This window comes from Leifsonia naganoensis (assembly GCF_013410615.1).
Taxonomy (GTDB): domain Bacteria; phylum Actinomycetota; class Actinomycetes; order Actinomycetales; family Microbacteriaceae; genus Leifsonia; species Leifsonia aquatica.
Genome location: NZ_JACCHJ010000001.1, coordinates 558,860 through 616,400, shown reverse-complemented (window position 1 = coordinate 616,400; position 57,541 = coordinate 558,860). Strand labels below are relative to the sequence as shown.

Sequence of the window (57,541 nt, the reverse complement as noted above, 5' to 3'; positions counted from 1 at the left end):
CACCAGCAGGAAGGCCGGCAGCAGCGCCGTGCCGTACCGTGGCGGGATGGGGAAGTAGGTGCCCTGGACGTCCAGGGAGATCGCGAGGAGTGGCGCGCCGAGGATCGCGAGCGCTGCGACCGCGTACACCAAGGGGCTGTTCGCCCGACGCCAGGTGTAGATCGCGACCGCGCCGACGACACCGCCGACGGTGATCCAGGAGAGCGGCTCCACGATGAACGGCGGAATGGGGAGACCGAGCTCGACCCGGCCGGTGATGTTGACGTTCGAGATGATCGTGCCCGGCAGGAAGTTGACGAACTGGGAGCCCAGGTCCTTCAGCGTCATCCGGCCGGTGACACCTTGATTCGCGGCCGGGCCGACGGCGACGGCCGCGCGGAGCGCCAGCCAGCCCACCTCGGCGACGAGCGCCGCGATCCCCGTGGAGACGGCGATCATGAGAGCGCCGTCCTCGCCGCGTCCGAGCAGGGCGCTCCTCCAGTCGAAACCGCGCCGTCGTGGCCGTGCGCGCATCCGCCTGCGCACGTACTCGAGGATCAGGAAGAGTGCGACGAGAGCTGCCGCCAGGATGGCCGTGATCTTGAAGAGCGTCGCGACGGCGGCCAGCACAGGCAACCACCAGCCGGACCACTGCCCCCGGAGATACTTGATCGCGGCGATGAGCATCAGCGCGCCGAGCGCGAAGACCGGAGCGTCGGTGCTGATGAAGGTGAAGGTCCACCAGGCGAAGGGCGACGCGATCACCGCAAGACCGAGTCCCAGGGTGATGACGGGCCTGATCCGCATCAGACTCAGTAACCAGTAGAAGAGGAGCATGCCCCCGGCCAGCCAGAATGCGCCGGTGAAACGCGCTGCTTCGACGAGCGATGTGTGGGTGACGAGCTGGATCGCCTTGGCTCCGACCCACGTGATCACGAAATACAGCGGTGTGTACCCGTCGGCCGAGGTGATGCCGCCCTGGGGGAACTGGTCGAGGTGGGCCGAATAGTCGGAGCCGCACTTCGGTCCCATCGCGCCGTACTCCCGGACGCCGGCGCAGGCCATGAGGGCGAGCGCTTCCGGCCCGATCTCCTGTCCGCGGGGGATGATGACCTGCTGGGGGAGCTTGTAGAGGTAGTCGGTGTACACCCACTCGTCGATCGGCGAGAGCGCCTCGGAGTGATGAGCGGTCACCGTGAACCCCATGACGAAGGAGGCGAACACGAGCAGGAGCGGAACCCAGCGCTTCCGGGTCCCCCTCCACGCTCTGCGGCCCCACGACGCGGGTGTGGTGTTCTGCTCGATAGCGGTCTGCATGATGCTCCCCGATGTGTGTGCTGTCGACGAGCGCGTTGCCCCGATACCGCGATAGATCCTAATACAGGTCGGTGCCCGAGGGTCGGAGGCCGGCGCTGGACTCGATGGCGCCGATCACTCGAACGGCGGAAGATTCGGCGTCGACGGGCTCGCTTGGATATCGAGCTGCAGTGCGCTGATCAGCATCTGCGACCCCAGGATCAGCGGGAGCGCGGCCAGCATGACGGTCGCGGCCGTCGCCACGACCGAGGCCGCGATCTGGAAGCACACCCAGATCGCTACTCCGACACCGACGACGAACAGGATCAGACCGAGGAAGAGGAGGAGGGCGATCGGCGAGAACGACCAGAGCACGTAGCGGTACCAGATGCGCCGCCAGAAGCCGCGCGTCAGGAGGGCGAGCAGCTCGGGCACGACCTTCGACAGCTTGATGCTCGACACCTCCTCGCCGTAGACGGCGGGGATCGGCACGTCCGTCGCGGGGACCTGGAGGATGTTGAGGTGGATGAGCAGGTCGTTCTCGAAGCTGTATCGCTTGGAGACGCTGTCGAGCGGGACGCGCTTCAGCACTTCGGCCCGGATCGCGGTGTACCCGTTCTGCGGGTCGAAGAGGTTCCAGTAGCCCGAGGCCAGCTTCGTCATGAACGAGAGCACGATGTTGCCGAAGACGCGATGACCGGGCATGCCGTGGAAGGACTCGGGGGAGAAGAACCGGTTGGCCTTCGCGAAGCCGTAACCTTCGGTGGTGACCGCGTCGAGCAGCGGCGGAAGGTACTCGGGGTCCATCTGCGCGTCGCCCGCCATGATGACGTTCACGTCGGCGCCCAGTTCCAGGGCGGCCCGGTGGCCGGTGATGATCGCTCCGCCGACACCCTGATTGACCTCGTGGCGGATCAGGGTCACCCGGGGGTCGCCGACGCTTCGGACGACGTCGCTCGTCGCGTCGGGGCTGTGGTCGTCCACGATGACGATGTGGTCGACGATCTCCGGCATGGTGCGGATGACCGTCGCGATCATCGCCTCTTCCTTGTAAGCGGGGACCACTGCAGCGATGCGGGCTCCGTTGTACACGGTCACGTCCTTTCGGTGGGTCCGGCGTCCGGACCCGGTTCTGGCTGGCGCGGGTCGGCGAAGACCCAGTAACGGTAGGCGAAGTAGTTCCAGACGGTGGTGACGACGGTCGCGATGATCTTGCCGCCAGCCCAGCCGACCACCGACGAGTTGATCAGGGAGACGATGATCACGGTCGCGATCGTGTTGAACGCCACCAGCAGCGTGTAACGCAGCACGGCACGGCCGTGCGGCGCCGTCGACCCGAACGAGAAGATCCGCTGGATCGTGTAGGTGAAGGCGAAGCTCAGGAGGAACGATGTCCCGCTTGCCAGCCACACCGGCCAGAGCAGCACGTCATGGAGGAGGGCGAGCAGCCCGAAGTCGACCAGGAAGCTCAGACCGCCGGCGATGAGGTAGCGGACGGCCGAGTGCCCGAGCAGTCGCGCGAGCGGCGAGGACGCCGACGCCGGTGCGTCGGGCGGAGGAGTGGTGTCAGCCATTGTTCCCGACCGTCTCCGGCCGCGCCGGTGTCTCGCTCGACGGGGCGGCCGCGACCCCGACCCGTCGGTGGGCCAGCCAGAGTGCTCCCGAGACTGCCGCCGCGAAGGCGAGGGAGCCGAGGATCCAGACGATCATGGGGGAGACCGGGCCGCCCCACCACCAGTGCACGTCGTGTCCGAGGTCGATGTCGGGGTCGCCCAGGCCGCTGACGTAGCGCTGGATGCTCGCGTGCAGCGCCACCGCGTTCGCGATCGACAATGCGAGCGCTGCGACGCCGATCTGGAGTCGAGTGAAGGCGATCCGGCGACGGGTGGCCTCGACGAGGGCGACTCCCGCGAACATCAGCAGCAGCGGGAGGATGTAGCGCGGCTGCACCTCCTGGCCGACCAGCGCCTTGCTCTTCAGCAGGATCCACGCCGGCACGGCGAACAGCATCGCGAGCGCGAACCCGAGCGCGAGCAGCTTACGGACCGAGGCCGAACGCAGCCCCGCGAACGTCACCGCTGCGAAGACTCCGACGGCGGCGACAGAGACGACCGCGGGCATCGGGACGTCGAGCCAGCCGATCGGCCACGTGCCGAGGCTTCCCGCCCAGAGCTGCGGGAGATCGATGAAGTAGTCCCACACGTACTGGGCCGTCGTGAGCGGCGCGGTCGTGTCGTGACTTCCCGTGAGGCCGCCGGTGCTCACGGACTGGTTCGCGCCGAAGTAGAACAGGGCGGCGACCACAACGAGGGCGAGCGGCAGGATCGCCTTCAGGAGGAAGGCGCGGGATCGGCTCGCGCCCAGGATGCCGGCGACGATGATGCCGAGGACGGTGTAGATCGCGGAATCCGCACGCGCACCGGCGCCCATGACCGCGAAGACGACCGCGAGGGCTCCGAGGCCGATCGCCCGTCGCCCGTCGGCCTCGAACCACCCGAGCACGGCGAGCCACACGGAGCCGCCTGCGATGATCGCCCACGAACTGGGGTTGTTGGACGACAGCAGTGAGATGCCGAGAGGCACGATGCCGATCGCCCAGGTCCAGAGCAGCGTCCGGCGCCGGGAGGGCGTGAGGAGCCAATAGAGCAACGACGTGAGCCCCACGAAGAGGATGGCGTTGACGATGCGCATCACGATCGCCGACACGGCGTACTGGCTGCTGGCGAACACGCCCATCACCGCGTAGTAGACCGGCGGGTAGGTGCCGGCGAAGTTGCCGCGCGCGGTCGGGATCAGGTCGTTCACGGACTGGCCGGGGTCGACGTCGCATTTCTCGAGCTGGCTCGGGAAGAGATCGGTGCAGAGGACCTGCGCGACGCCCTTGGGGATCGCGCGCTCCTCCGGATGTCCTGGCACCTCTTCGCAGAGGCCGGGCCGGTCGCCCAGAGCGCACCATGCGCTGGCGAGATGATAGTCGTCGTCGGGGCTGGAGCCGACGGGGGTGGCGACCGCCCACATGATCAGGGCGATCAGCGCGAAGATGGGGACCCCGAGGAGGAGGGGCCATCGACGTCGACCGGACGGATCCGTTGGGGAGTAATGCACTGGGAAAGCTTACCCGGAGCAGCCTGGACGGTCGGAGAGGCGGGACCCGGACCGGCCGCCGTCGAATGAGAGAATGTGACCGTGAGCCCTGCCCCCCGACCGCCGCGCGTGACGCACGTCAACGACTGCGCCTTCGTGGCCAGGGCGCTCGTCGATGCCGCCGCCCGTTCGGGACTCCGGTGGGGCTACCTGCCCCCCGAGAAGGTTCGGCCCGCCGCCGGTTTCGGCGGCGGAGCTGGCAGACTCCGTGAGCTACCGTTCGTCCTGCGCCACGCTCGCGCCGCTGCTAGCAGCGACGTGCTGCACATCCACTACGCCACGACCGTTCCACTGATGCGCAAGCCGTACATTCCGAAGCGTCCGTACCTGCTGCATCTGCACGGAACGGACATCCGGCGCCAGTGGAAGGATCCCCGCACGCACGACATGGTGCAGCGGGCCATCGACGGCGCCAGCTCCGTCTACTACACCAATCTCGACACCGTCGAGGAAGCGACGACCGCGCGACCCGACGCTCAGTACATGCCCGCCTTCGTGGAACCGCAACGTCTGCCGAGCTGGCGGACTCCGCGCCGTTCGGGGCAGCAGACTGTGCTGTTCGTCTCGCGCTGGGACGATTCCAAGGGCGTCGAGACCCAGCTCGCGGTGGCGAGCGCACTCCGCGCCGCGCTTCCCGCCGACGTGCGCCTCGTCGGGCTCGACTGGGGCCCTGGCGCCCGGGAGGCCGCGGCCCGCGGGGTCGAACTGGTTCCACGGCTCCGCCATGCCGAGTTCCTCGACCTCGTCGCGGGCGCCGACGTCGCGATCGGCCAGGGTTCCGGGGCTATCGGTGTGAGCGAGCTCGAGGCGATGGCCATCGGGCCGGTCGTCCTGTGCCCGGTCCGGGAGCTCCAGGACGGGGGAGATCCGCCGCCCGTCCTCACCGGGACCGTCGCGGAAGTCGTCGAGCAGACCGCGCTCGCCTTGGTCGATCCGGTCGCCGCCTCCGCGCGACTCGACGCTCGACGCTGGGTGCTGGGCAAGCACACGCCCGAGCGCTGGGTCGACGTCCTCGAGACGGCCTACCGCGACGCGGTCAGATCGCGGTAGAGGGCGTCGAACGCGGCGCCGACGGTGTCCAGCGAGAAGCGTGCGCGGATCGGCTCCGCCAGCGTGTGCGGATCGACCTCTCTGAACCTCTCGACCGCGCGCAGGATCGCTGCGCCGAAGGCGGCCGGCGTGGCCTCCTCCACCAGCTCGCCGTTGCCATCATCGACGTAGTCGCGATATCCGCCGCTCGCCGGGACGACGACGGCCCGACCCGCCGAGAGCGCCTCGGCCGCGCTGGTGAGGAAGTTCTCGTGCGCCGTCGGCAGGAAGAACAGATCTCCCGCCGCGAGGTGGTCGAACACCTGCCGGAGAGGCAGGCTGCCGGCGAGAGTCAGGGAGTCGGAGACCTCGAGGCGTCCGGCGAGCTCCTCCGTCTCGGAGGCGAGCGGCCCGGTGCCCAGCCAGGTCAGGTGTGCGGGGTGCCCGTGCGCGACCAGCCACGCGAGCGTCTCGACGGCGAGCAGCGGCCGTTTGCCCGGCACCAAGCCGCCCACCGCCACGAGCTCCACGGTGTCACCGAACGGCGCAGCTGTGATCGGCGACGAGTTCTCGACGACGCAGGGCACGACACTGGTCGCTCCCGGCCGGCCGAACCGCGCGAGCACCTCGGTGAGTTGGGTCGTGACGCCGGTGAGCTTGTCGGGCAGCCGCAGCAACCGGCGCAGCCAGGCCAACCGGAGCCAGAGTCCGCCCGTGCGCGCCGGATCGGTCACCCCGCTCCAGTGCTCGGTGTGCACCCAGGGGACCCGGGAGAACGCGTTCGCGAGCGCCATCACCAGAACGGACGAGTAGGCCATCGTGTGCAGGATGTCGGCGCTGCGGACCGCGCGACGGATCTCGCCCAACGCTTTCAGCGCCTGCGCTGGCCGCTTCGGCGAGAAGGACACTCTCCGCACTCGGATGCCGTGATAGGTCTCGGTCGAGGGTGCAGCAGTCCCTCCGAGTCGCACGTGGATGACGCGCACGTCGTGCCGGAGTGCGATGGCGCGGACGTGCTCCAGGTTGAACGGGGCCTCTCCCGGGCGACTGTCGCTGGGGAACCAGGTGGTGACGACGAGGACGCGCATGCCGTGGCTACTCGATCATTCCGGCGAGTGCGGCCTGCTCGGCGAAAGCGGGGACATCCCTGACGAGCTCGTCGAACGTCCCGCTGGCGGCGATCTGGCCGTCCGACATGAAGTAGATGCGGTCGGCGTGACGGATGGTGGAGAGCCTGTGGGCGACCAGGATCACCGTGACCTTGCCGTGCAGCTCCCGGATCGCCTTGGCGACGGCGGCTTCGGTGGCCGAGTCGAGTGCGCTCGTCGCCTCGTCCATCACGAGGACGAAGGGGTCAACGTAGAGTGCGCGCGCGATCCCGAGACGTTGACGCTGACCTCCGGAGAGGGCGAGGCCGCGCTCGCCGATGACGCCATCGAGTCCGCCCTCGCGGCCCGCGATCACGTCCCAGAGCTGGGCCTGCTCCAGAGCGGCCCTGGCACGGTCGGCGTCGACATCGTCCGACCAGGTCAGAGCGACATTCTGACCGACGGTCCCGTCGAAGAGCGAGACGTCCTGGGGGACGTAACCGACGCGGGAATGCCACGCCGACGACACGTGCCGCAGCGGCGTGCCGTCGATGGAGATGGAACCGGAGGTCGGATCCACCAGGCCCAGGATGAGGTCGACGAGCGTGGATTTCCCGGCTCCGGACGACCCGACGAAGGCGACGGTGGAGCCGAACGGGATCGAGAGTGAGATCGAGCGCAACGCCGTCGGCGCGTCGGGCGCGTAGGAGAACGTCACGTCGTCGAGATCGAGCGTCGTGGGGTGCGCGGGCAGATGGCCGGTGTCGAGCCCACCCCGGGCTTCGGCATTCTGCCGCTCCATGAGCTTGATGTCCGCGATGACGTTCTGCGCGTGCGGGAGGTTGGCAGTGGTGGTACCGATGACGGCCTGGAATCGCGTGATCGACGGTGCCATCCGGAACCCGGCCAGGCTGAAGATGGAGACGGCGGTGATCGCTGCGGTCAGTCCTCCACCGGTGACGTACCCGACCGCGCCGACGAGGACGATTCCTCCGATCACTGCGGACTCGAGGATGTAACGCGGCACGAGGTTGAGGAACTGGATGTTGGCGCGCGCTTGGGAGGTCTTCACCCTGTTCGCATGGACCACCGCTGCGACCTCGTCCGACTTGTTCCGCAGCGTCACCTCCTTGAGCGCCCCGATCATCTCGGTGAGCAGGCGCGAGACCCGGTAGGAGTAGTCGCGGTTGACGCGGCCGGCGACCTGGGAGCGGCGTGAGACCCAGAAGTAGAGGGCCAGCCCGACGAGGCCCAGATAGATGACCGCGGTCGCCGCGATCGCAGGCTGGGCGACCACGAGGACGAGGAAGACCACGATGAACGTCGTCGCCTCGCCGACGAGCGATGCGGCCGGCAGGAGGACGCCGGCGATGGTGTTGGCGATACCCCAATCCGCGAGCCGCACGACGTCCGAAGAATTGCGTTTGAGCCGCTCGACCCAGGGCGCCCTCATGTACGCGTTCAGCAGACGGTCGCCGATCGCGAGCTCGAAGGCGGCGAATCTCCGAGTCGCCAGGTACTGGATGAGCGACGCGAGGATGCCCTTGACGATCACGACGACGCAGACGAACACGAGGATCCATACGAGGCCGGCCGTGTCGATCGTGCCGAGCACGGGAACGGTGAGCGAGCTCCCCGAGAGGAGCGGGGTGATCACGACGGCGAGCAGGCCGAGGGAGACCGCGTCGAGCACGGCGAGAAGCCCGACGAACCACGAGTAGAACGTCAGATAGCGCTGCCCGGCCGGAGGGAGGAGCGGCACCAGCTCACGGATGGTGCTCCAGAGTGCCTTCACAGCTCGGGCACCCTGTGCCGTCGTAGATCGGACGCGTGGGGGATCGGGATCATCAAGGCTCGTCTCTGCACCCGTCAACCGCCGGGTGTCCCGGTCAGTTTACAGAAAGGCACCTGCGCGAACCGTGGGCAGGGGCTCCGCGAGCGCCCTCGGCGACAGGGCGAATAGGCTACCGGGGTGCGCGTATTAAGTGTCGTGGGCGCTCGTCCACAATTCATCAAACTGGCTCCGATCGCCTCGGCGATGGCGGGGCGGGCCGATCACATCGTCGTCCATACCGGTCAGCACTACGACGAGTTGATGTCGGATGTGTTCTTCCGCGATCTCGGGATCCCGGAGCCCGATGTGAACCTGGCGATCGGATCCGGATCGCACGGCGAGCAGACCGGCGCGATGCTGTCCGCGCTCGAGCCGGTGATCGAGCGATACGCCCCCGACTGGGTCCTAGTCTACGGCGACACCAATTCGACGCTCGCCGCCGCGCTGGCATCGGTCAAGCTCCACACTCCCCTGGCGCACCTCGAGGCGGGACTGCGGTCGTTCAACCGACGGATGCCCGAGGAGCACAACCGGGTGCTGACGGACCACGCGTCGGACCTGCTGCTGGCGCCGACGGCGGTCGCGATGGGGCACCTCGCCGACGAAGGGCTCGGCCACCGCAGCGTGCTCGTCGGCGACGTGATGACCGACGTCCTCTACCGTGTGCGCGATCAGGTCCTCGCGGCGAGCGGCGAAGCCGCGCGTGCAGGCGACTACTACGTCGCCACCATCCACCGCCCCGACAACACGGACGATCCCCGGAGACTGGCAGCGATCATCGACGCGCTGGCGGGCCTCGACCGGCCGGTGCGCCTGCTGGCGCACCCACGATTGGTGGCCACGGCCTCGGCCTCGGGCGTCGAACTCCAGCGGGGCGCGATCGAGCTGGCTGCTCCATTGGCCTACCCCGAGCTGGTGGCCGCCGTCCTCGGCAGCGCCGGCGTGGTGACCGATTCCGGCGGGCTGCAGAAGGAGGCGTTCCTGTTGCGCGTGCCCACGACGACGGTGAGGCCTGAGACGGAATGGGTCGAGACGGTCGATCTCGGCTGGAATGTGCTCGTCGGGTCCGACCTGTCGAGCCTGCGTGACGCCGTTCAGCGGCCGGGGCCGGCTGCGACCCTCGCCGCACCGTACGGAGACGGCCACGCAGCCGAGCGTGTGGTGGAAGAGCTCGCCGGGCGGGTCGCCGGAGGCGCCGCGTAGCCTGCGGGCCGGCGTCGGATCATTCCGATGCGAGCAGCCGCCGCGCAGCCCGCTGGCCCGCTGCGGCGAGGGAGGCGTGCTGGCGCACCCACTCCACACGGGAGACGCGTCGTCGCGCGTGGTCCGCGCCGCCGTCCGCTTCGGCGGCGGCGATCATGGCCTGGGCCACGGCCTCCGGCGTGAAGTCGCTCCGCCAGCCCAGGTCGTTGCGCTCGACGAGGGCCGCACCCGCACCGCGTCCCGCGAAGACGACGGGCGTGCCGCACGCAGCTGCGGCGTACGTCTTCGTGGGCTTGGCGAAGTCGTAGCCGATCCCGGGACGGATGCTCGCGAGCGCGGCCGTCGCGCCGCGGATCCACTCCGCCGTCTCCGCGGGGGGGATCACGCCGCCGAGGTGGACCGCGTCGGCGAGGCCCAGCCGCGCGGCGGCCTCGCTGACGTGCGACTCCTCGACCCCTTGCCCGAAGAAGCGGATCGATGCTTCCGGGAAGCGCTGTCGCACGATCGCGAGCGCCTCGACGAAGATCGCCGGCGCCTGCCACTCCGACATTGATCCCGTGTAGACGAAGGCCGGTCTCGCGCCTGGGGCGACCGGGCCGTCCGGTGTGAACACCTCGGTGTCCACGCCGTTGTCGACGGTGGCGACCGCGCTCCGCGCGACGCCGAAGTCGACGACTTTCTGAGCGACCTCCTCGGACACCGCGATCACCGTCGCCGCATGCCGGAGCACGAAGCTCTCGATGCCCTTCATCACGGAGACCAGCGCCCTCGGAGCTCCCAGCGCGACGAGCCCATCCGACCAGACGTCTGCGGCGTAGTACGCGTAGGGGCGCCGGCGGATCATGCTCGTGAGCGCGACGACGATCCCGGTGGTGGGCGGTGGCTCCGAGACGACGAGATCTCCGCCGGTGAACAGCAGGCGGACGGCGAGAGGCACGTCGAAGCTCAGATACTGCACGTATCCGCGCACATTCCCGCCGCGATCGCGGAGGACGGGGAATCGGGCGACGGCCACGCCTGCATCGGGCGACGTCGAAGGAGTCCCGCGCGGAGGGATGGTCGTGACGACCCGGACGCGTGCACCCTCCGCAGCGAGGCCTCGAGCGAGGGCGCGCAGCCTGAACGCCGCGGCTCCCACCTCGGGTGCGTAGAGTCGGGAGGCGATGACGACACGCCTCGGCGTGCGCGCTCTCACTCCGAGACGTGTACCGTCGAGGCGCCCTGTGCGGATCGGAGGACTGCTTCGGCGACCTTCACGTTCTGCAGGCCCTCGCGCATCGTGACGACGCTCGACGTCTTGCCGAGGATCGCATCCCGGAACGCCTCGTGCTCCAGCCGCAGCGGTTCGCGCTTCGTGAGCGCGTAGCGGACGACGGTGCCCTCGCTGACCCCGCGGAACGCCATGACGGACTCCCACTCGGTCGTCGTCGTGCCGTTCTCGTAGAAGGTGAGGTCACCGCTGATCGTGTCGGCGACGAAGGCGCCTCGGTCGCCCGTGACGACGGTCACGCGCTCCTTCATCGGCGACAGCCAGTTCACCAGATGGTTCGTGATCACGCCGTTGTCCAGGAGGCCGGTGAACGAGACCATGTCCTCGAACTCACGGCCGCTGCGAAGCGCGACCTGAGCGGCCACCGAGCTGAACCCGCTCTGCGCGAGCCAGGCGGTGAGATCGATGTCGTGGGTGGCGAGGTCCTTCACGACCCCCACATCCGCGATCCGCGCGGGGAACGGACCCTGACGCCGGGTCGCGATCTGGAACACCTCTCCCAGGTCGCCCGCCTCGATGCGCTCGCGCAGGCTCTGCAACGCCGGGTTGAACCGCTCGATGTGGCCGACCGCACCGACCAGTCCACGCTTCTCGAAGGCATCCACCAGCCGCTCGCCGGAATCGATGTCCGGGGAGATCGGCTTCTCGACCAGCGTGTGCACGCCTGCCTCCGCCAGCGCGGTCGCGACTGCTTCGTGGTAGATCGTCGGGACGGCGACCACCGCGGCATCGATGCCGGCGGCGATCAGCTCATCGACGCTGGACAGGAGGGGAAGGTCTCCGGACACGTTGTGCGGGTCTCCGGCCGGGTCGGCCACGGCCGACAGCGTGACGCCCTCGACCTCACGGATCACGCGCGCGTGGTGGCGTCCCATCATCCCGAGGCCGATGAGACCGACCCGTACGTCGGCCATCAGGCGCCCGCTCCGGCGAGAGCGTTCACCGCGGTGACGATGCGGTCGAGATCCGCGGGGGTGAGCGACGGGTGCACGGGGATGGAGAGGACCTCCTGCGCCGCGCGCTCGGTCTCGGGGAGGTCTTCCGTGCGGGCGAACGACGGGAGGCGGTGGTTCGGGATGGGGTAGTAGACCCCGCTCCCGATCGCGTACTCCTCGCGGAGGGCGGCGGCGAAGCCGTCACGGCCCTCGGGAACGCGGATCGTGTACTGGTGATACACGTGCGACGCCCGTTCCGCGACGACGGGGGTGCCGACGCCGCTGAGGTTGGCGTCGAAGAACGCGGCGTTGGAACGGCGCTGCTCGGTCCAGCCCTGAACCTTGGTGAGCTGCACGCGCCCGATGGCGGCGTGGAGGTTCGTCATCCGGGCGTTGAAGCCGACGATCTCGTTCTCGTACTGCTTCTCCATGCCCTGGTTGCGCAGCAGGCGCAGTCGGCGCGCGACCTCGTCGTCGCCCGTGGTGACGATGCCGCCCTCGCCGGAGGTCATGTTCTTCGTCGGGTAGAGGCTGAACATCCCGAACGCGCCGAACGATCCGACCGGACGCCCGTCGTACTGCGCGCCGTGCGCCTGCGCCGCGTCCTCGAACAGCCGCAGTCCGCGGCGGGCCGTGAGGTCCGCGAAAGCCCCCATGTCGGCCGGCTGGCCGTAGAGGTGCACCGGCATGACGCCGACGGTGCGCTCGGTGATGACCGCCTCCACCGCCGCCGGGTCGAGGTTGTACGTGACGGGGTCGATGTCGGCGAAAACCGGGGTCGCCCCGGTCAGCGCGACGGAGTTCGCGGTGGCGGCGAAGGTGAAGGAGGGGACGACGACCTCGTCGCCCGGCCCGACGCCGGCGGCCAGGAGCCCGAGGTGGAGTCCGGCCGTCCCGGAGTTCACGGCGACCGCATGGCGGCCGTCCACGAGCTGAGCGGAGAACTCGCGCTCGAACGCGGCGACCTCCTCGCCCTGGGCGAGCATCCCGGACGCGAGCACCGCATCGACGGCGGCGCGCTCCTCGTCCCCGATGATCGGCTTCGCCGCCGGGATGAAAGCTCCAGCTTCAGTCATTCGTCCACCTCAGTAAGTACGTCGTCGATTTCGATGTAGCGGTCCCCGGTGCTGGGGCACACCCACTCGTCCCCGTGCTGCTCGAGCGGCACGCCGGCTTTGCCCACCCAGCGGATCCGCCGGGCGGGCACACCCGCCACGAGGGCGAAGTCGGGAACGTCCTTGGTGACCACCGCGCCGGCGGCGACAGTGGCCCAGCGCCCGATCGTGACCGGCGCGACGCACACGGCGCGGGCGCCGATCGAGGCGCCGTCGCCGATCGTGACGCCGACGGGCGTCCAGTCATGCGCGCTCTTCAGCTCCCCATCGGGAGTGATCGCGCGGGGATACGTGTCATTGGTGAGGACGACGGCCGGGCCGATGAAGACACCGGCGCCGAGCACGGCGGGCTCGTAGACGAGTGCGTAGTTCTGGACCTTGCAGTTGTCGCCCATCCGCACGCCCGTGCCGATGTAGGCGCCGCGGCCGACGATGCAGTTCTCGCCCAGGACGGCGGACTCGCGGACCTGCGCGAGATGCCAGACCTTCGAGCCCTCGCCGATCGAAGCGTCGGGCGAGACATCGGCCCCTGGTGCGACGAAAGCCAACGCCGTTCGTCCTTTCGTAGGTGGGAGGCGTATGCCCCAGAACGCGAGCAACGCGCATCGAAACTACCACGCCGCACGTGACAGGGCCCTGAGCGTCCGGGGTGCATCCAGCTCCCCCACGGTAGGGCGGAGCTAGTATGGATCAGCAATTTCCGTACACGTACGCGATCTGGAGACGACCGATTTCCGCTGTCGAGGGCAAGACCTGGCTCGTGATCCCGCTTTTCAACGAGGCGCCGGTCATCCGAGCCGTCATCGAGGACGCTCGCACGGTGTTCCCGAAGGTCGTCTGCGTCGACGACGGATCCTCCGACGGCTCCGCCGACGAAGCCGCTGCGGCGGGAGCAGTGGTGGTCCGCCATCCGATCAACCTCGGTCAGGGCGCGTCCCTCCGCACGGGTCTGGACTGGGCACTCGGCGACCCGGAGGCCGACTACTTCGTCACGTTCGACGCCGACGGCCAGCACCAGGTGTCCGACGCGCTCACGATGGTCGACATGCTGGCGACGCAGCCGCTCGACGTCGTGATCGGCTCCCGGTTCCTCGACGATCGCACGCGGGTGTCGCCGTTGAAGAAGGCGGTGTTGAAGACGGCCGTGGCGTTCCAGCGGGGCAGCACCGGTGTGCACCTGACCGACGCGCACAACGGCTTGCGGGCGTTCAACAGGCGGGCCGCCTCGTCCATCGCCATCACACAGAACCGCATGGCTCACGCCTCGGAGATCGTGTCCGAGATCTCGCGCAACGAACTGCGCTGGGCGGAGGCGCCGGTGCACGTGGTCTACACGGACTACTCGCGTGCCAAAGGCCAGTCCGTCTGGAACTCGGTCAACATCCTCAGCGATCTGTTCGTGAAGTAGGGAGGCGCGCCATGGACGCCGGTCAGACCGTCATCAAGATCATCCTCATCGTCGCGCTCGCCGCGTTCGCGGTGTTCCTGATGCTTCCCGGGCGCGGTCAGCGGCACGTCGCGATCCGTCGGCTGCTGATGATCGCGCTGCTGGTCCTGGTCGTGCTCGCGGTGATCTTCCCCTCCGCCGTCACGGCGGTCGCGCACGTCCTCGGGGTGGGCCGAGGGGCGGACCTCCTGCTCTACGGCTTGATCGTGGTGTTCGCGGGCAACTCGATCCTCGTCCAGCGCCGCCATCGGAACACCGAGCGCGAGATCACCATCCTCGCCCGGCAGCTGGCCATCCTGCAGGCGCCGACAGCCGCTGAGGTCGAGGCAGGACGCCCCGCGGAGCCCGTGCCGCCGGCCGGGCAGGCCGCCGCGGCGGAAACGGTGCCGGTGGAGCCCGCCGTCGACGGAGCCGACCGCAACGGCGTCTCGTAGACTCGTCTCCATGCGAATCCTGGTCACCGGCGGAGCCGGATACATCGGTGCGCATGTCGTCCGCCTGCTGATCGAGCGCGGCGACGATGTGGTGGTCGCCGATGATCTGATCTCCGGTGACGTCGACCGGGTTCCGGACGTCCGACTGATGAAGGCCGACCTTGCGTCCGTCGATGTCATCCCGCGGCTGGCCGCGTGCCTGCGAGAGGAGCGGATCGACGCGGTGCTCCACTTCGCGGCCCGCAAGCAGGTCGGTGAGTCGGTCGAGCGGCCCGCGTGGTACTTCCAGCAGAACGTCGGGGGCCTCGCGAACCTGCTGCTCGCCATGGAGGACGCCGGAGTTTCGCGACTCGTCTTCTCCTCGTCGGCAGCCGTCTACGGGATGGCGAGCGGGGCCGCGATCACCGAAGGCGCGGCGACGCAGCCGATCAATCCGTACGGCAGCACGAAACTCGTCGGTGAGCAGCTGGTCCAGGATGCGGGACGCTCGTTCGGCCTCTCCGCCGTGAGCCTCCGGTACTTCAATGTTGCGGGCACGGGAGCACCCGAGCTGGCCGACCGTGCCCGGCTCAACCTCGTGCCGATGGTGTTCGAGCGGATCGACGCAGGGCTTCCTCCGCTGATATTCGGAGACGACTTCGAGACGCCCGACGGAACCTGCGTGCGCGATTACGTTCACGTGCTGGACGTCGCCCGGGCTCACCTCGCCGCGGTCGACAGCACGGTGGCCGGGCGCGGCGACCACGAGGTGTTCAACGTCGGTACCGGCGAGGGCACGAGCGTGCGCCGGATGGTCGAGGCGATCCTCCAGGCCGCCGGCTCCTCGCTCGTCCCGGAGATCGTCGGTCGTCGAGCCGGGGATGCCGGGGTGGTCGTCGCATCGGCGGAGAAGATCGGCGATCGACTCGGCTGGCAGGCGTCCCACGGGTTGGACGACATCGTGCGGTCCGCGTGGGACGCGCATGTCGCGATCCGGGCCGGGCACGGAATGCCCTAGCGTGATGCGGGTGACCGCATCCGACTCGCCAGCGATCGCGGTTCGACGATCGCGGTCCGCCCGGGCCTTCTGGATCCCCTTCGTCTTCCTCGCCGTGCTGTCCAGTCTGTGGGCGCTCGCGAGCCCGCTCTTCTCCGTGCCGGACGAGAACGCCCACGCCGCCAAGGCGATCGCACAAGTGCGCGGACAGGTGATCGGCGCGGTGGAGCCCGGCGCGAAGTACCTCGTCGTCCAGCTGCCGCCCGGCTATCACTACAACCACTCGGCGATGTGCTTCTTGTTCGTCCCCGAGGATTCGGCGCACTGCGCGGTCCACTTCGGCGACGGCACGGGATCCTCCACTTTCGACACCTGGGTCGGAGCGTACAACCCGATCTACTACTACCTCGTCGGCTGGCCGAGTCTGCTCACCGATCAGGGGGAGGCGGGCGTCTACGGGATGCGCATCGCCGGCGCTCTGCTCTGCTCCGCACTGCTGGCGTTCGGCTTCCAAGCGGCGCTCTCATCGCGACGCTCGCGCTGGCTGCCCTTGGGCATGATGCTCGTCGCCGGCCCGATGGTGCTCTATCTCGCCGGCTCGGTGAATCCGAACGGGCTCGAGGTCGCCGCTGCGGCGGGGCTGTGGGCGACATTGCTGCGCCTGCTCGAACGTCACGATCCGCTCTCCGACGACGTGGGACTTCCGCGTGCGTACCTGTGGACGCTCGTGACCGTGTCGGCGATCCTGCTCGCCAACGCGCGCTCGATCGGGCCGCTCTGGGTGGTCGTGATCGTCGCGGCGTGCGTCGCCGTCGTCGGATGGAGAGCTGCGCGGGCCTTCTTCTCGAGGGGGCGCACGTACATCTGGGTGGGCGTCATCGCCGTCGGGATGCTCTTCTCGGCCGCCTGGACGATCGCCACGAACGGCGCGGGCGGGCAGGCGGGCGCGAACGATGCACCACTGGTCGGCGCGAGCGTCGTCTCCGGTGTCGCCGCGATGCTTCGCCGGACGCCCGGGTACGTCCAGCAGGGCCTCGGCGTCTTCGGCTGGCTCGACACCCCGTTGCCGTGGATGCTCTACGCCCTGGTCGTCGTCGCGATCGGTGTGCTGGTCATTCTCGCCGTCAGCGGGGCCGGACGGCGGGCAGCCGTGGTCGTCGTGTGCGCGCTGGCGGGCGCAGTCCTCATCCCCGCCGTCGTCCAGGGCGTCCAGATCTCGCGCACGGGTCTGATCTGGCAGGGGCGCTACGGCTTGCTCCTGTACATCGCCGTCCCTCTCCTGGCCGCCTGGATGCTGTCGAGGGCGGGCGGATCGCGTCTGGACTTCCTCTCCGTGCGGGTCGTGCGGATCGGCCTCGCCCTGTGCGCGCTCTTCGGCGTTCTGGCGTTCTTCACCGTCCTTCGGCGGTACGTCACCGGTTTCGGCCACGGTATCGGCGCGATGTTCCATCCCGAGTGGCAGCCGCCGCTGGGGTGGGAGGTCCTCCTCGTCCTCTACGGGCTGGCGACCGTCGGCTTCGCCGTGTGGCTGGGCTTCCAGACGGGTCACCGCGATCCCGCTGCGGACCTCCCCGAGCGGCCCGTCGACGCGACGATCGAGGCGGCATCGGCCGCCGTTCCCGGAGGGCGCTAGCGTGCGGATCGCCATCGTGTACGACTGCCTCTTCCCGGTGAACACCGGCGGTGGGGAGCGCGTGTACCGTCGGATGGCCGAGCTGCTGGTCGAGCGCGGGCACAGCGTCGACTACCTCACGCGGCGCCAGTGGGGCGACGGCCATGAGCCGGACGCGTCCTTCACGGTCGTCCCGGTGTGGAGCGGCGAGATCTACGATGCCTCCGGCGGTCGTCGCACGGCGGCTGCCGCGGGTTTCGCGGCGGCGGCGTTCGGCGAGCTTCGTCGCCGTCGTGGGGAGTACGACCTGGTCATCGCCAGCGCTCTCCCGGTGCTCAATGTGTTCGCGGCCCGCGCCGCGACCATCGGCACACGGACGCGCCTGCTCAGCGATTGGCTCGAAGTGTGGACCTGGCGCAAGTGGCGCGAGTACTCGGGCCCGCTCGTCGGCACTGTCGCATCGGTGCTGCAATGGGTCGCCCTCCGGCTCACGTCGGATGTCACCGTGAACAGTTCGTTCACGCGCGCGCGGATCCGCCGCTATCGACGTCGGCTCGATCCGATCGTCCTCGGCCTCCTGGATCTCGCCGAGGCGCCGGTGACGGCGCACCCGACCCCGGTGGATCCCGGGCTCGTGCTCTTCGCCGGACGCCACATCCCGGACAAGCAGCTGACGGCGCTTCCTGCCGCGATCGGAGTCGCCCGGCGCCGCGACCCCTCCGTGCACGTCGTGGTCGTGGGGACCGGGCCCGAGACGGAAGCGTTGCGCCGTGCTGTTGAGGCGGAGGACGTCGGGCCGCTGTTCGACGTCCGCGGTCGCGTGGAGGACGACGAGCTCGCGCGCCTCTTCTCGGAGGCCGCGGTGCTCGTCAACCCGTCGAGACGCGAGGGCTTCGGGCTCGTGGTCGCGGAGGCTGCCGCGGTCGGGACGCCGAGCGTCGTCGTCGCCGGCGATGACAATGCCGCCGCGGATCTGATCGAAGCCGGTGTCAACGGCTTCGTCGCCGACGACGCCGGCGCGGAGTCGCTCGGGTCGGCGATCCTGGATGCGGTCGGGGGAGGATCGGCGCTGCGAGCCACGACCGCCGAATGGTTCGCGACCGCCCGGCGGTCTCAGAACCTCGGCTCCTCGGTCGACGAGATCGTGAAGCGCTACTCGTCCAGCGCCCGCTGAAAGCTCTCTGCCGTCGCGAGCGCGGTCCGCGCCCAGGAGAACCCTTCGGCTCGGGCGAGACCCGCCGACGAGCGTCGCTCGCGTGCGGCGGCATCGCCCAGCAGAGCGCTCAGGGCATCCGCCAGCCCGTCCGGGTCGCGCGGGTCCACGTACAGTGCGGCATCGCCTCCCACCTCACGCAGGACCGGCAGGTCGGAGCAGATGACCGGGCACCCGCGCGACATCGCCTCGAGGACCGGAAGCCCGAATCCCTCGAACAAGGTCGGGACGACGACCGCTGTCGCCTCGGAGTAGAGCCGTTCGATCTCGTCGTCGTCGACCCACCCGAGGAGGGTCGTGGTGGCGGCGATGCCGAGCCTCTCGACGAGCGGGCGCAGCGGATCGTCGCCGTGCGACCCCGTGATGACGAGGCGGGGCCGCGCTTCGCTCGGGATGCGGGCGATCGCCGTGAGGAGCGTCTCGAAGTTCTTGTGGGGCATCCGGTTGCCGAGGCTCAGGATGAGGTCGTCAGCACGGTGCGCGCTCGCCGTGCGTTCGGAGGCGGGGAGGCCGGCCAGGGGGACGACGTCCACCTTGTCGGTGGCGAGCCGCAGGATGCGCTGCAGATCGGCGCGCGACTGTTCGCTCACCGTGATGACGCGGCGCGCGTTCCGCGCCGCGCGCGAGATCAGCGCCCGCAGCACCGGCGAGTACGGTCCCGGTACCCATTCCGGATGCACGAACGGCAGAAGGTCGTGCACCGTGAGCACCACGGGCACCCGCGAACGGATCGGCCCGATGTTCGCGGGGGCGTGGATGAGGTCGGCGCCGATCCGCCGTGCCGCGGCCGGAACCGATCGGAGCTCCCCGAGGGCCCAGGACGCGCGCGCCTCCCCGGAGACCGAGGACCGCACGACGTCGCCCGGAAACCAGCCGAGATCGAGGCTCTCCGCCTCGCGTGGGAGCAGGGCGGTGTACTCCAACCCGTCGGTGAGGCCGCCCAGTTCGCGATAGACGTTCCTGACGTACGACTCCATACCGCCCTTCGTGCCCGTGTAGAAGAGCAGATCGACGAGGATGCGGGGCATCGCGGTCAGACCCCTTCTCGTGGGGCGGCGGTCTTGCGGCGCCGGGCGAGTTCATAGAGGAACGCCTGGAGAAGCTCCCCGAGCAGCAGCACGGCGAAGATCCAGCCCAGCTGCTGGGTGGCGACCACCGCCGCGGCGACGGCGAAGGTGATGACGGCCACGACTCCGCGGAGGATGGTCAGGAGCCGTGCTTCGCCCATGCGACGCAGCGACGCGAACGGGATCGTCGTCGCCAAAGAGGCCGCCCGCCAGAGGCACGCGATCAGCAGGGGGAGGACCGTTGCCTGCAGCGTCCATCCCGCGCCGAAGATGTACCCGAACACACCGAGGAACTCGCAGACGAAGATGACGACCGTCGCGGCGAGGACCGATCCGGCCGAGACCACGATGTCGAGCAGCGAGTGCTGTTTGAGGAGCCGCAATCGCATGAAGTTCAGAGGGATGGCCAGAACCCCGGAGACCGTCGAGATGGAGGTGAAGAGCACGGAGGGCAGCGGGCCGAGGAACGACAGGATCGTCCAGTTGATCAGCGGGTAGATGCTGCCCGTCAGGGCGACGTCGGCCACCACCCAGCCGAGCACCCGCGGCTCCGGGGCGCTCGGCCGGTGCTCGACGGGCAGCGAACGGATGAGGGTGGCGACGAAGATCCCTGCGACCAGGGGGATCAGCGCCCAGCGCGCGCCGGAGAACCCGGCGAGCACTCCGGCCAGCGCTCCGACGCCAACGGCGATCGCCGCGCCGATCTCGCGGGTGTCCAGACGCTCGGCCACGGACACGCCGCGTCCCACTTCGAGCGAGGCGAGTAACACCGGCAGGGCGATGCACAGCACGACGGCGTCATCGAACCGGATCGCAACGGCGAGGGCGGCGAGCAGTGAGAGTCCGGCGAGCCAGAGCGGGAACGTGACCCGCCGCTCGGTGCCGGCGGAGCTCAGCCGGGACTCGACGACGACGGCGAAGGTGAGCTGGCCGATGAACGTCGCCACCATGATCATCACCGAGATGACGCCCTGCTCGGAGATCGTGAAGATTCGGGACGAGATCGAGATCGTGGCCGCGGGGATCACCGCGAGCGAGACCCCTCCGACCAGCGTGATGAGCGACATCGCCGCGCGCCGGAGGCGGATCTCGGGAGGGAGTTCCGTGCTCATCGGTCAGGCCCGCCTGTCTCCGACACGCAGCCGCAGCGACTGGACGAACCCGAGACGCGTGTCGACGCCCGGGATGCGCCTCGGCCTGCGGGACGCGGTCCGTCCGGCCCGCCAGCCGGCGAGCCTGCCGGACGTCGAAGCGAGATCGCGGCTGAGCACCAGGTCACCCGCGCACACGATGAGCTCGGTGAGCAGAGCCCGTGCGAAGTGGCGCGTGCGCAGCACTCCGTAGGCGCGCACGAGGTATCCGCGGCCGAATCCGGCCCGTCGTCGCTGCTGAGCCGAGCCCCGGCCGGAGGTCGCGCCGCCCAGGTGCATGCCGCGCGCACCGACGACGGCGGCCGTCGACCAGCCTGCGGCGCTGAGGCGGAGCGCCAGATCGAGTTCTTCGCCGTACATCTGGATGCCCTCGTCGAGCGGGCCCACCGCCTCCAGGGCGATGCGGCGATAAGCGGCGACGGCCCCGTAGGGGCCGAGCAGCCGTGGTGCGGGGGCGCCGTCGACGACGTCTGCCTCGGTGGCACCGTTGTACCGCACGAATCCCGCCATGGTCGGATCGGCGCAGATCCCGAACGCGTCGACCCGGCCGTCCGGTTTCAGGAGGAGGGGCGAGGCGCTCCCCGTGCCGGGGTCGTCGGCGAACGGCTGAACGAGCCGTTCGAGCAGTTCCGGCTCGGCCTCGACGTCGTTGTTGACGAGGATGACGATCTGGCCGTCTCCTGCGGCGATGCCGGCGTTGCACGCACCGGCGAAGCCTTTGTTCGTCGCCAGCGCGACGACGGTCACAGCCGGATAGTCCGCCTCCAGCCGTGCGACGGTGTCGTCAGGTCCGGCGTCGTCGACCACGATCACACGATGGGGCACCGTCTGCGCGGCGAGGTGGGCGAGGCACCGTTCGGTGAGGTGCCAGTTCCCGTAGACCGGAACCACGACGTCGATGGTCGGGCGGGCGTCCTGAGTCACCCGTCAACTATCGCAGACATGCGGCGACTGACGAGCCGATCGGGTCGTTATGGATATGATCGGCTTCATTCCACGACGACCGACCAAGGATCCCGACCTTTCATGACCACCGTCCAGGCGATCGAGCTCTCGATCCTCATGCCCTGCCTCAACGAGGCCGAGACGCTCGCCGTCTGTATCGACAAAGCGCAGGCCTACCTCGCGCGCGCCGGAATCGTGGGCGAGGTGCTCATCGCCGACAACGGCAGCACCGACGGCTCGCAGGAGATCGCCGAAGCGCACGGCGCGCGTGTGGTGCCGGTGGCGGAGAAGGGCTACGGCGCGGCCCTCCTCGGCGGTATCGCCGCCGCCCACGGCACCTACGTCATCATGGGCGACGCGGACGACAGCTACGACTTCTCGAACCTCGATCCCTTCGTCGAACGGCTGCGCGCTGGGGACGACCTCGTGATGGGCAACCGGTTCCTCGGCGGGATCGAACCAGGTGCGATGCCCCCGCTGCACAAATATCTGGGCAATCCCGTCCTCTCGACCATCGGGAAGATCTTCTTCCGATCGCCGATCTCCGACTTCCACTGCGGACTGCGCGGATTCAACCGTGCGGCGATCACGCAGCTCCACCTCCAGACCACAGGGATGGAGTTCGCGAGCGAGATGGTCGTCAAGGCCTCGCTCAACGGCAGCAAGGTCAGCGAGGTGCCGACCACCCTCAGCAAGGACGGCCGTTCGAGGCCACCGCACCTGCGCAGCTGGCGCGATGGCTGGCGCCACCTCCGCTTCCTGCTGATCTTCAGTCCGCGGTGGCTGTTCCTGGTCCCGGGCTCCATCGCTTTCGCGATCGGCATCCTCGGGACGTTCTTCCTGAGCCTCGGTCCGCTCGTCATCGGCGACATCGGTTTCGATGTGTCGAGCCAGGTCTATCTGGCCGCTTTGGCGGTGGTGGGTTACCAAGGGGTGATCTTCGCCATCCTGAGCAAGATCTACGCTCAGCACGAAGGTTTCCGAATACCCCGAAGCCGCAACTTCGATCGCCTGGAGCGACGCATCAGCCTCGAGTCGAGCGCCATCGCCGGTGTGATCCTCTTCCTCCTCGGTCTGGCGATCGCCGTCATCCAGTTCTCCGTGTGGGCCTCGTCGGGCTTCGGTGCGCTGAACGCCCAGGACACTCTCCGTATCGCCGTTCCCGCCGCTCTGCTGATGATCCTCGGAGCGCAGACGATCATGGCCGGCATGTTCCTCGGGGTGCTGTCGGTGGTTCTGAAGCGCAAGTGATGGCCGAGTCGCGGGTGAGCGTCGCCCTGTGCACGTACAACGGTGAGCGGTTCGTGCGCCAGCAGATCGAGAGCATCCTTCTGCAGCGCCCCCGCCCCGACGAGCTGATCGTCTCCGACGATGGATCGACGGACCAGACGCTCAGCATCGTGCGGGAGATCGCCGAGTCCCCCCTGGCCGACGGCGTCACGGTCGTCGTGCTCACAGGTGAGCGGCCGCTCGGTGTGACCCGCAACTTCCAGCGGGCGGTCGAGGCCGCCACCGGGGATCTCATCGCCTTGAGCGACCAGGATGACGTGTGGCACGAGGGGCGCCTCGAGCGCATCGCGGCCCGCTTCGCGGCGGACGAGGGGCTGCTGCTCGTCCACACGGACGCTGATCTCGTCGACACCGACGGACAGCCGTTGCATCGCACCCTCTTCGAGTCGCTGGAGGTCACCGCTTCCGAGTTCGACGCGGAGCTGGCGGGGAGGGCGTTCGACGCGTTCATCCGTCGCAACCTCGCCACCGGAGCCACCGTCGTCTTCCGCCGCACGCTGCTCGAGGTCGCTCTTCCATTCGCCGACGGGTGGGTGCACGACGAATGGCTCGCCGCGGTGGCGGCAGCGGCGGGTCGTGTGGAGGTGCTCCAGGAGCCGACGATCGACTATCGGCAGCACGACTCCAACCAGATCGGCGTCGCGGCACCGACAATGTCCGGGAAGATGAGGCGGGTGCTCGAGCCGCGCGGCGACCGCAACGCGGTACTGGCGGCACGGTTCGGCGTATTGGCCGATCGGTTGGCCGCTCTGGGCGACCGCGTCCCTCTCGGGTTCGTCGACGCGGCGCGCGAGAAGGCCCGCTTCGAGGCGGAGCGTGCAGCCCTGCCCGCCAATCGGCTCCGCCGCCCCTGGCGTGTCCGCAGAATCGCCGTGGGCGGCCGCTACGAACGGTTCGCCAGCCGCGGGCGTGCCGACATCATCCGGGACCTCCTACAGCCGGCGTGAGTCCCGGTGCGGCAGCCGCAGCCGCCAGCTCATCCCCTGCGACGCCTTGACGGTGCACACGATGAGCAGCATCCATCCGGCCTCGACCAGGATCGAGCTCTCGAAGACGCTCGTGACGAGCAGTGACACGAGCACGAGCGGCGCCCAGGCGTAGACGACGCTGCGCCGGTTGGATGCCAGGAGCCACGAGCGCACGAAGGCGAGCCCGATGAGCGCGACGAACAGCAGGAGGCCGATGATGCCGACCTGCAGGTAGACGTCGAGGTAGGCGTTGAGGCCGTCCGAATGGTAGACGCCGGTCGCGGCCTGGATGGCCGTGAACGGGTAGAGGTCGGTGGGCCACGCCCCGGCCCAGCCCCAGCCCACGCTCTGCTGCACCGGGATCAGCTCCCAGATCTGGATCCAGAGCTGGTAGCGCACCTGGAAGTCGGCGCGGGCGTTGAGGAGGTCGATGACCCGGGTGCGGTAGATGTAGGCCGCCACCAGGGCGGCGACCGTGAGGATCGCGAGCCCCCACTGCACGAAGGTCCTCTGGTGCACCGGGACCTTGCGCATCAGGTAGAGGGCGAGCGTCGCCAGCCCGACGACGAGGGAGACCGCCGCGATGACGGGGGAGTGGGCGAGCAGGATGCAGAGCACCGCGAGGGTGATCGAGAAGGCTGCCCGCGGCGGGCGCACGGAGCGCGTGCGCAGTTCGACGAGGAACGTGACGAACGCGATGAGCGCGACGATGCTCAGCTGGTTGCGCGAGCCGAACAGCCCCTGGATCGGGCCGCCGGAGGCGATGTTGCCTTGGATGCCGAGGAAGGTGATCGGAAGGTCGAGCAGCAGGCCGCTCAGCACCTCCAGCGCGAGCGAGACGGTCAGCAGGAAGCGCAGGGCGTCGCCGACCACCCGCACGATCTGGATGGCGTCCCGCACGAGCGCGATGTAGACCGCCAGGAAGGCGAAGAGCAGCTGGTAGATGACCCCGGCCAGCGTCGCCCACTGGTACTGGCTCCACAGCAGCGACAGGGCGCACCAGCCGACGAAGAGCAGGGCCGACACCGGGAGGAGTCCGTGCCACTCGATCAAGCGCCACTGCGCCGCGAACGAGAGCGCGGCGAGGACCGCGAGCACCGCGAGCGCTCCGATGAGTCCGGGCCAGCCGGTCAGCGCACGGATGGCGTGGGTGGAGAAGGCGACGCCGACGGCCAGCAGGGCGAGCGCGGAGTTGAAGCGCGCCGAACCCAGGAACTCGGTCACCGCGGCGGGGACCCGGGGGGTGCGCGGTTCGGCCATACCTGGAATCCTACGGGGCGGCTTGTTTCGTCTTCACCGCGAGCACCACGAGGAGCGTCCATCCCGCTTCGATCAGGATGCGGCTCTCCGCGAGCGACTGGGCGAGCAAGGCGGCCAGGAGGAGCAGGGGCAGCAGTGCGTACGCGGCGTAGGGGAGACGGTCGGCGACGTCGACCCGCGGCCGGTCGACGGCGAAGAACCACGACCTCCAGAGCGTGCTGATGATCAGGAGGGCGAAGACCACGAGCCCGACGATCCCGAGCTGGAGCCAGACGTCCAGCCACGCGTTGTGGGCCTGCAGGTAGACGACGCCGTTGCGCTCGGCCAGGTCGTGGAACGGCGACACCCAGGGCGCCCAGTAGCTGACCCAGCCCCAGCCGAACGCAGGGCGCTGCTGCGCCAGCCCGATCACCTTGTCCCAGATGTCGAGGCGGCCCGTGAGGTCCTCGCTCTTGCCGAGCAGGGCCGGGATGCGGGAGGCGAAGACGGAGACGAGGACGACGACCGCGACGACCGCGACGGCGGCCGTCAGGTAGACGGGGCGGCGCCGATCGGGCCCAGCCCGGCGCGTCCAGAGGGCGAAGCCGAGGACGACGGCGGTGACCAGCGTCGCGACGATCACGGTCGACGAGCGGGTGAGGGCGAGTGTCAGCGCGGCCACGACGAGCCACGCGATCACCACGCCCCGTCGGGGTGCCCGGTCGGCCAGCTGGATGCCGAACACGATCAGCGCGAGGAGCGCGACCATCGCGAGGAGGTTGCTGTTGCCGAGGATGCCCTGGATCGGGCCGCCGTGGAACAGCAGGTCGCGGCTCCAGTAGAACGCGGACGGCAGCTTGCCAGCGGGGACGGGCTGGATCGGCGTGAGCGGCAGGACAGGGTGACGCACGAAGACCGCGACCACCAGTTCGAAGACCAGCGACAGGCCGAGCACCCACTTGAACGCGTTGCTGAGCGCGGCGACCAGCCCCTGCCAGCTGAGGCACAGCGCCAGGAACACCGCCCCGGCCGTCGTCGCGAGCTGGGCGAGCACACCGAGGGCGCTCGCGCCGGGATAGGCCGACCAGGCGATCGACACCACGGCGAGCAGTAGGAAGAGCACGAGCGTTTTGGGCGCCTTGCGCCACCGGAACGCCGGCCGGAGCCGCACCAGGAACACCGCGCTGCCGACCGCCAGCAGAGCGGCGAGCACGAAGTACCCGGGCCAGCTGATCAGGTTGCGCCAGAAATCGCCGGCGAAGAGCGTGAAGAGCAGCAGCGAGGCGAAGACGGAGGCCGCCGTCCCCGTGGTCGCCCGGGCGGCGCGGACGCGCGCATCGAGCGGCGGGGAAGCGGGGGTCATCCGGGCAGGATAGCCGACGCGGGGGCGCACGTTCACCGGTTGGGCGTCGCCACGAAGAGCGTGCCGTCGCCGGTGACCGTGAGCGTCCCCTCGTCGGCGGTCACCACTGCGGCTTCGCCTCTGGTCAGCCGCAGCGATCCGCTCGCCCCGGTCAGCTCCACCTCACCCGCCGTGCAGAGGGCGATCGCGGTGCCCGGCAGCTCGACGGGCGCCGATGCGACCCCGCCGCCGACGACCACGTGGTCGAGTGCGAAGTCGGGGACGTCGGGCCGGAAGACCTCGACGCCCGCCGCGGGATGCTCCGGCGCCAGTGGCGTCGCCACGATCGGCGAGAAGTCGAGCACCCGCACGAGTTCGGCGACATCGATCCGCTTCGGCGTGAGGCCGCCGCGGAGCACATTGTCGGACGCCGCCATGAGCTCGATCCCGAGACCGTCGAGGTAGGCGTGGATGTTGCCGGCGGGCAGGTAGAGCACTTCTCCCGGCCGCAGCGTCGCCCGGTTGAGGAGCAGCGCGAGGACGATGCCGGGGTCGCCGGGGAAGGCAGCGGACAGCATCCGCACCGTGTCGGCGTCGCGGTCGTCGCGGCTCTCCGACGCGGTGACCACGGCCTCCACCAGCTCCGCCACGGCCGGGTCGCCGCCGAGCAGCCACTCGGTCGAGCGGCGCAGCACGTCGCCCGGCTCGCCCTCGAGGGTGTCCGCGAACGCGACGATGCGCGGATCGTCCGAGTCGGTCGCGAGCTCCTCGAACACCGCGCGGCTGACGGTCGGATCGCGGAATCCGCAGAGCGCCTCGAACGGATCGGAGAGCGCGAAGATCAGTTCGGGCTTGTGGAACGGGTCCTTGTAGTTGCGCTCGGGGGAGTCGGCGGCGAGGCCTGCGGCGTTCTCGCGTTCGAAGCCCTCCCTGGCCTGCTCGGACGAGGGATGCGCCTGCAGCGACAGCGGTCCGGCCGCCGCGAGCACCTTGAGCAGGTACGGCAGGTGAGCCGTCTCCGGCCACTCCGCGAGGTCCGCGGCTCCCGCCGTCTGCGCGGGGTCGAGGATGCGCGCGGGAGAACCGGCGTGCGCGCCGAGCCAGAGCTCGGCCTCCGGCTCGCCGCTCGGAGTGGTGCCCAGCAGTCCGGCGATCGCGGTGCGCGATCCCCAGGCGTAGTCCCGCGGCGTGTTGCCGATGCGCACAAACATCCGTCGTGTTCCCTTCGATCCGGTTAGATCAAACTACCAACCGCTTTGTGAAGCCCGCCGACCGTCCCTAGGCTGGCGCTGGCCGCGCTGCGGCCGGCAGATCCCCTGGACGCACTGGAGCAGACATGGCCTTCGAGACACTCGCGAGCGACTTCTACGGCTTCGAGGACCTCCTCGGTGAGCGCGAGAAGGAGTTCATCACGAACCTCCGCTCGGAGCTCGAGACGAAGATCAAGCCGATCGTCAACGAGTACTGGGAGCGCGCCGAGTTCCCGCACCAGATCGTGGAGGTGTTGCACGGCACCGGGACGATCGGCCTCGGCTTCCCGCAGACAGCGGCGTTCGAGAACTCGGCCGTGTTCCGCGGCTGGGTCGCTCTCGAGCTTGCGCGCGTGGACGCGTCCGTCAGCACATACGTCGGCGTGCAGAACGGCCTGGCGCTCGGCGCGATCGGCGTCTGCGGCTCCGACGAGCAGCGCGCCGAGTGGCTGCCCAAGCTCGCGAGCGGCGAGGTCATCGGCGCCTTCGGACTGACGGAGCCGACCTCCGGCTCCGACTCCGCCCAGGGACTCCAGACCGTCGCCACCCGCGACGGTGACAACTGGGTCCTCAACGGTTCGAAGCGCTGGATCGGCAACGCGACCTTCAGCGACATCACCGTCATCTGGGCCAAGAGCGCTGAGGACGGCCAGGTCAAGGGCTTCATCGTCCCGACCTCCACGCCGGGCTACACGGCGACGAAGATCGAGGGCAAGCAGTCGCTGCGCATGGTGCAGAACGCCGACATCACCCTCGAGAACGTGGTCGTCCCCGAGTCGTTGCGCCTGCAGAACGCCAACAGCTTCCGGGACACGGCCGCCGTGCTGCGCTTGACGCGCGCCGAGGTCGCGTGGGCCGCCGTCGGCGTCGCGATCGGTGCGTACGAGGCCGCCTTGAAGTATTCGCAGGAGCGCGTCCAGTTCGGCAAGCCGATCGCCAAGCACCAGCTCATCCAGGACCTGCTGGTGAAGTCGATCGGCAACATCACCGCCTCCATCGCGCTGTGCACCCGCGTCTCGCAGATGCTCGACGACGGGCAGCAGCGCGACGAGCACTCGGCGCTCGCCAAGGCGTTCGCCACTGCACGCATGCGTGAGACCGTCGCGTGGTGCCGCGAAATCCTCGGCGGAAACGGCATCGTGATCGAGTACGACGTCGCCCGCTTCTTCGCGGACGCGGAAGCGCTCTACTCGTACGAGGGCACCCGCGAGATGAACACCCTCATCGTGGGCCGCGCCATCACCGGCGAGGCGGCGTTCGTCTGATCCTCCCGCGATAGGGTTTCTCCTGCACTCGATCGGCGAGCAGAGCAGGAGGACCCCGTGGCGTGGTTGGTGACCGGAGGAGCAGGCTACATCGGCTCGCACGTGGTGCGGGCGTTCCGCGACGAGGGCATCGACGTCGTGGTGGTGGACGACCTCTCCAGCGGCCATGAGGACTTCGTGCCGGCGGGGATCCCCTTCTACCGCGGGACCATCCTCGACGGCGCGCTCCTCGAGCGGGTCTTCGCCGAGAACGCGATCAGCGGCGTCGTGCACGTCGCCGGGTACAAGTACGCCGGCGTCTCCGTCCAGCGGCCGCTGCACACCTACGAGCAGAACGTGACCGCGACCGCGGTGCTGCTCGCCGCGATGCAGGAGGCCGACGTCGACGCGATCGTCTTCTCCTCCTCGGCGGCGGTGTACGGCACCCCGGACGTCGACATCGTCACGGAGACCACGCCGAAGAGCCCCGAGTCGCCCTATGGCGAGTCCAAGCTCATCGGCGAGTGGCTGCTCCGCGACCAGGGCATCGCCGCCGGTCTGCGCCACACGTCGCTCCGCTACTTCAACGTGGTCGGGTCGGGCGACCCGGCGCTGCGCGACACCAGCCCGCACAACCTCTTCCCGCTCGTCTTCGACGCCCTCGTCGACGGTCGCACGCCCCGCATCAACGGCACCGACTACCCGACGCCCGACGGCACCTGTGTGCGCGACTACATCCACGTCGCCGACCTGGCCGTGTCGCACGTGGCCGCGGCCAAGCGCCTGGACGCAGGTCAGGAGATCGAGGCGGTCTACAACCTCGGCAGCGGCGACGGCGTGAGCGTCGGCGAGATCATGTCAACGGTCGCCGAGGTGACCGGGATCGCCTTCACCCCAGAAGTGGGGCCTCGACGCGCGGGTGACCCGGCGAGGATCGTTGCGTCCGGAGAGCTCGCCGCGCGCGACCTCGACTGGAAGATGCGCCACACACTCGACCAGATGGTGCGCAGCGCCTGGGAAGCACGCCAGGCCGCGTCCTGAGACCGCCTTCCCGGGGGTAGAACGTTCGGGCGTGTCGCTATTGTTGTCGACCGTCGGCGCGTCGTGAAGTCTCGACCACGGCTTAAGGCTTTACGATTCGCGACTTGACGGACGCGAATGACAACGGTGTAATTACTGGGACACGTACTTTTGCGTGTCCCAGTAGTTAATGGGGTGGGGAGACCGATATGACAGTTCCTGAATATCGTTCTGGGGTACCCGACGACTGGTTCATCGATCCGGTCCGGCTCGGAGTTCCGGGCGTCCGGTCGAATGTCGACGAGGCCGAAGACAATCCGCTGGCCTGGCAAACGGACGCGCTCTGCGCGCAGACCGACCCCGAGGCGTTCTTCCCCGAGAAGGGCGGCTCGACGCGCGACGCCAAGCGCATCTGCACCTCCTGCGAGGTGCGGTCGCAGTGTCTCGAGTACGCGCTCGCCAACGACGAGCGGTTCGGGATCTGGGGCGGTCTTTCGGAGCGCGAGCGTCGCAAGCTCCGCAAGCGCGCCGGCTGACCGTCGCCGAATCCACGCCGCGCCCGACGCACTACCGGAATCGGCGTGGCCCCAACTTAGGCTGACTCCGATGTATCCGAGAGTCACCGCCATCGTCGTCGCCCACAGCGGCGGCCCCCGCCTCCAGCGCACTCTCGACGCCCTCGCGGCTCAGACCAGGAAACCGGACGCCGTGATCGCCGTCGATTGTGCGACGACGGACGACGCCGCCCGCCTGCTGGCCGAGTCCGGACCCACCCAGCTGCTCAGCATCCCCGAGAAGCTCCCGTTCGGAGCAGCGGTGGCGACCGCGATCCGCGTCCTGCCCCCGACCACCTCGTCGGACGAGCTCATCTGGCTGCTCGCCCACGACACCGCGCCGGAGCCCGAGGCGCTCGCCGCACTGCTCGCCGCGCTCGAAGTGTCCCCCTCGGTCGCCGTCGTCGGACCCAAGCTGGTCGACGCGGAGGATCCGGCCTTCATCCGCGAGTTCGGCGAGGCCATGACCCCGTTCGGCGCCTCCGTGCCGCTCGTCGAGAACGAGCTCGACCAGGCACAGCACGACGGCCTGAGCGATGTGCTCGCCGTGTCGTCCGCGGGAATGCTCGTGCGCCAGACCCTGTGGGAGGCGCTCGACGGTTTCGATCCGGCTCTCCCGACCGCCGACGACGGCCTCGACTTCTGCACCAGGGCGCGCCTGGCCGGGTACCGCGTGACGCTCGTCGCACAGGCCCGGGTCGCCATCGGCGGCGATGGGCTCGCCGGGCCCAACCTCTCTCCGAAGTGGCGCGTCCGGCGCCGGCTCGTCAAAGAGCGGCGCGCGGCGCAGCTGCACCGCCGGATGGTCTACGCGCCGGGCTGGGCCGTTCCGTTCCACTGGCTGAGCCTGGTCCCGCTCGCGATCCTGCGCTCTTTGGTCCGGCTGCTGCGCAAGGAGCCGGGGTCCATCGGCGGCGAGCTCGCCGCGGCGTTCCGGGTCGCCTTCTCCGGGATGGCGGTGGGAAACGCGCGCGGGCGCTTGGCGAAGAGCCGCACCGTCACCTGGGCGGCCGTCGCTCCGCTCCGCATCCCGTTCGCCGAGGTGCGCCGCGCCCGCGCGCTCAAGCGCGAGGCCGCACTCGTCTCCCAGCAGGGCGAACGACAGGATCTCGACTTCTTCGGCACCGGTGGCGGCTGGACCGTGCTGATCGCGCTCGTCGCGGGCGCGTTGCTGTTCTACCCGCTGGTCGGTTCCGGCGCGCTCGCCGGGGGAGGCCTGCTGCCCCTCGACACCTCGGTCGGGCAGCTCTGGGCCAACCTGGGCTACGGGTGGCGGGATGTGAGCCTCGGCTTCACCGGTGCCGCCGACCCGTTCTCCGCCGTGCTCGCCGTGATGGGCTCGGTGACCTTCTGGCAGCCGTCCCTCTCATTCGTGGTGCTCTACATCGTCGCGCTGCCCCTCACCGCGCTCGGCGCGTGGCTGGCCGCCGCCCGACTCACCTCCCGCACCATGCTGCGCGTCTTCGGAGCCCTCGTCTACGCGTTCGCGCCGACCCTGTTCCTGGCGATGCAGGACGGACGGCCGTCGGCCGTGCTCGCGCACCTCCTACTGCCGTGGCTCTTCTTCGCGGGACTCGCGGCACGGCGCTCGTGGGCGGCGAGTGCGACGACCGCCCTGCTCGCGGCGGCGACGGCCGCATGCGCACCCATCCTGCTCCCGGCGCTCGTGATCGCCTGGATCGCGGCGATCGTCTTCGCCGGCCGGCGCGCGGCGCGGATCGCGTTCATCCCGCTGCCGACGATCGTGCTGTTCGCACCGCTCGTCTGGCAGCAGGGCACGCGCGGCGCGTGGCTCTCGATCCTCGCCGATCCCGGCGTCCCGCTCGACTCCCGTCAGACACCCGCGTGGCAGCTGGCGCTGGGGTTCCCCGACGGGATGCTCGGCGGCTGGCACCAGGTGCTCGAGGGCACCGGATTGGCTCACGCGCCCACGATCCTGGTCGCCATCCTCCTCGCGCCGCTGGGCATCCTCGCCCTCCTCGCCCTCTTCCTGCGCGGCACCGTGCGCGCCGTGGTGGCCCTTGCGGTCGCGCTCGCCGGCTTCGTGACCGCGGTCGGCGCACTGCACCTCCAGGTCGCCGTCGCGGGCGGGACCGTCGTGCCGATCTGGCCAGGGACCGCCGTCAGCCTCTACTGGCTCGGGATGACCGGTGCGGCCGTCCTCGCCCTCTCCGCCCTCGGCCGCGCCGCCGTCTACCCGGCCTGGGTCGCGATCGTCGCGATCGGTGTCGCTGCGGCACCGGTCGCGATCATGACCGTCAACCACACCGCCGAGGTCGCCGAGAGCGACGGGCGCACCATGCCGGCGGTCGTCACGGCCAAGGCCTCGACTCAGCCGCGCACCGGGACGCTGCTGATCACGCCGCAGCCGGGCGGCGGCATCGCCGCGGAGATCGTCCGCGGCGCTGGTGCCACCCTCGATGACCAGTCGACGCTCGCCACGACACGGAGGACGGTGACGACCGACCAGGGCGATCTGGCGACGCTCGCCGGCAACCTCGCGTCGCGGAGCGGATACGACGCGACGAAGGAGCTGACCGACCTCGGCGTCGACTTCGTCCTTCTCGCCCCCGCGGCTCTCCCGCTCGACGGAGACGACACGGGCGCGGCGCAGGCCACCCAGACCCGGGCGACGGTCGCCCTCGACGCCAATGCGGTGCTGACGAGCGTCGGTACGACGGACAGCGGACGTCTCTGGGCGTTCTCCCGCGGAACGACCGGCGTGCCGGCTGCGGCTGGGATCCCGGCGGACGCCGGGGGGATCTGGCGCATCCTCGTGCTGCTGGTGCAGGGCATCGTCGTCGGCGTGACCCTGCTCATGTCCATCCCCACCACGCGTTCGGCCGACCGCGTCGCCGAGCTCAACGCCCGCCGCGCGCAGGGCAAGGGCGCGGACGTGATCGCCGTGGAGCCGGACGACCAGCCGGAGCACCCGGCCGATGGCGACGAGACGATCGCGGACGAGAGCCTGGCCGAGTACGACGCCGAGCCGGAGGACGAGGCCGCGGTGGAGTCGGCGGACGAGGACGAGGCGCGAGCCGCGGAGCCGGGCCCGGAGCCCGAGCCAGAGACCGGCGACGCGTCGGCCTCGCAGCCCGAACCTGCGTCCGAGCCCGAGCCCGAGCCCGAGCCCGCGAGCGACGTCGCGCCGACGGCCGATACGCGGTCCGCCGCGCCGTCGGCCATCCCTGCCATGGCCCCCGCTCCCGCGACGCCCGCCGAACGAGTGCCCCTCGTCGGCCGGCCTCCGGTGGCCGTGGCCCTTCCCTCGCCTCTCGCGGCCGACCCGGCCGAGACCGAGGCGCAGCCCGCTGACGAGCAGCGACTCCCCACCCGGCCCGTGCCCATCGTCGACGAGCAGCAGACGACGCTCGAAGACGGACTCGAGGAGACGATCATCCGACCGCGACGTGTGACCGACGATGGAGGCGACCGTGGCTGACAAGCGTGGACTGGCCCGCATCGGCGCCCGGGCACTCGGTGGCATCGTCGGGGCAGGCGTCGCCGTGGTGGCCATCGCCGGCGCGACCCTGCTCCCGTTGCCCGACTTCGCGATCGGCGCCCCCTCGAAGACGGTCCGGCCGGTCGCGGCCGACCAGCAGCGCGTGTGCCCCGGCCCCGTCCTCGCGCTGGCGGCGGACGCCGGCTCGGCGACGCAGGCCAGCCCGATCGGACAGGCGAGCAGCAGCTACGGCACCGACGGGCCCGACGTCCAGGTGCGCGGTCTGAAGCCCGATTCGGACGCCGATTCGAGCTCCGATGCTCCGCAGGCCCTCACTGTCTCCACACCGCAGGGCGCCAGCACCCCGCCGCTCTTCGCCGGCGCTCAGGTTCAGACCGTGACGTCGGACGACCTCGCCGGGCTCGCCGCCGCCGCGTGCGCGGAGCCGGCCGCGGACACCTGGCTCGTCGCGGGAGCGACATCGCTCGGTCAGACGAGCCTCGTCCTGCTGGCCAACCCGACCTCCGTCGACGCAACGGTGTCGCTCAGCATCTACACCGAGACTGGCGTCGTCAGCGCGCCCGGGGCGACCGGGATCACCGTCCCGGCCGGCGGCCAGAAGGTGATCCCGCTCGCGGGCCTCGCACCCGCCGCCGCCGCACCGGTCGTCCATGTCCAGACGACGGGCGGCGAGGTCGTCGCCACGATGCAGCAGAGCTTCGAGCAGGGCATCCAGCCCCAGGGAGTGGAGCTCACGGGCGGCACGGGCGCTCCGTCGCGTCAGCAGATCATCTCCGGGATGACGATCGTCAACCTCGCGGCCGTGACGGCCGCGGAATCCGGTGAGAACGTCGGTGTGGAGTTCCCGGCCCTCCGGATCTTCGTCCCCGGCAGCACGGACGCCGACGTCACGGTCGGCGTCGTGGGGGAGGAGGGGACCGCAGCCGGAACCTCGCACGCTCAGACGGTGAAAGCCGGCAATGTCGCGGAGATTCCCCTCGATGACCTGAAGGACGGGAGCTACACCGTCACCGTCAACTCGTCGGTGCCGGTCGTCGCGGCCGCGAGGACGACGCGCATCGGCGCATCGAAGCGCGATTTCTCCTGGTTCGTCTCGTCCTCTCCGCTGAACGACACGCTGCTCGCGGCCGTGCCCAACGGTCCGGGTGGGGCGCTGCACTTCGCCAATGCCGGTGAGGAGGACCGCACGGTCACGATCACGCCGGCCGGAGGGAAGGCCACCACTCTCGTCGTCCCGGCCGAAGGCTCGGCGCACGTCCCGGTGACCGCTACCCGGTACACGATCGACGGCGCCGAGGGGTTGCGCGCAAGTGTGAGCTTTGGGGCCGACGGAGCGAGCAGCACGTTCGCACTTGCGCCGCCCGGGCCTCTCGCCGCTCCGATCGAGGTCTACCCCCGCTGACGGTGACCGTGCGACGTCAGAAGTGACGGAACCGATCCGGTGCGAGGTCCCACGGGTCCTTGCCGAGCAGCTCGGCGACGGCGCGGAATACGCAGCCCTCGATATACATGCGCCGGTGGATGTCGTCTTCGCGGTGCAGCTTCGTCAACCGCTGGATGGGCACCCGGTAGAACACGATGCGGCGCCGGGAGTGGTCGACGCGCCAGCGGTCCACCCCGTCCGTGCCGGTGTTGCCGATCGGCGTCGCCGCGACTTCGAAGTGGACGTCCGCCAGTTCCTCCGGCCAGACGCCCTTGAGGTAGTCGGCGGTGGAGGCCACGGTCATGTCGAAGAAGTCGATGCGGTTCTGCAGCATCGGCAGGTGCGGCCCCGTCACCGGTCCGCGGGCGCCGCGGCCGTGCCTGCTGCGCCAGCGGCTGGTGGCCGGCGGCTGGCTGCTGGTGCGGCGGTTGCGGGGCATGTCGCCATCCTACGTCGCACGGGCTCGGGTAGTCTGAGCCCGATGTTGAGCCGTCCGTGTTCCCGTGTCGCGTGTCCGCGCGATGCCGTCGCCACGCTCACGTACGTCTACGCGGACTCGATGGCCGTCCTCGGCCCCTTGAGCCTCTCGCACGAGCCGCACACGTACGATCTGTGCGCCATCCACGCCGAGCGGCTCTCGGCGCCGCAGGGATGGAGCATCGTGCGCCACGAGGTCTTCGGTGAAGTAGGTTATGGGTCGTGAACCGACGCGATCCCGATGACTTCCGTACCTCTCTCGACTCCGTCGTCAAGGCCTACGACATCCGTGGGCTGGTCGGCGAGCAGCTGACCCCGGAGGTCGTCGAGGCCATCGGCGCCGCCTTCGTCGACGAGGTCGGCGCGGCCGGCGGAGACCTGGTCGTCGGGCATGACATGCGCGACAGCTCTCCGGGGTTCGCTGAGGCGTTCGCCCGCGGTGCGCAGGCGCGCGGCGCCGACGTCGTCTCGATCGGACTCTGCTCGACGGACGAGTCGTATTACGCTTCGGGCGCCCTCGCGGCTCCCGCCGCGATGTTCACCGCCAGTCACAACCCGGCGACGTACAACGGCATCAAGCTCTCCCGCGCGGGCGCGCAGGGGCTGAGCATGGACACCGGGCTCTCGGGCGTGCGAGACCGCGCCGCCGCGTTCCTCGCCGATGGGATCGCGCCGGTCGCGACCCCGGGCTCGTTCCGCGCGGAGGACGTCCTCGCCTCGTACGCGGCCTACCTCCGTTCGCTCGTCGATCTGAGCGGCATCCGCCCGATCACCGTCGTCGTGGACGCGGGCAACGGCATGGGCGGGCTCACGGTCCCGTCGGTGCTGGGCGAGGAGGCGGGCCTGCCGGCCCTCCCCATCACGATCGTCCCGCTCTACTTCGAACTGGACGGCACGTTCCCGAACCACGAGGCCAACCCGCTGGAGCCCTCGAACCTCGTCGATCTGCAGAAGGCCGTCGTCGAGCACGGCGCCGATCTGGGACTCGCCTTCGACGGCGACGCCGACCGCTGCTTCGTCGTCGACGAGAACGGCGACGCGGTCAACCCGTCGGCCGTCGCCGCGATCGTGGCGCTGCGCGAGATCGCGCGGGCCCGCGCCACGGACCCCGACGCCGAGATCACCGTCATCCACAACCTCATCACGTCCAACATCGTCCCCGAGACGATCGAGGCCGCGGGCGCCACCCCTCTGCGCACCCGTGTCGGGCACTCGCTGATCAAGGCCGCGATGCGCGAATCCGGCGCCGTCTTCGGTGGCGAGCACTCGGCGCACTACTACTTCCGCGACTTCTGGAGCGCCGACAACGGGATGCTGGCGGCGATGCACCTGCTCGCGGAGTTCGGTGGTCAGGAGCGCCCCCTGTCCGAGCTGGCGTCCGCGTTCTCGCCGTATGCGCAGTCGGGCGAGATCAACTCGACCATCGACGACGTCCCCGGCGCGTTCACCCGCATCGTGGAGGCCTTCGCCTCTCGAGCCGAGTTCGACGAGCTCGACGGCCTGACGGTCGTCGGACAGGTCGGCCAGGACGAACCGTTCTGGTGGTTCTCGGTGCGCTCCTCCAACACGGAGCCGCTCCTCCGGCTGAACGTGGAGGCCGCGGACACGTCGACGATGGCGCACATCCGCGACGAGGTCCTCGCGCTCATCCGCGCCTGACGGCGCCCCGTCGTCATCCGGGGCCCGCTCCCGGTCGCGCAATGCGAGAATGGGTGCCATGCCAGCTTCGACCGTGTCCGATACCGCCCTGCCCTTCAAGGTCGCCGACCTGTCCCTCGCCGCTGCCGGACGTCACCAGCTCCGACTCGCCGAGAACGAGATGCCGGGCCTCATGGCCCTCCGTGAGGAGTTCGGTCCGTCGCAGCCGCTCGCCGGCGCGCGCATCGCCGGCTCGCTGCACATGACCGTGCAGACCGCCGTCCTCATCGAGACCCTCGTGGCCCTCGGCGCGCAGGTGCGCTGGGCGAGCTGCAACATCTTCTCCACCCAGGACGACGCGGCCGCGGCCGTCGCGGTCGGCCCGACCGGAACCCTCGCGGCGCCCGCGGGTGTGCCGGTCTTCGCCTGGAAGGGCGAGACGCTGGAGGAGTACTGGTGGTGCACCCAGCAGATCTTCGACTGGAGCGCCGAAGCGGAGGCTGCAGGCGCCGACTGGACCGGCCCGAACCTCATCCTCGACGACGGCGGCGACGCCACCCTCCTGGTCCACAAGGGGCGCGAGTTCGAGGCGGCCGGCGCTGTCCCGGGCGACGCGGAGGGTGACAGCCACGAGTACCGGGTCATCCTGTCCGTGCTGCGCGAGTCGCTGGCCTCGTCTCCGGACCGCTGGACCCGCGTCGCGGACGGCATCATCGGCGTCACGGAGGAGACGACCACGGGCGTCCACCGCCTGTACGAGCTGGCCAAGGCCGGCGAGCTGCTCTTCCCGGCGATCAACGTCAACGACTCGGTGACCAAGAGCAAGTTCGACAACAAGTACGGCATCCGCCACTCCCTCCCGGACGGCCTCAACCGCGCGACCGACGTCCTGATGGGCGGCAAGGTGGCCTTCGTCGCCGGCTACGGCGATGTCGGCAAGGGCGCGGCGGAGGCGCTGCGCGGCCAGGGTGCGCGCGTGATCGTCAGTGAGGTCGACCCGATCAACGCGCTGCAGGCGGCCATGGACGGGTTCCAGGTCGCGCGGCTGGAGTCGGTGATCGGGCAGGTCGACATCCTCGTCACCGGCACGGGCAACCTGAACGTCGTCACCCTCGACCACCTGCTCGGTCTCAAGCACCTCGCGGTCGTGGCCAACGTCGGCCACTTCGACAACGAGATCGACATGGCCTCGCTCGAGGCACTGCCCGGCGCACAGAAGGTCGAGATCAAGCCGCAGGTGCACGAGTGGCGCCTGCCGACCGGCCGCAGCATCCTCGTGCTCTCCGAGGGCCGCCTGATGAACCTCGGCAACGCCACCGGTCACCCGAGCTTCGTGATGAGCAACTCGTTCGCCAACCAGGTGCTCGCGCAGCTCGAGCTGTACGTCTCGAGCGAGAACTACCCGATCGGCGTGTACGTCCTCCCTAAGCACCTCGACGAGAAGGTCGCCCGCCTCCACCTCGACTCCCTCGGCGTCGAGCTCACCGTGCTGACCGAGGAGCAGGCCGCGTACATCGGCGTGCCCGTGGACGGCCCCTACAAGGTCGACCACTACCGCTACTGATGACACTCGAATTCACCGACCGTGAGCTGCCCGGCGGCCTGATCCTGCGCGTGCGCACGGAGCAGGACGCCGCGGCCCTCTCGGCTGCCTACGTCCGCAACCGTGGCCATCTCGCGCCGTGGGATCCGACCCGCACGGAGGAGTTCTTCACCGAGGCGGGGCAACTCGCCCGCACGCGTGAGCTGCTCGCCCTGCGCGACCTCGACTCGGGCCTCCCGCTCGTCCTCGTGGACGGCGACGAGATCGCCGGGGGGATCGACCTCAGCAACATCGTCCGCGGGGCCTTCCAGAGCGCCATGGTGGGCTACTGGCTCGATCGTGCGCACACCGGCAAGGGACTGGCGTCGTCCGCACTGTCCGCCGTGCTGGACGCCGCGAGCGGGTTCGGGCTCCACCGCGTCCAGGCGGCGACGCTGCTCGCCAACCACGCGTCGCAGTCCGTGCTGACGCGCGCCGGATTCGAGCGCATCGGCGTCGCGCCGGACTACCTGCAGATCGCCGGACGCTGGCAGGATCACGTGCTTTTCCAGCGCATCCTGCACGACTGAGCCGCGGTCAGAGCTCCGCGAACGCGCGGACGGGGAACGTCCCGAATCCCTCGACGGCCGGGGGCGCGGCGGTGAATCGCGCGCCGCGGGCCGGGAGCTCGCCGAGGCGGGTGAGGTGCTCGACCACGTGCACCCCCTCGGCGAGAAGCAGGGAGTGGACCGGCCGGGCGCCGCCGCCCTCGGTGTCGTCGATGTTGAGCGAGTCGATCCCGACGAGCGCGGCGCCCTGCCCGGCGAGGTAAGCCGCTGCCTCCTCGGTGAGGTACGGCGCGCCGCTCGCGTAGGCGGGAGTGCCGAAGTGCGCATCCCAGCCGGTGTGCACCAGCACGGCCGCGCCGGCGACCTCGCGGTCGAAGAAGACCTCGGCCGGGACGCCGCGGCTGGTCGAATCGTCGACGTGCACGACCTCTGCTCGCAGGCCGACGAGTGTGGAGAGGTCGAGCGATGCCAGATCGCCGCCATCCGCGTAGCGGTGGTACGGGCTGTCGAGGTAGGTGCCCGTGTTCCCGATCATGGTGATCACATCCATGGCGAACTCTGTCCCGGGGGCATACCGCGCTCGGGAGTCCTCACGGGTGAGGTGCGGCGTGATGACCGGAGCGGGGAGCCCGGGATAGGTGACGAGCCCGGCGCGGATGGTGTGGCTGAGATCGACGACCCGGCGCGCGCCCGGCGCGGACGCTGTGTCGATGCCGCGGCTTCCGCGGTGCTGCTCCTCGACGATGCGCAGACCGGACAACTGCACGCTGCTCACCAGCGCCAGGCCGAGGTGCTGGACGAACAGTCGAGCGACATCGGCCTCCGCGACGTCCGCGCTGGGCAGGTCGAGCCGGAACCCCTCCGCGCTGAGGCCGCCCCCGTTCACGAACGCGACGGTCGCATCGAAGTGCGCCCGGTAGTCGGCGGTGCTGCTCTCGGTCACGATGGCTCCTACCGGTCGGGGAAAGCGTGCGGGAGACCCTCCAGCACGGGGGAGAGGCGGTCCAGGCGCTGCTGCTCGAGGGCGAGGCCCCGCGCGTCGCGCTGGCGGCGCAGCAGCGCTACCCCGACCAGGAAGGTCTCGGCGTCCACGTCCGGCAGCGGCGACACGAACGCGGACGCCTCGCGGGCGAGCTCGGTGCTCAAACCGTACCGCGCCGCCGCTGTGAGCTGCGGAGCCTGCCGCACGAACTGCGCGATCCGGCGCGAGAGCCGGTCCGGGAGGCGGCCGACATCGGCCGTCGCCGCCCACCCGGAGAGAGCGGGGGAGAGATAGAGGTCGAGAGGACGCGGCGCGGGAACGCGCACGAGCTGGCTGTACGTCCCCGCGAGCAGATCGCCCAGCCGTTTGGACCGGGCGTTCAACAGACCCACCAGGGCGGCGATCCCGCCGACGGTCATGAAGATCTCCAGCACGCCGGTCAGGGCGCGGATGAACGCGTGGCGGAAGCCGATCGCGCCGCCGTCGTCGCGCACGATGCGGGCGCCCACGGCCAGCTTCCCGAGCGACCGGCCACGGGAGGCGAGCTCCACCGTGAGCGGGATCACGACCGTTCCGAAGACGAGGATCAGGACGACCAGAGCGCGCACGAGCGCCTCGTCCAGGCCTCCACCCGTCGCGACGAGCAGGAGCACGCAGCCCAGCATGACGAGCATGTAGACGACCCAGTCGATGAACGTGCCCGCGGCACGCAAGATGTAGCTGGCCGGCTTGACGTCGAGGGTGACGGCCTCGCCGGTCACCAGTTCGCGCTCGACCGGCTCCGGGAACGCGTCCGCCGCTGCCGTCATGGCTATCATTCAAGCAGATGGATCTCGACGCATACACCGCAGCGCGCAGCGCCGACTGGGACCGGCTGGCCCAGCTGGCGAAGAAGGGGCGCCTCGACGGCCGCGACGCCGACGAGCTCATCGACCTGTACCAGTCGGGAGCCGCGGATCTCTCGGCGATCCAGACGAGCGCGGGGTCGACGGCGGTGGGCGATCGCCTCTCGCTCACCCTCTCCACCGCGCGGCTGCGCTTCACCGGCGCGGGTGCCAACCTGTTCTCCCAGATCCCGCGGTTCTTCGCACTCGAGCTGCCCGCCGCGCTCTACCGCATCCGCTGGATCGTCCTCGCCGTCGCCGCCGTCACCGTCGTGATCGGGACGCTCTACGCGCTGTGGATCACCGGCAACCCGGACGTGCTGCGCAACCTCGGCAGCGACGCGAACCTCCGTCAGTACGTCGACCACACCTTCATCGACTACTACTCGAACAACCCGGCGTCGTCTTTCGCCGGCCAGGTGTGGACCAACAACGCGTGGATCGCCGCCCAGTGCATCGCCTTCGGCATCACCGGTCTCTGGGTGCCCTACGTCATCGTCCAGAACGCGGTCGGCGTCGGGACGGCCGCGGGCGTCATGTTCGCCTACGGGCGCGGGGACGTCATGTTCTCCTACATCCTCCCGCACGGCCTCCTGGAGCTCACCAGCGTCTTCGTCGCCGCGGCGGCCGGTCTGCGCATCTTCTGGGCGTGGATCGCGCCCGGGGCGCGCACCCGCGCACAGGCGCTCGCCGAGGACGGTCGCGCCCTGTTCACGGTGGCGGTGGGCTGCGCGATCAGCCTGTTCGTCTCGGGCCTGATCGAGGGATTCGTCACCCCGTCGGCGTTGCCGGTGTGGGCGAAGATCGCGATCGGTGCGCTCGCGCTGGCCGCGTTCCTCTTCTACATGATCGTCGTCGGACGCCGTGCCGTGCGGCTCGGTGAAACGGGCGATCTCGCGGAGTTCGATGCCGGAGCGCGGCGCATCGTCGCGGGCTGACGCCTTCCGCTACAGCCGGCCGGCCGCCTTGAGCGCCAGGTATCGGTCGGAGAGCGCCGGTGGCAGGTCTTCGGGTGATCCGGTCACGACGTCGCCGCCGAGCCGCTGGACGGCGGCAGTGACCCGGCTGACGTCGAGCAACGAGCGTTCGGCGGCCGCGGCGCGGTAGACCTCCGTGCGGTCGCCGCGCTGCCGCGTGGCCACCAGCGTGTCCGGGTCGGTGACGCTGGCCACGACCACCAGGTGCTTGCGGGTCAGCTGGGGGAGGATCGCCAGCAGCCCGCGGGACCCGCCGGGCGCGTCGAGCGACGTCACGAGGACGACGAGCGAACGCTGGCTCGTCATCGCCGCGATCTGACCGGGAACGGCGGACCAGTCCATCTCGATGAGCGCCGGATCGATGGTCGCCATCGCGTCGACCATCCGCGAGAGCAGCTCGGGGCCGTTCGCCCCGTGCACCCGCCCGCGCACCCTGCGGTCGTAGGCGAGGAAGTCGACGCGATCGCCGGCACGCGTGGCGAGGGCGGCGAGCAGGAGGGACGCCTCGAACGCCGTGTCGATCCTCGGCTCGTCGGCGATGCGGGCGGCGGAGGTGCGGGCGCTGTCGACCACGATCACCACACGCCGGTCGCGCTCGGGGCGCCAGGTGCGCACCATGACGCGGGCGCCGCTGCCGCCGGTCGGATCGTGGCGGCGCGCGGTCGCGCGCCAGTCGATGGAGCGCACGTCGTCCCCGCGCACGTACTCGCGGAGGGAGTCGAACTCGGTTCCCTGCCCGCGCAGCAGCACGCTGGTCGTGCCGTCGAGCTCGCGGAGGCGCGCCAGCCGGGAGGGCAGGTGCTTGCGGGAGGAGAACGGCGGCAGGACCCGGATGCGACCGGGAACGGCGAGCGTGGCCTGCCGCGCCCAGAAGTGCAGTGGTCCCCAGACCCGCACCGTGACCTGGGCCACCCGGCGCTCGCCGCGCCGCCATGGCCGCAGTGCGACTGTGAGACGCCGGCGCTCGCCCGCAGGGAGGTGGAGGGCCTGCCGCGTGGGTGTCGCGCCCGCCGAAGGCTCCCAGGCATCGCGCACGGTGCCGCGGATGGTGCGGCGGCCCGTGTTGGTCACGACGAGCTCGGAGACGGCCTCCGCGCCGAGGCGCACGCGGGCCGGGATCGAGCGTTCGAGGACGACCCGGCGCGGCGACGCGGCGAGGACGAGGTCGATGGCGCCCAGCAGGAGGCAGAGCACGACCCAGGCGCCGAGGGCGGCGTACGCGAGTGCGGCCTCCCCGCCCAGCAGGACGACGGGGACGACGCCGAGCGCGAGCAGGGCGACGAAGCGTCCGGATACGGTCATGGCGGGGCCTAGATCGGGACCTGGACCTGCTGGACGATCGACCGCAGGATCGCGTCGGCGCCCACACCCTCGAGTTCCGCCTCCGGCCGCAGCTGGATGCGGTGCCGCCAGACGGGGACGAGCATCGCCTGCACGTGGTCGGGCGTGATCGACTCGTAGCCCGACAGCCAGGCCCAGGACTTGGCCGCCGCGAGGAGCGCGGTCGTCCCTCGCGGGCTCACGCCCAGGCGCACGGACGGGCTCTGCCGCGTCGCGCGGGCGAGGTCGACGATGTAGCCCAGCACGTCGGCGTTCGCGCCGACGGACGCCGCCGACTCGCGGGAAGCCTGCAGGTCGGCCGCGGTCAGAACCGGGGTGACCCCCGCGCCGGCGAGGTCGCGCGGGTTGAAGCCGGCCGCGTGACGGCGCAGCACCTCCACCTCGGTCTCACGCTCCGGAACGTCGAGCGTGAGCTTGAGCAGGAAGCGGTCGAGCTGGGCCTCGGGCAGCGTGTAGGTGCCCTCGTACTCGATCGGGTTCTGCGTCGCCGCGACGATGAACGGGTCGGGCAGGCCGCGGCTCACGCCGTCGACGCTCACCTGGCGTTCCTCCATCGCCTCCAGCAGCGCGGACTGGGTCTTGGGAGGTGTGCGGTTGATCTCGTCCGCCAGCAGGATGTTCGTGAAGACCGGTCCCTCGCGGAACACGAAACCTCCCGTCTGCGCGTCGTAGACGAGCGATCCGGTCACGTCGCCGGGCATCAGGTCGGGGGTGAACTGCACCCGCTTGGTGTCCAGGCTGAGCGCGTGGCTGAGGGAGCGCACCAGAAGGGTCTTGGCGACACCCGGCACGCCCTCGAGCAGGACGTGCCCGCGGGCGAGCAGGGCGATGATCAGCCCCGTGACGGCGCCGTCCTGGCCGACGACGGCCTTGCCGACCTCGGCGCGCACGCGCGCGAGCGTCTGGCGCAGGGCGGCGGCGTCCGCGGGTGCGGGATGGGCGTGGGCTCCGGTCGTGACGTCGGTCATGGCTCCATTCTTCCGGTCGGGCCCGCAGCGGCGGGGGAGACGGCGATGGCGGTGGCTCGTTCGAGCTCCGCGAGGCGGTCCGAGAGGGCGACGAGGTCGCCGTCGGTGCGGGGGATGTCGTCGACGAGCAGTCCTCGCACCCGGTGACGGTCCTGACCGACGAGGGCGGAGACGGCATCGGCGACCTCTGTCGTGGTAGCCGTCCGGGGGAGGCCGGCGAGCGCGGCGAGCCGGCCCAGCGCACCGATCCGGAGCGCATCGGCGGCACGCAGACGCGCGGACGACCGCTGATAAAGGCGCGCGCGCCCCTCCCGCGTCTCGCCCGCGCGCACGACGACGGGGAGATTCTCCACGACGAGCGGACCGAACCTCCGACCGCGCCAGATCGCCGCGGCGACGAAGACCAGGACGAGGAGGAGCAGGACGGGCGTCACCCACCCCGGCGTGAGCGCGGCGATGTCGGGCGGTCCCGTGACGGGCCGGTCGTCGAGACCCGGCAGATACCAGACGAGCGTGCGGTGCTGGCCGAGGAGGGAGAGTCCGAGCGCTGCGTTGCCCTCCCGGTCCACCCCGTCGTTCATCAGCAGAGGGGCCGACCCGAGAAGGTAGACGGTCGCGCCGGTGAATGTCGTGCGGACGAGAGATGCCGCGCCGGATGCGTCGGCGAAGCAGGCGGCGCCGTCGTCCTGGACCCGGAACGTCCCGGGCACCGTGGATCCGGCCGTGTTGTCGGTGGCGCGGGGGTCGATCCGTTCGGCCCGCTGCGCGGCGGCCACCCCGCACCCGGCGTTCACCGGGCCGGTCGGCTCTCCGCTCGCACGCGCGCCGGGCGCGACCTCGCCGAGCGTCCGGAACGAGGGCTCGACGATGACGATGGTGTTCGCGAACCGGGCGAGCTCACGGTAGGCAGCGGGCTCGAGGTTGCCGTCGTTGTCGAAGACGAGCACGGTCGCCTCCCCGCCGCCGGCCGTGGCGTTGCGCACCTGCTCCAGCGACGTGGCGCTCTGCACGTCGACGCCCTGGGCGCGGAGCACCTGGGCGAGCGCTTTGCCTCCGGTCGGTGCGGCGCTGCCGGGATCGAGCGGGGTGCCGGAGTGCGTCTGGCCGCCGGTCAGGAGGACACCCGCGAGCGCCACCAGCACCGCGATCGCGCCGAGCACGATCCACGGCACCGCCCGCCGGCCGGTCTGCCGGACGGTGAGGGAGACGGGGGTGGCGTCCACGGGCGCGGTCGAGGCGGCCGTCGGACGATCGGGAGTGCGGGTCGTCGTCATGACACCGCCACGGGAAGTGCGGGCCTGGCTTGCTGCAGTCGCTGATCGAGGGCGACCAGCTGCTGATAGGCCGAGGCGGTGCCGGGCCGGTCGAGGTAGCGCACGGCGTCGAAGGTCCGTGCCGCCTCCGTCAGCTGCTCGCGCTCGGCGGGGAGGACGGCGGCCGCGGTCGCGGCGAAATGGGTCGCGGTGGTCCCCGGTGTCACGCCGACGAGCGTGCGCTCGTCCAGGCCGACGGCGATCGCCCGGAACTGCTCTTCGATGGCGGTCACCCAGTCACCGGAGGATGCGGCCTCCTGGGCGGAACGCCTCAACTCCCGGGCGGAGCGCACGTCGTCGGCTCCGAAGAGCGGCCGCCGGTCGAGGGTCGAGCGCCGGTTGACGCGCGGGCGGCCGAAGATCACGAATGCGGCGACGATCAGCGCCGCGATCACCAGGACGACCACCAGGAGCAGAACGGGCCCGGCGTCCCCGGTCGGGCCCTGGAGGAGGGAGTTGATCCAGTCGGAGACCGCCTTGGAGGCGAGGTCGAACCAGGTCGGCTTCGCGGCCTGGTACTCGGGCTTGGCCAGTTCCTCCCGGATCCACTCCTGCGCCTGCGGGGAGGACGGGTCGACGGGGATGTCGAAGCGCACGGGCCTCAGCTGCCCGGCCAGGGCGGTGGCGCCGTCGGGGCCGTCGGCGCGGGCACGACATACGGGTCGGGGAGCTCCTGACCGGTCTGGCGTGCCTCGACGAAGCGCACGAGCTGCAGGTCGAGCCCCTCTTTGCGCATCCGCAGGTCGATGTAGAGGAGGGAGACCGCGGCGGTCTCCACGACACTGCCGATCGCCCCGACGACCGCGCTGACGACGCTGGACAGCGCGTTGACCCCGAGCTGGCCGACGAAGATCTGCGTGAACGACGACGGGTCGTCCGTGCTGAGCGATGTCGGAGCGAAGATTCCCCCGAGCATGCCGCCGATGAGTCCGAACGGCGTCGCGACGATCTGGGTGACCGCGTAGACGATCACGCCGATGAGGGCGATCAGGCCGAACGACTTCCAGAAGTAGCCGTTGGTGAGACGCCACGACCGGGCGACGGCCTCACCGATCCGGAGTCGTTCGAGCACGATGGCGCTCGGGACCAGGGCGATCTTGGTGTTGATCCAGATCGCCAGGGCGACCATGCCGAAGCCGCCGAGGATGCCGACGGCGACGGCCCCGACGACGCCGGCCGGTCCGCCGAGTGCTGCAAGCGCCACGACGATGGCGACCACGAGCGCGATCGCCACGAACCACGCGAACGACACGAGGAAGGTCCAGCCGATCAACGCACCGATGCGCCCGCGCACGAGCTGCCAGAGCGAGCGGAACGTCAGCTTCTCGCCGAGCGTCTCCCGCGCCACCTCTCCGACGACGACGCCTTGGAGGAGGGCGCCGGAGATCGCGGACACGACGATGGAGAGCAGCCCCAGGACGACGCTGCCGCCGATGGCGCCGGCGAGCAGGGTGTTCCGGTCGGACGCGTCGGAGTTGACCACGCGTTCGAGGAGGAAGTACATGGCGCCGGCGAGGACCACGGTGACCAGGATCGTCGGGATGCCCTGGAGGAGCAGCGCCGCGCCGACGGTGATCTTGGGGTTGCGGCGCAGCGCCTGGAACGGAGCGCCGATCAGGGTACCGAACGACAGGGGACGCAGCGGGACCAGCCCCGGCTTGGGCGGCGGCGCCCAGCCCGGCTGCTGACCGTACGGGCCGCCGGTCTGCTGCCACGCGGGCTGCTGCTGCCAGGCGGGGGGCTGCTGCTGCCACGACGGCGGCTGCTGTCCGTACACCGGAGGCTGCTGTCCGTACGCCGGCGGCTGCTGCCCGTATCCCGGAGGCTGCTGCCCGTATCCCGGCGCGTACTCGCCGTACCGCGGCGGCTGCTGCGCGCCCGGAGGCGTGCCACCGTCGGGCGCCGTTCCCCCGGCTGCCTGCGGTGTCTGACCGTTCTGTTCGTCGCTCACGCCGTGCCCTCTCATCCCCGCCCGTCGTGCGTTGCTCCCATGCTGGCACATCCGCTGCTTCCGCACTGTCCCGTCCACAGGGGGTGAGCCGACTCCCGACCTCTCCACAGCGCTTGTGCGGTTGCCTTCCACGGCTCGACCAGACGACTCGACTACAGTTGTGCCGTTGCATCCGTGGCCGCCGGCCGCCCGAGAGGGGTTCAGGGGAACTTCGCACATGACTAGTCGCATCCTGGTGGTCGACGACGACACCGCCCTCGCCGAGATGATCGGCATCGTGCTGCGCACGGAGGGGTTCGACCCGGTGTTCTGCGAGGACGGCGCGCAGGCGGTGGACACCTTCCACGCCGCCAAGCCCGACCTCGTGCTCCTCGACCTCATGCTGCCCGGCCTCGACGGCATCGAGGTGTGCAGCCGGATCCGCGCCGAGTCCGGGACGCCGATCATCATGCTGACGGCGAAGTCCGACACCGCGGACGTGGTCAAAGGTCTCGAGTCGGGCGCCGATGACTACATGGTGAAGCCGTTCAACCCGAAGGAGCTGGTGGCGCGCATCCGCACCCGCCTGCGCCCGGCCGCCTCGAACCCGCCTACCGAGCAGCTCCGCATCGGCGACCTCGTCGTCGACGTCGCCGGTCACGAGGTGCGCCGCGGCGAGCAGCGCATCGCCCTCACCCCGCTCGAGTTCGACCTCCTCCTGGCGCTGGCCTCCAAGCCGCAGCAGGTCTTCACGCGGGAGATGCTGCTGGAGCAGGTCTGGGGCTACCACTACAAGGCCGACACCCGGCTCGTGAACGTGCACGTGCAGCGGTTGCGGGCCAAGGTCGAGCAGGACCCGGACAACCCGAAGATCGTCATGACCGTGCGCGGCGTCGGCTACCGCGCCGGCGCGGCGACGTAGCGCGGAGACGGTCGCGATGCGGTTCCGATGGCCGGACAGGGAGTGGTGGCGGCAGGCGCCGTCGCGCCTCTCCCGGCAGTGGCGCCGGTCGCTCCAGCTGCGCACCGTCACGATCACCCTCGCGCTCACCGGCGTCGCCATCCTGGTGACCGGGATCTACATGGCGTTGAGCATCTCCAACGACCTCTATCAGTCGCGGCTCGATCAGGCCCTCCGCGACTCCAGCCGCGCGACGACGGCCGCTCAGACGACCATGAACGCGTCCGACGTGTCGTCGGCGGATGGCGGGCGCAACCTCCTGAACTCGGCGCTGCAGTCGGTGCAGACCTCGACCTCGAGCCGCCTCGTCGCGGCCTATCGGGTGCCTGGCCAGGACACCAGCGTCCTCGCTCCGCCCGACCGGGGGAGCCCGGCGCTGAACTCGGTCATCTCGGACGCCCTCCGCGCCAAGGTGCAGAGCGGCGGGACCAAGCAGTTCTACCAGTCCGTCGCACTGCCCGGAGTCTCCGGCTCCACCGACCCCGGCATCGTCGTCGGCACGCAGCTCACCCTCCCGTCGTACGGACGGTACGAGCTCTACATCGGCTACAACCTGCGCGACTCGGAGAACACGCTGCTGTTCGTGCAGAACACCCTCCTGATCGCCGGGCTCGCCCTGATCGTCCTGATCGGCGCGATCACCTGGGTGATCGTGCGCTTCGTGGTTGAGCCGATCCGCGTCGCCGCCCGCACGAGCGAACGGCTCGCTGCAGGCGATCTCGCGGTGCGCATCCCGGAGCGGGGTGAGGACGTGTTCGCAACGCTGGCGCGCTCCTTCAACGGGATGGCGGACAGCCTGCAGAGCCAGATCAACCAGCTGGCGACGCTGTCGCAACTCCAGCAGCGTTTCGTCTCGGACGTCTCGCACGAGCTGAGGACGCCGCTGACCACCATCCGCCTCGCCGGAGATGTGATCTACGACCAGCGCGCGACGTTCCCGCCGGCGACCGAGCGCACCGCCGAACTGCTGCACACGCAGGTCGAGCGCTTCGACCGCCTGCTCTCGGACCTGCTGGAGATCAGCCGGTACGACGCCGGATCCGTCGTGCTCGACCCCGAGCCCACCAACCTCGTCCGGCTCTCCGAGGACGTCATCGATGAGCTGCGCTCCATCTCCGAGCAGAACGGATCTCCTCTCACCCTCGACGCCCCGGGCGGCTATTTCGACGTCGGGATGGATCCGCGCCGCATCCGCCGGGTCGTGCGCAACCTCGTCGGGAACGCGATCGAGCACGGCGAGGGACGCCCGATCGTCGTCACGGTCGACAGCAACGAGACCGCGGTGGCCCTCACCGTCCGCGACTACGGCATCGGGATGAGCCACCAGGACGTCAATCACGTGTTCGACCGTTTCTGGCGAGCCGACCCCTCCCGCAAACGGACGCTCGGCGGCACCGGGTTGGGGCTGGCCATCTCGCTGGAGGACGCGACCCTCCACTCCGGGTGGCTGCAGGTCTGGTCGATGCCGGGCCAAGGATCCTGCTTCCGGTTGACCCTGCCCCGTGTGCCTGGTCGCGAGATCGTCGCCTCCCCGCTGCCGCTGCCGCCGGCAGACGCGGGGGAGCTGCCCGACGGCCTCCCGGCCGGGGACGCCACCCTCCCCGTGACCGAGAGCGAGGCTCGCGCATGAACCGCGGGCCGATCCGCGCGCTCGCCGCGGCCCTCGTGGTCGCCGTCGCAGTGGTGCTCTCCGCCTGCGCAAGCATCCCCGATGCCGGTCCGGTGCGCCCGGGCGGGACGGTCGCGCAGGTGGACGACCCGCTCGACCTCGACTTCAACCCCTCGAAGCCTGAGAAGGGAGCCTCCCAGCAGCGCATCGTGCAGGGCTTCATCGACGCCGCCTCCAGCCCGAAGAACAACTTCCAGATCGCCCGCGAGTACCTCACCACCGCCATGGCGGCGAGCTGGAACCCGGACGAATCCGTGACCGTCGACGACGGCCGCAACCGCACCTACGACCACGACGGCGATCAGTGGAGCGTCGACGTCGATCCGGTCGCGAGCGTCGACTCCGTCGGCACCTATCATCCGGCGACGACCAAGGCGCCCATCGGCCTGCGCTATGAGCTCGTCAAGCAGGACGGGGAATGGCGCATCGCCGTCGCGCCCAACGGCGTCGTCATCGACGATCCGACCTTCCGTGCGGTCTACACGCAGCAGACCCTGTACTTCTACAGCCCTGACTTCTCGTACCTGGTCCCTGACGCCCGGTGGTTCCCCGCTCGGGTGGCGACCTCTGCCACCCGCGTCGCGAGCGCCGTCCTCTCCGGTCCGGCCAAGTGGCTTTCCGGCGCGGTGAGCAGCGCCTTCCCCGAAGGAACCCAGCTCGCGGTGCCGTCGGTGACGACTGCTGGCGGGGTGGCCCAGGTCGATCTCAGCTCCGAGGCCGGGCGCGCCGACACCGTGCAGCTCCAGCGCATGCAGCTGCAACTGGAGCAGAGCCTGGGCAGCCTGGCCCAGTCCGTGCAGCTCTCCATCGAAGGCAACGTGGAGCAGATCTCACCGCTCAGCTCCGGGGCCGCGCCTCAGCAGGACCCGTCGGTCGACTCACACCCGATCGTGTACCGCGGAGATTCGTTCGGGTTGCTGACCGGGTCGAGCGTCGCGTCGCTGAGCGGGCTCGGCGAGCGTGTCGTGGCATTGCAGCCCACCGCGGTGGCACTGGATGCTGCGCGCGACCAGGCCGCTGTGCTCTCCGCAGGCGGCGTCTACCTCGTCCGGCGCTCCGGCGACACGGTGCGGGTGGATGCCAGGCCCGGCCTGATCCCCCCGACCATCGACAACAGCGGGTGGGTCCTGTCCGTCCCGGCGGACGCTCCGGCCGCGCTGCAGGCGACGGGGACGAACGGGGAGGCCCACGCCGTCGCGACGGATTGGCCGACGGCCGTCGATATCCGGTCGCTCGCCGTCTCGCGCGACGGCACCCGGATCGTCGCGTTGCTGCAGACGTCGACGGGATACTCCCTCGTCGCGTCCGGAATCGTCCGCGGCTCAGGGGGCGTGCCCACGTCGTTGACCCAGCCGGTCGAACTCGCGGTGGCCTCCGGGACTCCGCTCTCGGTCGCCTGGACGGGCGAGCTCAGCGTCGCGCTGCTCACATCGACGACCGGAGACGCGACGAGCATCGTCGAGCAGACGATCGGGGGCGAGCAGACCGTCACCACCGGCCCGGGCGGCGGACGGACGATCGTCGGGGCGAACGGCCTCGCCCGCTATCTGGTGCTCACCGCCGACGGGAGCCTCCAGGCACCGACCGGGACGGGATGGCAGGCGCAGACCGACAAGGTGGGGGCGGTCGCGGTCCAGCTCGGACAGCCCTAGCTCTCCACAGGGTGCCGCGACGGTCGCGTCCTCCACAGATTCGAGAGATCGCCGTCTGGGGACGGCCGCCGTCGCGAAGCTGGACGCATGACTTCGATCTCCGTGCTCCGTGAATCCGTCCGCGACGCCGCCGCCGTCCTGCTCCCCGTCCGATGCTCGGGATGCGGCGAGGCCGACCGGAGCCTCTGCTCCGCCTGCCGGCGCGAGCTGACGCCACGGGTCTCCGCGGCGACGGCGGGTGGTGTCCCTCTCTGGTCGGCGCTCGAGTACTCGGGTGTGCCGCGCCGGGTGCTCCTCGCATTCAAGGAATCGGGCCGCGTCGACGCCGCGCCGGCACTCGGACGCGCGCTCCGCGCGGCCATCGTCGAAGCCCAGCGCGCGAGCGCGGTCCCAGCCGGCCGCCGGGCGGACGCGCTGCTGCCCGTCCTGATCCCGTCCACCGCGGCCGCGCGCCGGAAGCGGGGGTTCCACCCGTCGGGGATGATGCTCGACCGCGCGTGCATCCTCGTCCCTCCGCTGTGGCGGGCGTTGCGCCTCACCCGGCAGACCGATGATCAGGCGGGGCTCTCGTCGGCGGGCCGTGCGGCCAACCGCGATGGCAGCCTGGCGGCGTCGCGCCGCCTCCGCGGTCGGCGCTGCTTGATCATCGACGACATCGTCACCTCCGGGGCGACGGTGGCCGAGGCCGCGCGCGCGATCGAGGCAGTCGGCGGGGTCGTGGTGGGTGCGGCAGCGGTCGCACGGACGCCGCGCCGCGCTCCGGAGGAGCTCTCGGCGAGGTTACGGCGGGCTCCCAGCGAATAACATGCGTTTTCCGGTTCCTTTACCCAGAGGGGAGCACTACGGTGGTCGAAAAGGCGCGAGGGTCGCCCACCGTGATCAGGACGGCTCCGCGTCGGATCAGGGAGGTCTCCATGGACATCAACATCATCGGACGCAACCTGGGAATCACTGATCGCTTCCGTGAATACGCGACCGAGAAGTCGGACAAGGTCGCGCATCTGGCAGAGCGGGCCATCTCCTTCGAGATCAAGGTCAGCCGCCACAACGAGAAGCTCGGTGGCCAGAACGGGAACGACCGGGTTGAGCTGACGCTCGTCGGACCGGGGGCGGTGGTGCGGTCGGAGGCGACGGGCACCGACAAATACGCGGCGTTCGACCTCGCGCTGGGAAAGCTCCTCGAACGCGTGCGCAGGGCCAAGGACCGCCGCAAGGTGCATCGCGGGCAGCATCGCCCGACCTCGTTGCGGGAAGCGAGCACGGACGGCTTCAGCGCCGTGGGGCTCGCCGCGGCGCCGGTGGCGGTGCTCGACCAGGTCAGGACCGGAAGCGTGCCGGTGGTGCAGGACGAGGAGACGACCGACGAGGCCGCCGAAGAGGAGTACTCGCCCGTCGTGATCCGCAAGAAGGTCTTCGCGTCTCTTCCGATGACCGTCGACGACGCGCTCTATTACATGGAGCTCGTCGGGCACGACTTCTACCTGTTCGTCGACCAGGAGACCGAGCGGCCGAGCGTCGTCTATCGGCGCAAGGGCTGGGACTACGGCGTGATCGCGCTGGACGACGACGCCGATGAGCTGCAGGAGGTGGCGACCGCCAGCCGCAAGCTCGGCTGACGGCAGCGCGCCGATGGCGTCCGCCCGGGCGGCGGCCGCCATCGGCGCTCTCGTCCCACGGATTCACCCTCCATTCGGCTGGCTTTCAGCTCCCGCAGGAGGAACCGGGCGGCTGATCCCGTACGATGTCTCTAACGTCGGCGGTGCCAGCCGTTCGGCGTGCGTCCGACAGGGACGCGGGCACGATCGGCCCGACCGAACACAAGTGGAGTGCATCAGTGGCCTCAGTTCTGGAAAAGGTTCTCCGTCTCGGCGAGGGGCGCACCCTCCGTCGGCTCGAGGCGTACGCGAAAGCGGTCAACGCCCTCGAGGACGACTTCTCGGCGCTCACCGACGAAGAGCTCATGCATGAGACGGTGGAGCTCCGCGAGCGATACAGCAACGGCGAGTCGCTCGACGACCTCCTGCCGGAGGCGTTCGCCGCCGTCCGCGAGGCCGCGAAGCGCACGCTCGGCATGCGGCACTTCGACGTGCAGCTCATGGGCGGTGCCGCCCTCCACCTCGGCAACATCGCCGAGATGAAGACCGGTGAGGGCAAGACCCTCGTCGCGACCACGGCCGCATACCTCAACGCGATCGCCAGCCGCGGCGTCCACGTCATCACGGTCAACGACTACCTCGCGAGCTACCAGTCCGAGCTGATGGGCCGCGTGTTCCGCGCCCTCGGCATGACGACCGGCGTCATCCTCTCCGGGCAGACCCCCGAGGAGCGCCGCGAGCAGTACGCGGCCGACATCACCTACGGCACGAACAACGAGTTCGGCTTCGACTACCTGCGCGACAACATGGCATGGCAGGCGCAGGACATGGTCCAGCGCGGGCACTACTTCGCCATCGTCGACGAGGTCGACTCGATCCTCATCGACGAGGCCCGGACGCCGCTCATCATCTCCGGACCGTCGTCCGGCGAGGCGAACCGCTGGTTCGTCGAGTTCGCGAACCTCGCCAAGCGCCTGACGGTCGGCGAGGACTTCGAGGTCGATGAGAAGAAGCGCACCATCGGGGTGCTCGAGCCCGGCATCGAGAAGGTCGAGGACTACCTCGGCATCGACAACCTCTACGAGTCGGCGAACACCCCGCTCATCTCGTTCCTCAACAACGCCATCAAGGCCAACGCGCTGTTCAAGCGCGACAAGGACTACGTGGTCATGAACGGCGAGGTGCTCATCGTCGACGAGCACACCGGCCGCATCCTGGTCGGCCGTCGCTACAACGAGGGCATCCACCAGGCGATCGAGGCCAAGGAGGGCGTGGAGGTCAAGGCCGAGAACCAGACCCTCGCCACGGTCACCCTGCAGAACTACTTCCGCCTCTACAAGAAGCTCTCCGGCATGACCGGTACGGCCGAGACCGAGGCCGCCGAGTTCATGAGCACCTACAAGCTCGGCGTGGTCCCGATCCCCACGAACAAGCCGATGCAGCGCATCGACCAGCCCGACCTCGTCTACAAGAACGAGCAGTCCAAGTTCGAGCAGGTCGTCGAGGACATCGCGAAGCGGCATGAGAAGGGCCAGCCCGTTCTGGTGGGCACGACGAGTGTCGAGAAGAGCGAGTACCTCTCGCGAGCCCTCGCCAAGAAGGGCGTGCGCCACGAGGTCCTCAACGCGAAGAACCACGCGCGCGAGGCAGCGATCGTCGCCCAGGCCGGGCGTCTCGGTGCCGTCACCGTCGCGACCAACATGGCCGGCCGCGGTACGGACATCATGCTCGGTGGCAACGCGGAATTCATCGCGGTCGCCGAGATGAACTCCCGCGGCCTGTCGCCGGTGGAGACGCCGGACGAGTACGAAGAGCAGTGGGACCAGGTCTTCTCGGATGTGAAGGAGAAGGTCCAGGAGGAGGCCGACAAGGTCATCGACGCGGGCGGCCTCTACGTGCTCGGCACCGAGCGCCACGAGTCCCGTCGTATCGACAACCAGCTCCGCGGTCGATCCGGTCGTCAGGGCGACCCGGGCGAGAGCCGGTTCTACCTCTCCCTCACGGACGACCTGATGCGCCTGTTCAACGCCGGCGCGGCCGAGAGCCTGATGGGCCGGGCCAGCGTACCGGACGACATGGCGATCGAGTCGAAGGTCGTGAGCCGCGCGATCCGCAGCGCCCAGTCCCAGGTCGAGGCGCGCAACGCCGAGATCCGCAAGAACGTCCTCAAGTACGACGACGTCCTCAACCGCCAGCGCGAGGCCATCTACGGCGACCGCCGGCAGATCCTCGAGGGCGACGACCTGCACGAGCGGGTGCAGAAGTTCCTTACCGACGTGATCGACGACATCCTCGACCAGCACACCGGCGAGGGGAACGGTGACGACTGGGACTTCGACGCGCTGTGGGCGGAGCTGAAGACGCTCTACCCGATCGGCGTGAGCATCGACGAGGTCATCGCCGAGGCCGGCAACAAGGGCCGGATCAACCGCGAGTTCATGCGGCGCGAGATCCTCTCGGACGCCCGCATCGCCTACCAGCGCCGCGAGGAGTCGCTCGGGGAGCCCGCCATGCGCGAGCTCGAGCGTCGTGTCGTGCTGTCGGTCATCGACCGTCGCTGGCGCGAGCACCTCTACGAGATGGACTACCTCAAGGACGGCATCGGCCTGCGCGCCATGGCGCAGCGCGACCCGCTGGTCGAGTACCAGCGCGAGGGCTACGCGATGTTCCAGCAGATGATGGGCGCCATCCGCGAGGAGACGGTCGGCTTCCTCTTCAACCTGGAGGTCGAGGTCAACCAGGCTCCCGGCGAGGTCGAGTCCCCGTCTGTCGCAGCCAAGGGCCTGGCCCGCGGCGAGGGGGAGCAGGCGCTGAGCTACTCCGCCCCTGGCGAGGGCGGTGGCGTCGAGGTCCGCAACCAGCGTGGTCAGATCGAGAAGGCGGCCACCGCGCGGGCCCAGCGCGCGCAGCAGCAGGCGGCTCCGCAGGCTGCGGCTCCGCAGCAGGCGGCGACGCAGCGTGGAGCGTTCGGACAGGCCGTCTCTGCCGACGCCGACGAGGCGCCCGCCAATCGCGCCGAGCGTCGCGCACAGTCCAAGAAGCGCTGACCCCGACGGGTCCTCGCATCACCGTATGGCGGCCCTTCGGGGCCGCCATACGGCGTTTCCGGGTCAGAGCACGCTGATCGCGGTCGCGCGCCAGCGCGCGCGATGACGTTCCAGTCGAAGCGCGATCACCCGCGACCGCGAGACCTGGTGCACCATCACGACCGCCTCGACGACACCCTCCGCCGGATGCGTCAGCCGCGGCGTGCCGATCGAGAACCGCGGACGCATCGCCTCCTGGGCGGAGACCGCACGGGAGCGCGCCGCGATCACAGTGCGGCGCAGCAGGTGGACGAAGACCGAGTCGGTGACCCATCGGCCGATCTGATCGAGGGCGCGCGCGCCCGCCAGGATCTCGACGACGCACAGGGCCAGGTTCGCGCACAACAGAGTCGGGTCCTGATCGAGTCGCGCCTGATCCAGTCGCATCTGCGCCTGGTCGGCATCCGTCTCGGCGGCATTCGATGTCGCTGCGGGCGAGGGCTCGG

50 protein-coding genes (2 of these 50 cut by a window edge) are annotated in these 57,541 nt (G+C 70.1%); 25 read left to right on the top strand and 25 right to left on the bottom strand.

Annotation, left to right across the window (positions count from 1 at the left end; genetic code table 11):
- The 4 genes from HNR14_RS03040 to HNR14_RS03025 all read right to left on the bottom strand — a co-directional run.
- A protein-coding gene (locus HNR14_RS03040) for a hypothetical protein (protein ID WP_179699844.1) crosses the window boundary here: on the bottom strand, positions 1-1,296 show its 5' portion. 102 nt of this gene lie to the left of the window's left edge; only the first 1,296 of its 1,398 coding nucleotides appear in the window; it begins with the start codon at positions 1,294-1,296; the stop codon falls past the left edge of the window.
- A 114-nt stretch (positions 1,297-1,410) separates the two neighbouring features.
- Positions 1,411-2,367, bottom strand: coding sequence for a glycosyltransferase family 2 protein (locus HNR14_RS03035; protein WP_155829003.1), 957 nt, complete (start codon positions 2,365-2,367; stop codon positions 1,411-1,413).
- Positions 2,368-2,369: 2 nt separating this feature from the next.
- A complete protein-coding gene (locus HNR14_RS03030; protein ID WP_179699842.1) occupies positions 2,370-2,849 on the bottom strand; it encodes a GtrA family protein in 480 nt (159 codons plus the stop codon).
- Positions 2,842-4,380 carry a DUF2142 domain-containing protein gene (locus HNR14_RS03025; protein ID WP_179699840.1) on the bottom strand — a complete coding sequence of 513 codons (1,539 nt, stop codon included), beginning with the start codon at positions 4,378-4,380 and terminating at the stop codon, positions 2,842-2,844. The genes HNR14_RS03030 and HNR14_RS03025 overlap by 8 nt, the downstream gene beginning before the upstream one ends.
- An 81-nt stretch (positions 4,381-4,461) precedes the next feature.
- Between HNR14_RS03025 and HNR14_RS03020 the strand changes: the two genes are divergently transcribed.
- The gene (locus tag HNR14_RS03020; protein WP_179699837.1) at positions 4,462-5,469 is read left to right on the top strand and encodes a glycosyltransferase family protein; all 1,008 of its coding nucleotides are present in this window, start codon (positions 4,462-4,464) and stop codon (positions 5,467-5,469) included.
- Here the strand turns inward: HNR14_RS03020 and HNR14_RS03015 are convergent.
- Together HNR14_RS03015 and HNR14_RS03010 are read right to left on the bottom strand one after the other, a co-directional pair.
- Positions 5,442-6,536 carry a glycosyltransferase gene (locus HNR14_RS03015; RefSeq protein ID WP_179699835.1) on the bottom strand — a complete coding sequence of 365 codons (1,095 nt, stop codon included), beginning with the start codon at positions 6,534-6,536 and terminating at the stop codon, positions 5,442-5,444. The genes HNR14_RS03020 and HNR14_RS03015 overlap by 28 nt on opposite strands.
- Before the next feature lie 7 nt (positions 6,537-6,543).
- Positions 6,544-8,331 carry an ATP-binding cassette domain-containing protein gene (locus HNR14_RS03010; RefSeq protein WP_179699833.1) on the bottom strand — a complete coding sequence of 596 codons (1,788 nt, stop codon included), beginning with the start codon at positions 8,329-8,331 and terminating at the stop codon, positions 6,544-6,546.
- A 177-nt stretch (positions 8,332-8,508) separates the two neighbouring features.
- On the opposite strand from HNR14_RS03010, the gene wecB reads away from it, so the two are divergent.
- Positions 8,509-9,573: a non-hydrolyzing UDP-N-acetylglucosamine 2-epimerase gene (wecB, locus tag HNR14_RS03005; RefSeq protein ID WP_179699831.1), complete on the top strand. Its 1,065-nt coding sequence runs from the start codon at positions 8,509-8,511 to the stop codon at positions 9,571-9,573.
- Between the two features lie 19 nt (positions 9,574-9,592).
- Here wecB and HNR14_RS03000 read toward each other — a convergent pair whose 3' ends face one another.
- The 4 genes from HNR14_RS03000 to HNR14_RS02985 are packed head-to-tail and all read right to left on the bottom strand — an operon-like array spanning position 9,593 to position 13,441.
- Entirely contained in the window at positions 9,593-10,711 is a 1,119-nt protein-coding gene (locus HNR14_RS03000) for a glycosyltransferase (RefSeq protein WP_343064400.1), read from the bottom strand.
- A 53-nt stretch (positions 10,712-10,764) separates the two neighbouring features.
- A complete protein-coding gene (locus tag HNR14_RS02995; protein ID WP_021762778.1) occupies positions 10,765-11,757 on the bottom strand; it encodes a Gfo/Idh/MocA family protein in 993 nt (330 codons plus the stop codon).
- The gene (locus HNR14_RS02990) at positions 11,757-12,854 is read right to left on the bottom strand and encodes a DegT/DnrJ/EryC1/StrS family aminotransferase (RefSeq protein ID WP_021762779.1); all 1,098 of its coding nucleotides are present in this window, start codon (positions 12,852-12,854) and stop codon (positions 11,757-11,759) included. The genes HNR14_RS02995 and HNR14_RS02990 overlap by 1 nt, the downstream gene beginning before the upstream one ends.
- Positions 12,851-13,441: an acyltransferase gene (locus HNR14_RS02985; RefSeq protein WP_021762780.1), complete on the bottom strand. Its 591-nt coding sequence runs from the start codon at positions 13,439-13,441 to the stop codon at positions 12,851-12,853. The genes HNR14_RS02990 and HNR14_RS02985 overlap by 4 nt, the downstream gene beginning before the upstream one ends.
- A 137-nt stretch (positions 13,442-13,578) precedes the next feature.
- Here HNR14_RS02985 and HNR14_RS02980 point away from each other — a divergent pair, with 137 nt between their 5' ends.
- Genes HNR14_RS02980 through HNR14_RS02960 form a run of 5 tightly spaced genes read left to right on the top strand, consistent with a single transcriptional unit; the run spans position 13,579 to position 18,536 of the window.
- Positions 13,579-14,301, top strand: coding sequence for a glycosyltransferase family 2 protein (locus tag HNR14_RS02980; protein ID WP_179699827.1), 723 nt, complete (start codon positions 13,579-13,581; stop codon positions 14,299-14,301).
- Positions 14,302-14,312: 11 nt separating this feature from the next.
- A complete protein-coding gene (locus HNR14_RS02975; RefSeq protein ID WP_179699825.1) occupies positions 14,313-14,774 on the top strand; it encodes a DUF2304 domain-containing protein in 462 nt (153 codons plus the stop codon).
- Positions 14,775-14,784: 10 nt separating this feature from the next.
- Entirely contained in the window at positions 14,785-15,771 is a 987-nt protein-coding gene (gene galE / locus HNR14_RS02970) for a UDP-glucose 4-epimerase GalE (protein ID WP_021762783.1), read from the top strand.
- A 10-nt stretch (positions 15,772-15,781) separates the two neighbouring features.
- Entirely contained in the window at positions 15,782-17,383 is a 1,602-nt protein-coding gene (locus tag HNR14_RS02965) for a DUF2142 domain-containing protein (protein ID WP_179699823.1), read from the top strand.
- A gap of 1 nt (position 17,384) precedes the next feature.
- Complete coding sequence (locus HNR14_RS02960) at positions 17,385-18,536, top strand: glycosyltransferase (RefSeq protein ID WP_179699821.1); 1,152 nt, start codon at positions 17,385-17,387, stop codon at positions 18,534-18,536.
- Here the strand turns inward: HNR14_RS02960 and HNR14_RS02955 are convergent.
- From HNR14_RS02955 to HNR14_RS02945, 3 genes are read right to left on the bottom strand one after another with little or no spacing between them, the layout of a single operon-like run.
- Positions 18,515-19,603 (bottom strand): glycosyltransferase family 4 protein, encoded by a 1,089-nt coding sequence (locus HNR14_RS02955; protein WP_179699819.1) that lies wholly within the window; start codon positions 19,601-19,603, stop codon positions 18,515-18,517. The two genes, HNR14_RS02960 and HNR14_RS02955, sit on opposite strands and share 22 nt — an antisense overlap.
- 5 nt (positions 19,604-19,608) lie before the next feature.
- Complete coding sequence (locus HNR14_RS02950) at positions 19,609-20,754, bottom strand: hypothetical protein (RefSeq protein ID WP_179699817.1); 1,146 nt, start codon at positions 20,752-20,754, stop codon at positions 19,609-19,611.
- A 3-nt stretch (positions 20,755-20,757) separates the two neighbouring features.
- On the bottom strand, positions 20,758-21,717 hold the full coding sequence (locus HNR14_RS02945; protein WP_179699815.1) for a glycosyltransferase: 960 nt from the start codon (positions 21,715-21,717) through the stop codon (positions 20,758-20,760).
- Between the two features lie 102 nt (positions 21,718-21,819).
- On the opposite strand from HNR14_RS02945, the gene HNR14_RS02940 reads away from it, so the two are divergent.
- On the top strand, positions 21,820-22,989 hold the full coding sequence (locus HNR14_RS02940) for a glycosyltransferase family 2 protein (protein WP_021762789.1): 1,170 nt from the start codon (positions 21,820-21,822) through the stop codon (positions 22,987-22,989).
- Positions 22,989-23,975, top strand: coding sequence for a glycosyltransferase family 2 protein (locus tag HNR14_RS02935; RefSeq protein ID WP_179699813.1), 987 nt, complete (start codon positions 22,989-22,991; stop codon positions 23,973-23,975). Before HNR14_RS02940 ends, HNR14_RS02935 begins: the two co-directional genes overlap by 1 nt.
- On the opposite strand, the gene HNR14_RS02930 is transcribed toward HNR14_RS02935, so the two are convergent.
- The 3 genes from HNR14_RS02930 to manA are packed head-to-tail and all read right to left on the bottom strand — an operon-like array spanning position 23,961 to position 27,788.
- Positions 23,961-25,256, bottom strand: coding sequence for an O-antigen ligase family protein (locus tag HNR14_RS02930; RefSeq protein ID WP_179699811.1), 1,296 nt, complete (start codon positions 25,254-25,256; stop codon positions 23,961-23,963). The two genes, HNR14_RS02935 and HNR14_RS02930, sit on opposite strands and share 15 nt — an antisense overlap.
- 10 nt (positions 25,257-25,266) lie before the next feature.
- Positions 25,267-26,598, bottom strand: a complete 1,332-nt coding sequence (locus tag HNR14_RS02925) for an O-antigen ligase family protein (RefSeq protein ID WP_179699809.1) — start codon at positions 26,596-26,598, stop codon at positions 25,267-25,269.
- A 32-nt stretch (positions 26,599-26,630) separates the two neighbouring features.
- A complete protein-coding gene (gene manA, locus HNR14_RS02920; RefSeq protein ID WP_179699807.1) occupies positions 26,631-27,788 on the bottom strand; it encodes a mannose-6-phosphate isomerase, class I in 1,158 nt (385 codons plus the stop codon).
- A gap of 125 nt (positions 27,789-27,913) precedes the next feature.
- Between manA and HNR14_RS02915 the strand changes: the two genes are divergently transcribed.
- From HNR14_RS02915 to HNR14_RS02895, 5 genes are all read left to right on the top strand, one after another.
- Positions 27,914-29,092: an acyl-CoA dehydrogenase family protein gene (locus HNR14_RS02915; protein ID WP_179699805.1), complete on the top strand. Its 1,179-nt coding sequence runs from the start codon at positions 27,914-27,916 to the stop codon at positions 29,090-29,092.
- A 57-nt stretch (positions 29,093-29,149) separates the two neighbouring features.
- The gene (galE, locus tag HNR14_RS02910) at positions 29,150-30,112 is read left to right on the top strand and encodes a UDP-glucose 4-epimerase GalE (RefSeq protein WP_179699803.1); all 963 of its coding nucleotides are present in this window, start codon (positions 29,150-29,152) and stop codon (positions 30,110-30,112) included.
- A gap of 188 nt (positions 30,113-30,300) precedes the next feature.
- A complete protein-coding gene (locus tag HNR14_RS02905) occupies positions 30,301-30,627 on the top strand; it encodes a WhiB family transcriptional regulator (RefSeq protein WP_021762796.1) in 327 nt (108 codons plus the stop codon).
- A gap of 70 nt (positions 30,628-30,697) precedes the next feature.
- Entirely contained in the window at positions 30,698-34,087 is a 3,390-nt protein-coding gene (locus HNR14_RS02900) for a glycosyltransferase family 2 protein (protein ID WP_179699801.1), read from the top strand.
- Positions 34,080-35,510: a DUF5719 family protein gene (locus HNR14_RS02895; protein ID WP_179699799.1), complete on the top strand. Its 1,431-nt coding sequence runs from the start codon at positions 34,080-34,082 to the stop codon at positions 35,508-35,510. The genes HNR14_RS02900 and HNR14_RS02895 overlap by 8 nt, the downstream gene beginning before the upstream one ends.
- A 16-nt stretch (positions 35,511-35,526) precedes the next feature.
- Here the strand turns inward: HNR14_RS02895 and HNR14_RS02890 are convergent, their stop codons facing one another.
- Positions 35,527-35,970, bottom strand: a complete 444-nt coding sequence (locus HNR14_RS02890) for a metallopeptidase family protein (RefSeq protein ID WP_039922941.1) — start codon at positions 35,968-35,970, stop codon at positions 35,527-35,529.
- Positions 35,971-36,012: 42 nt separating this feature from the next.
- Between HNR14_RS02890 and HNR14_RS02885 the strand changes: the two genes are divergently transcribed.
- The 4 genes from HNR14_RS02885 to HNR14_RS02870 are packed head-to-tail and all read left to right on the top strand — an operon-like array spanning position 36,013 to position 39,758.
- Positions 36,013-36,234 (top strand): DUF3499 family protein, encoded by a 222-nt coding sequence (locus HNR14_RS02885; RefSeq protein ID WP_021763955.1) that lies wholly within the window; start codon positions 36,013-36,015, stop codon positions 36,232-36,234.
- Positions 36,231-37,667 carry a phosphomannomutase/phosphoglucomutase gene (locus HNR14_RS02880; RefSeq protein ID WP_179699798.1) on the top strand — a complete coding sequence of 479 codons (1,437 nt, stop codon included), beginning with the start codon at positions 36,231-36,233 and terminating at the stop codon, positions 37,665-37,667. The genes HNR14_RS02885 and HNR14_RS02880 overlap by 4 nt, the downstream gene beginning before the upstream one ends.
- 58 nt (positions 37,668-37,725) lie before the next feature.
- Positions 37,726-39,210 carry an adenosylhomocysteinase gene (gene ahcY / locus HNR14_RS02875; protein WP_425485019.1) on the top strand — a complete coding sequence of 495 codons (1,485 nt, stop codon included), beginning with the start codon at positions 37,726-37,728 and terminating at the stop codon, positions 39,208-39,210.
- The gene (locus HNR14_RS02870) at positions 39,210-39,758 is read left to right on the top strand and encodes a GNAT family N-acetyltransferase (RefSeq protein ID WP_179699794.1); all 549 of its coding nucleotides are present in this window, start codon (positions 39,210-39,212) and stop codon (positions 39,756-39,758) included. Before ahcY ends, HNR14_RS02870 begins: the two co-directional genes overlap by 1 nt.
- A 7-nt stretch (positions 39,759-39,765) precedes the next feature.
- Here HNR14_RS02870 and HNR14_RS02865 read toward each other — a convergent pair whose 3' ends face one another.
- On the bottom strand, positions 39,766-40,680 hold the full coding sequence (locus HNR14_RS02865) for a cyclase family protein (protein ID WP_179699792.1): 915 nt from the start codon (positions 40,678-40,680) through the stop codon (positions 39,766-39,768).
- An 8-nt stretch (positions 40,681-40,688) separates the two neighbouring features.
- Positions 40,689-41,528, bottom strand: a complete 840-nt coding sequence (locus tag HNR14_RS02860) for an RDD family protein (RefSeq protein WP_179699790.1) — start codon at positions 41,526-41,528, stop codon at positions 40,689-40,691.
- 17 nt (positions 41,529-41,545) lie between these two features.
- On the opposite strand from HNR14_RS02860, the gene HNR14_RS02855 reads away from it, so the two are divergent.
- Positions 41,546-42,541: a stage II sporulation protein M gene (locus HNR14_RS02855; RefSeq protein ID WP_179699788.1), complete on the top strand. Its 996-nt coding sequence runs from the start codon at positions 41,546-41,548 to the stop codon at positions 42,539-42,541.
- A gap of 9 nt (positions 42,542-42,550) precedes the next feature.
- On the opposite strand, the gene HNR14_RS02850 is transcribed toward HNR14_RS02855, so the two are convergent.
- The 5 genes from HNR14_RS02850 to HNR14_RS02830 are packed head-to-tail and all read right to left on the bottom strand — an operon-like array spanning position 42,551 to position 48,153.
- Positions 42,551-43,882 (bottom strand): DUF58 domain-containing protein, encoded by a 1,332-nt coding sequence (locus tag HNR14_RS02850; RefSeq protein ID WP_179699786.1) that lies wholly within the window; start codon positions 43,880-43,882, stop codon positions 42,551-42,553.
- Between the two features lie 8 nt (positions 43,883-43,890).
- Positions 43,891-44,889, bottom strand: coding sequence for an AAA family ATPase (locus HNR14_RS02845; protein ID WP_179699784.1), 999 nt, complete (start codon positions 44,887-44,889; stop codon positions 43,891-43,893).
- Positions 44,886-46,163 carry a DUF4350 domain-containing protein gene (locus HNR14_RS02840; RefSeq protein WP_179699782.1) on the bottom strand — a complete coding sequence of 426 codons (1,278 nt, stop codon included), beginning with the start codon at positions 46,161-46,163 and terminating at the stop codon, positions 44,886-44,888. Before HNR14_RS02840 ends, HNR14_RS02845 begins: the two co-directional genes overlap by 4 nt.
- Positions 46,160-46,798, bottom strand: a complete 639-nt coding sequence (locus tag HNR14_RS02835) for a DUF4129 domain-containing protein (protein WP_343064399.1) — start codon at positions 46,796-46,798, stop codon at positions 46,160-46,162. Before HNR14_RS02835 ends, HNR14_RS02840 begins: the two co-directional genes overlap by 4 nt.
- A 5-nt stretch (positions 46,799-46,803) precedes the next feature.
- On the bottom strand, positions 46,804-48,153 hold the full coding sequence (locus HNR14_RS02830; protein WP_179699780.1) for a DUF7847 domain-containing protein: 1,350 nt from the start codon (positions 48,151-48,153) through the stop codon (positions 46,804-46,806).
- Between the two features lie 217 nt (positions 48,154-48,370).
- Between HNR14_RS02830 and mtrA the strand changes: the two genes are divergently transcribed.
- The 6 genes from mtrA to secA all read left to right on the top strand — a co-directional run bounded on the left by mtrA (position 48,371) and on the right by secA (position 57,056).
- On the top strand, positions 48,371-49,054 hold the full coding sequence (gene mtrA / locus HNR14_RS02825; protein WP_179699778.1) for an MtrAB system response regulator MtrA: 684 nt from the start codon (positions 48,371-48,373) through the stop codon (positions 49,052-49,054).
- A 16-nt stretch (positions 49,055-49,070) separates the two neighbouring features.
- The gene (gene mtrB / locus HNR14_RS02820) at positions 49,071-50,723 is read left to right on the top strand and encodes an MtrAB system histidine kinase MtrB (RefSeq protein ID WP_179699776.1); all 1,653 of its coding nucleotides are present in this window, start codon (positions 49,071-49,073) and stop codon (positions 50,721-50,723) included.
- Positions 50,720-52,414, top strand: a complete 1,695-nt coding sequence (locus tag HNR14_RS02815) for an LpqB family beta-propeller domain-containing protein (protein WP_021764601.1) — start codon at positions 50,720-50,722, stop codon at positions 52,412-52,414. Before mtrB ends, HNR14_RS02815 begins: the two co-directional genes overlap by 4 nt.
- A gap of 87 nt (positions 52,415-52,501) precedes the next feature.
- Positions 52,502-53,218: a ComF family protein gene (locus tag HNR14_RS02810; RefSeq protein WP_179699774.1), complete on the top strand. Its 717-nt coding sequence runs from the start codon at positions 52,502-52,504 to the stop codon at positions 53,216-53,218.
- Positions 53,219-53,328: 110 nt separating this feature from the next.
- Complete coding sequence (gene hpf / locus HNR14_RS02805) at positions 53,329-54,030, top strand: ribosome hibernation-promoting factor, HPF/YfiA family (RefSeq protein ID WP_179699772.1); 702 nt, start codon at positions 53,329-53,331, stop codon at positions 54,028-54,030.
- 218 nt (positions 54,031-54,248) lie between these two features.
- Positions 54,249-57,056 (top strand): preprotein translocase subunit SecA, encoded by a 2,808-nt coding sequence (gene secA, locus HNR14_RS02800; RefSeq protein WP_179699770.1) that lies wholly within the window; start codon positions 54,249-54,251, stop codon positions 57,054-57,056.
- 63 nt (positions 57,057-57,119) lie between these two features.
- Here secA and HNR14_RS02795 read toward each other — a convergent pair whose 3' ends face one another.
- Positions 57,120-57,541, bottom strand: partial view of an Rv3235 family protein gene (locus tag HNR14_RS02795; RefSeq protein ID WP_179699768.1) — the 3' portion only. Its footprint extends 217 nt past the window's final position; only the last 422 of its 639 coding nucleotides appear in the window; its start codon lies beyond the right edge, outside the window — the gene reads right to left on this strand; it ends in the stop codon at positions 57,120-57,122.

What these genes read in the sequence shown, in the direction of transcription:
- HNR14_RS03030 (WP_179699842.1), bottom strand. Translation starts at nt 2,849, where the DNA reads ATGGCTGACACCACTCCTCCGCCCGACGCACCGGCGTCGGCGTCCTCG.
- HNR14_RS03015 (WP_179699835.1), bottom strand. Translation starts at nt 6,536, where the DNA reads ATGCGCGTCCTCGTCGTCACCACCTGGTTCCCCAGCGACAGTCGCCCG.
- HNR14_RS02995 (WP_021762778.1), bottom strand. Translation starts at nt 11,757, where the DNA reads ATGGCCGACGTACGGGTCGGTCTCATCGGCCTCGGGATGATGGGACGC.
- HNR14_RS02990 (WP_021762779.1), bottom strand. Translation starts at nt 12,854, where the DNA reads ATGACTGAAGCTGGAGCTTTCATCCCGGCGGCGAAGCCGATCATCGGG.
- HNR14_RS02980 (WP_179699827.1), top strand. Translation starts at nt 13,579, where the DNA reads ATGGATCAGCAATTTCCGTACACGTACGCGATCTGGAGACGACCGATT.
- HNR14_RS02975 (WP_179699825.1), top strand. Translation starts at nt 14,313, where the DNA reads ATGGACGCCGGTCAGACCGTCATCAAGATCATCCTCATCGTCGCGCTC.
- galE (WP_021762783.1), top strand. Translation starts at nt 14,785, where the DNA reads ATGCGAATCCTGGTCACCGGCGGAGCCGGATACATCGGTGCGCATGTC.
- HNR14_RS02955 (WP_179699819.1), bottom strand. Translation starts at nt 19,603, where the DNA reads ATGCCCCGCATCCTCGTCGATCTGCTCTTCTACACGGGCACGAAGGGC.
- HNR14_RS02950 (WP_179699817.1), bottom strand. Translation starts at nt 20,754, where the DNA reads ATGAGCACGGAACTCCCTCCCGAGATCCGCCTCCGGCGCGCGGCGATG.
- HNR14_RS02940 (WP_021762789.1), top strand. Translation starts at nt 21,820, where the DNA reads ATGACCACCGTCCAGGCGATCGAGCTCTCGATCCTCATGCCCTGCCTC.
- HNR14_RS02935 (WP_179699813.1), top strand. Translation starts at nt 22,989, where the DNA reads ATGGCCGAGTCGCGGGTGAGCGTCGCCCTGTGCACGTACAACGGTGAG.
- HNR14_RS02930 (WP_179699811.1), bottom strand. Translation starts at nt 25,256, where the DNA reads ATGGCCGAACCGCGCACCCCCCGGGTCCCCGCCGCGGTGACCGAGTTC.
- HNR14_RS02925 (WP_179699809.1), bottom strand. Translation starts at nt 26,598, where the DNA reads ATGACCCCCGCTTCCCCGCCGCTCGATGCGCGCGTCCGCGCCGCCCGG.
- manA (WP_179699807.1), bottom strand. Translation starts at nt 27,788, where the DNA reads ATGTTTGTGCGCATCGGCAACACGCCGCGGGACTACGCCTGGGGATCG.
- HNR14_RS02915 (WP_179699805.1), top strand. Translation starts at nt 27,914, where the DNA reads ATGGCCTTCGAGACACTCGCGAGCGACTTCTACGGCTTCGAGGACCTC.
- HNR14_RS02905 (WP_021762796.1), top strand. Translation starts at nt 30,301, where the DNA reads ATGACAGTTCCTGAATATCGTTCTGGGGTACCCGACGACTGGTTCATC.
- HNR14_RS02900 (WP_179699801.1), top strand. Translation starts at nt 30,698, where the DNA reads ATGTATCCGAGAGTCACCGCCATCGTCGTCGCCCACAGCGGCGGCCCC.
- HNR14_RS02890 (WP_039922941.1), bottom strand. Translation starts at nt 35,970, where the DNA reads ATGCCCCGCAACCGCCGCACCAGCAGCCAGCCGCCGGCCACCAGCCGC.
- HNR14_RS02885 (WP_021763955.1), top strand. Translation starts at nt 36,013, where the DNA reads ATGTTGAGCCGTCCGTGTTCCCGTGTCGCGTGTCCGCGCGATGCCGTC.
- ahcY (WP_425485019.1), top strand. Translation starts at nt 37,726, where the DNA reads ATGCCAGCTTCGACCGTGTCCGATACCGCCCTGCCCTTCAAGGTCGCC.
- HNR14_RS02870 (WP_179699794.1), top strand. Translation starts at nt 39,210, where the DNA reads ATGACACTCGAATTCACCGACCGTGAGCTGCCCGGCGGCCTGATCCTG.
- HNR14_RS02860 (WP_179699790.1), bottom strand. Translation starts at nt 41,528, where the DNA reads ATGACGGCAGCGGCGGACGCGTTCCCGGAGCCGGTCGAGCGCGAACTG.
- HNR14_RS02855 (WP_179699788.1), top strand. Translation starts at nt 41,546, where the DNA reads ATGGATCTCGACGCATACACCGCAGCGCGCAGCGCCGACTGGGACCGG.
- HNR14_RS02850 (WP_179699786.1), bottom strand. Translation starts at nt 43,882, where the DNA reads ATGACCGTATCCGGACGCTTCGTCGCCCTGCTCGCGCTCGGCGTCGTC.
- HNR14_RS02845 (WP_179699784.1), bottom strand. Translation starts at nt 44,889, where the DNA reads ATGACCGACGTCACGACCGGAGCCCACGCCCATCCCGCACCCGCGGAC.
- HNR14_RS02840 (WP_179699782.1), bottom strand. Translation starts at nt 46,163, where the DNA reads ATGACGACGACCCGCACTCCCGATCGTCCGACGGCCGCCTCGACCGCG.
- mtrA (WP_179699778.1), top strand. Translation starts at nt 48,371, where the DNA reads ATGACTAGTCGCATCCTGGTGGTCGACGACGACACCGCCCTCGCCGAG.
- mtrB (WP_179699776.1), top strand. Translation starts at nt 49,071, where the DNA reads ATGCGGTTCCGATGGCCGGACAGGGAGTGGTGGCGGCAGGCGCCGTCG.
- HNR14_RS02815 (WP_021764601.1), top strand. Translation starts at nt 50,720, where the DNA reads ATGAACCGCGGGCCGATCCGCGCGCTCGCCGCGGCCCTCGTGGTCGCC.
- HNR14_RS02810 (WP_179699774.1), top strand. Translation starts at nt 52,502, where the DNA reads ATGACTTCGATCTCCGTGCTCCGTGAATCCGTCCGCGACGCCGCCGCC.
- hpf (WP_179699772.1), top strand. Translation starts at nt 53,329, where the DNA reads ATGGACATCAACATCATCGGACGCAACCTGGGAATCACTGATCGCTTC.